43 protein-coding genes (1 of these 43 only partly in view) are annotated in these 57671 nt (G+C 45.1%); 15 read left to right on the top strand and 28 right to left on the bottom strand.

Annotated features, from left to right (window positions below; translation table 11 throughout):
* From AAE02nite_RS17230 to carB, 6 genes are all read right to left on the bottom strand, one after another.
* A protein-coding gene (locus AAE02nite_RS17230) for a DUF4230 domain-containing protein (RefSeq protein WP_146900418.1) crosses the window boundary here: on the bottom strand, positions 1-147 show its start. The gene continues 483 nt to the left of window position 1, outside the view; the window shows 147 of its 630 coding nt (coding positions 1-147); its start codon is at positions 145-147; its stop codon lies beyond the left edge, outside the window.
* A 48-nt stretch (positions 148-195) separates the two neighbouring features.
* A complete protein-coding gene (locus AAE02nite_RS17225; RefSeq protein ID WP_146900415.1) occupies positions 196-1104 on the bottom strand; it encodes a 1-aminocyclopropane-1-carboxylate deaminase/D-cysteine desulfhydrase in 909 nt (302 codons plus the stop codon).
* 66 nt (positions 1105-1170) lie between these two features.
* Complete coding sequence (locus tag AAE02nite_RS17220; RefSeq protein WP_146900412.1) at positions 1171-3618, bottom strand: YfhO family protein; 2448 nt, start codon at positions 3616-3618, stop codon at positions 1171-1173.
* A gap of 105 nt (positions 3619-3723) precedes the next feature.
* Positions 3724-3993 (bottom strand): DUF4834 family protein, encoded by a 270-nt coding sequence (locus AAE02nite_RS17215; RefSeq protein ID WP_146900409.1) that lies wholly within the window; start codon positions 3991-3993, stop codon positions 3724-3726.
* Positions 3986-4735, bottom strand: coding sequence for an FkbM family methyltransferase (locus AAE02nite_RS17210; RefSeq protein ID WP_146900406.1), 750 nt, complete (start codon positions 4733-4735; stop codon positions 3986-3988). The genes AAE02nite_RS17215 and AAE02nite_RS17210 overlap by 8 nt, the downstream gene beginning before the upstream one ends.
* Positions 4736-4863: 128 nt before the next feature.
* A complete protein-coding gene (gene carB, locus AAE02nite_RS17205) occupies positions 4864-7677 on the bottom strand; it encodes a carbamoyl-phosphate synthase large subunit (RefSeq protein WP_146900403.1) in 2814 nt (937 codons plus the stop codon).
* Between the two features lie 268 nt (positions 7678-7945).
* Here carB and AAE02nite_RS17200 point away from each other — a divergent pair, with 268 nt between their 5' ends.
* The 4 genes from AAE02nite_RS17200 (at position 7946) to AAE02nite_RS17185 (ending at position 14420) form a co-directional block, all read left to right on the top strand.
* Positions 7946-9286 carry a sigma-54-dependent transcriptional regulator gene (locus AAE02nite_RS17200; protein WP_146900400.1) on the top strand — a complete coding sequence of 447 codons (1341 nt, stop codon included), beginning with the start codon at positions 7946-7948 and terminating at the stop codon, positions 9284-9286.
* Between the two features lie 305 nt (positions 9287-9591).
* Positions 9592-10653, top strand: coding sequence for a porin (locus tag AAE02nite_RS17195; RefSeq protein ID WP_146900397.1), 1062 nt, complete (start codon positions 9592-9594; stop codon positions 10651-10653).
* Positions 10654-10689: 36 nt separating this feature from the next.
* Positions 10690-12441: an ATP-binding protein gene (locus AAE02nite_RS17190; RefSeq protein WP_146900394.1), complete on the top strand. Its 1752-nt coding sequence runs from the start codon at positions 10690-10692 to the stop codon at positions 12439-12441.
* A 26-nt stretch (positions 12442-12467) separates the two neighbouring features.
* On the top strand, positions 12468-14420 hold the full coding sequence (locus AAE02nite_RS17185; protein ID WP_146900391.1) for a KUP/HAK/KT family potassium transporter: 1953 nt from the start codon (positions 12468-12470) through the stop codon (positions 14418-14420).
* Positions 14421-14646: 226 nt separating this feature from the next.
* Here AAE02nite_RS17185 and AAE02nite_RS17180 read toward each other — a convergent pair whose 3' ends face one another.
* Positions 14647-15036 carry a thiol-disulfide oxidoreductase DCC family protein gene (locus AAE02nite_RS17180; protein WP_146900388.1) on the bottom strand — a complete coding sequence of 130 codons (390 nt, stop codon included), beginning with the start codon at positions 15034-15036 and terminating at the stop codon, positions 14647-14649.
* A 295-nt stretch (positions 15037-15331) separates the two neighbouring features.
* Between AAE02nite_RS17180 and AAE02nite_RS17175 the strand changes: the two genes are divergently transcribed.
* Positions 15332-15769 carry a hypothetical protein gene (locus tag AAE02nite_RS17175; RefSeq protein WP_176599787.1) on the top strand — a complete coding sequence of 146 codons (438 nt, stop codon included), beginning with the start codon at positions 15332-15334 and terminating at the stop codon, positions 15767-15769.
* Positions 15770-15876: 107 nt separating this feature from the next.
* Positions 15877-17388 (top strand): HTTM domain-containing protein, encoded by a 1512-nt coding sequence (locus AAE02nite_RS17170; protein ID WP_146900385.1) that lies wholly within the window; start codon positions 15877-15879, stop codon positions 17386-17388.
* Between the two features lie 18 nt (positions 17389-17406).
* Here AAE02nite_RS17170 and AAE02nite_RS17165 read toward each other — a convergent pair whose 3' ends face one another.
* Entirely contained in the window at positions 17407-17847 is a 441-nt protein-coding gene (locus tag AAE02nite_RS17165; RefSeq protein WP_146900382.1) for an OsmC family protein, read from the bottom strand.
* Between the two features lie 215 nt (positions 17848-18062).
* On the opposite strand from AAE02nite_RS17165, the gene AAE02nite_RS17160 reads away from it, so the two are divergent.
* Positions 18063-18746, top strand: coding sequence for a hypothetical protein (locus AAE02nite_RS17160; RefSeq protein WP_146900378.1), 684 nt, complete (start codon positions 18063-18065; stop codon positions 18744-18746).
* A 379-nt stretch (positions 18747-19125) separates the two neighbouring features.
* On the opposite strand, the gene AAE02nite_RS17155 is transcribed toward AAE02nite_RS17160, so the two are convergent.
* The 8 genes from AAE02nite_RS17155 to AAE02nite_RS17120 form a co-directional block, all read right to left on the bottom strand.
* Positions 19126-20391 (bottom strand): zinc dependent phospholipase C family protein, encoded by a 1266-nt coding sequence (locus AAE02nite_RS17155; protein WP_146900374.1) that lies wholly within the window; start codon positions 20389-20391, stop codon positions 19126-19128.
* Between the two features lie 146 nt (positions 20392-20537).
* Positions 20538-22457, bottom strand: a complete 1920-nt coding sequence (gene nagB, locus AAE02nite_RS17150) for a glucosamine-6-phosphate deaminase (protein ID WP_146900371.1) — start codon at positions 22455-22457, stop codon at positions 20538-20540.
* Between the two features lie 142 nt (positions 22458-22599).
* Positions 22600-23886, bottom strand: a complete 1287-nt coding sequence (locus AAE02nite_RS17145) for an ROK family transcriptional regulator (RefSeq protein WP_146900368.1) — start codon at positions 23884-23886, stop codon at positions 22600-22602.
* A 464-nt stretch (positions 23887-24350) separates the two neighbouring features.
* A complete protein-coding gene (locus AAE02nite_RS17140) occupies positions 24351-25169 on the bottom strand; it encodes an endonuclease/exonuclease/phosphatase family protein (RefSeq protein ID WP_146900364.1) in 819 nt (272 codons plus the stop codon).
* A 30-nt stretch (positions 25170-25199) separates the two neighbouring features.
* Positions 25200-26915 (bottom strand): RagB/SusD family nutrient uptake outer membrane protein, encoded by a 1716-nt coding sequence (locus AAE02nite_RS17135; protein WP_146900361.1) that lies wholly within the window; start codon positions 26913-26915, stop codon positions 25200-25202.
* 13 nt (positions 26916-26928) lie between these two features.
* Complete coding sequence (locus AAE02nite_RS17130; protein WP_146900358.1) at positions 26929-30114, bottom strand: SusC/RagA family TonB-linked outer membrane protein; 3186 nt, start codon at positions 30112-30114, stop codon at positions 26929-26931.
* Positions 30115-30784: 670 nt separating this feature from the next.
* Positions 30785-31657 (bottom strand): PI-PLC domain-containing protein, encoded by an 873-nt coding sequence (locus tag AAE02nite_RS17125; protein ID WP_146900355.1) that lies wholly within the window; start codon positions 31655-31657, stop codon positions 30785-30787.
* A 111-nt stretch (positions 31658-31768) separates the two neighbouring features.
* The gene (locus AAE02nite_RS17120; RefSeq protein ID WP_146900352.1) at positions 31769-32299 is read right to left on the bottom strand and encodes a GNAT family N-acetyltransferase; all 531 of its coding nucleotides are present in this window, start codon (positions 32297-32299) and stop codon (positions 31769-31771) included.
* A gap of 591 nt (positions 32300-32890) precedes the next feature.
* Between AAE02nite_RS17120 and AAE02nite_RS17115 the strand changes: the two genes are divergently transcribed.
* Positions 32891-33115 carry a hypothetical protein gene (locus AAE02nite_RS17115; RefSeq protein ID WP_146900349.1) on the top strand — a complete coding sequence of 75 codons (225 nt, stop codon included), beginning with the start codon at positions 32891-32893 and terminating at the stop codon, positions 33113-33115.
* A gap of 276 nt (positions 33116-33391) precedes the next feature.
* Positions 33392-33766, top strand: coding sequence for an SPW repeat domain-containing protein (locus AAE02nite_RS17110; protein ID WP_146900346.1), 375 nt, complete (start codon positions 33392-33394; stop codon positions 33764-33766).
* Positions 33767-33912: 146 nt separating this feature from the next.
* On the opposite strand, the gene AAE02nite_RS17105 is transcribed toward AAE02nite_RS17110, so the two are convergent.
* Positions 33913-34443 (bottom strand): dihydrofolate reductase family protein, encoded by a 531-nt coding sequence (locus tag AAE02nite_RS17105; protein WP_146900343.1) that lies wholly within the window; start codon positions 34441-34443, stop codon positions 33913-33915.
* Positions 34444-34610: 167 nt separating this feature from the next.
* On the opposite strand from AAE02nite_RS17105, the gene AAE02nite_RS17100 reads away from it, so the two are divergent.
* Complete coding sequence (locus AAE02nite_RS17100) at positions 34611-35426, top strand: hypothetical protein (RefSeq protein ID WP_146900340.1); 816 nt, start codon at positions 34611-34613, stop codon at positions 35424-35426.
* A gap of 15 nt (positions 35427-35441) precedes the next feature.
* On the top strand, positions 35442-36044 hold the full coding sequence (locus tag AAE02nite_RS17095; protein WP_146900337.1) for a hypothetical protein: 603 nt from the start codon (positions 35442-35444) through the stop codon (positions 36042-36044).
* Positions 36045-36222: 178 nt separating this feature from the next.
* On the opposite strand, the gene AAE02nite_RS17090 is transcribed toward AAE02nite_RS17095, so the two are convergent.
* The 5 genes from AAE02nite_RS17090 to AAE02nite_RS17070 form a co-directional block, all read right to left on the bottom strand.
* Entirely contained in the window at positions 36223-37227 is a 1005-nt protein-coding gene (locus tag AAE02nite_RS17090; protein WP_146900334.1) for a glycoside hydrolase family 43 protein, read from the bottom strand.
* Positions 37228-37389: 162 nt separating this feature from the next.
* A complete protein-coding gene (locus tag AAE02nite_RS17085) occupies positions 37390-38022 on the bottom strand; it encodes a hypothetical protein (RefSeq protein ID WP_146900331.1) in 633 nt (210 codons plus the stop codon).
* Positions 38023-38118: 96 nt separating this feature from the next.
* Complete coding sequence (locus tag AAE02nite_RS17080; RefSeq protein WP_146900327.1) at positions 38119-38484, bottom strand: DUF2200 domain-containing protein; 366 nt, start codon at positions 38482-38484, stop codon at positions 38119-38121.
* A gap of 367 nt (positions 38485-38851) precedes the next feature.
* Entirely contained in the window at positions 38852-39868 is a 1017-nt protein-coding gene (locus tag AAE02nite_RS17075) for a PDDEXK nuclease domain-containing protein (protein WP_146900323.1), read from the bottom strand.
* A 95-nt stretch (positions 39869-39963) separates the two neighbouring features.
* Positions 39964-41625, bottom strand: a complete 1662-nt coding sequence (locus AAE02nite_RS17070) for a M1 family metallopeptidase (RefSeq protein ID WP_146900320.1) — start codon at positions 41623-41625, stop codon at positions 39964-39966.
* 203 nt (positions 41626-41828) lie between these two features.
* Between AAE02nite_RS17070 and AAE02nite_RS17065 the strand changes: the two genes are divergently transcribed.
* Together AAE02nite_RS17065 and AAE02nite_RS17060 are read left to right on the top strand one after the other, a co-directional pair.
* Positions 41829-42764, top strand: a complete 936-nt coding sequence (locus tag AAE02nite_RS17065) for a sugar phosphate isomerase/epimerase family protein (RefSeq protein WP_146900317.1) — start codon at positions 41829-41831, stop codon at positions 42762-42764.
* Positions 42765-43547: 783 nt separating this feature from the next.
* Positions 43548-45926: an alpha-L-rhamnosidase-related protein gene (locus AAE02nite_RS17060; RefSeq protein ID WP_146900314.1), complete on the top strand. Its 2379-nt coding sequence runs from the start codon at positions 43548-43550 to the stop codon at positions 45924-45926.
* Between the two features lie 265 nt (positions 45927-46191).
* On the opposite strand, the gene AAE02nite_RS17055 is transcribed toward AAE02nite_RS17060, so the two are convergent.
* The 4 genes from AAE02nite_RS17055 to AAE02nite_RS17040 form a co-directional block, all read right to left on the bottom strand.
* Positions 46192-48477, bottom strand: coding sequence for a glycoside hydrolase family 20 zincin-like fold domain-containing protein (locus tag AAE02nite_RS17055; protein ID WP_371863487.1), 2286 nt, complete (start codon positions 48475-48477; stop codon positions 46192-46194).
* Positions 48478-48547: 70 nt separating this feature from the next.
* Entirely contained in the window at positions 48548-49504 is a 957-nt protein-coding gene (locus tag AAE02nite_RS17050; RefSeq protein WP_146900308.1) for a nucleoside hydrolase, read from the bottom strand.
* Positions 49505-49610: 106 nt separating this feature from the next.
* Positions 49611-50537: a ribokinase gene (rbsK, locus tag AAE02nite_RS17045; RefSeq protein ID WP_146900305.1), complete on the bottom strand. Its 927-nt coding sequence runs from the start codon at positions 50535-50537 to the stop codon at positions 49611-49613.
* Between the two features lie 191 nt (positions 50538-50728).
* Positions 50729-52378 carry a glycoside hydrolase family 140 protein gene (locus AAE02nite_RS17040; protein WP_146900302.1) on the bottom strand — a complete coding sequence of 550 codons (1650 nt, stop codon included), beginning with the start codon at positions 52376-52378 and terminating at the stop codon, positions 50729-50731.
* A 307-nt stretch (positions 52379-52685) separates the two neighbouring features.
* Here AAE02nite_RS17040 and AAE02nite_RS17035 point away from each other — a divergent pair, with 307 nt between their 5' ends.
* Both AAE02nite_RS17035 and mnmC2 read left to right on the top strand, forming a co-directional pair.
* Positions 52686-53858 carry a hypothetical protein gene (locus tag AAE02nite_RS17035; RefSeq protein WP_146900299.1) on the top strand — a complete coding sequence of 391 codons (1173 nt, stop codon included), beginning with the start codon at positions 52686-52688 and terminating at the stop codon, positions 53856-53858.
* Positions 53859-54116: 258 nt separating this feature from the next.
* Complete coding sequence (mnmC2, locus tag AAE02nite_RS17030) at positions 54117-54785, top strand: tRNA (5-methylaminomethyl-2-thiouridine)(34)-methyltransferase MnmC2 (protein ID WP_146900296.1); 669 nt, start codon at positions 54117-54119, stop codon at positions 54783-54785.
* A 501-nt stretch (positions 54786-55286) separates the two neighbouring features.
* On the opposite strand, the gene AAE02nite_RS17025 is transcribed toward mnmC2, so the two are convergent.
* Both AAE02nite_RS17025 and bshC read right to left on the bottom strand, forming a co-directional pair.
* Positions 55287-55865 carry a 5-formyltetrahydrofolate cyclo-ligase gene (locus AAE02nite_RS17025; RefSeq protein ID WP_146900286.1) on the bottom strand — a complete coding sequence of 193 codons (579 nt, stop codon included), beginning with the start codon at positions 55863-55865 and terminating at the stop codon, positions 55287-55289.
* On the bottom strand, positions 55865-57424 hold the full coding sequence (bshC, locus tag AAE02nite_RS17020) for a bacillithiol biosynthesis cysteine-adding enzyme BshC (protein ID WP_146900283.1): 1560 nt from the start codon (positions 57422-57424) through the stop codon (positions 55865-55867). The genes AAE02nite_RS17025 and bshC overlap by 1 nt, the downstream gene beginning before the upstream one ends.
* Between the last annotated feature and the right edge of the window lie 247 nt (positions 57425-57671).

The following is a 57671-nucleotide window of genomic DNA, read 5'->3' as shown; positions in this document are numbered from 1 at the left end:
TTCCAGCACGGTGCTATGCGTTACCTGCACGTTTTCTTCGGGCTTGCCCAAAATAGTTTCTTTGCAACTGCGCCAGATAAATAAAGCGGCCAGTACTAAGATTAAAAAAGGTAATATTTTGCGAAGCAGGTAAACGAGAAAAGACATGATAACTATTGATTTCTGCTATATATACGCAATAACCGAACCAATCAGTTAAGTAAGCCTTACGCCCAGCCTTTCTTCCAGGCCGGCCAAGCCCTGCAAGCCCCCGGTGTGAATGGCCACGATAGCAGTATTTGGTTTAAAATAATCATTCCGGATTAAATCGTACAGACCGTAAAGCATCTTGCCGGTGTAAATGGGTTCAATCGGTACCTGGTGCTGCTGCCGGAAATATTGAATAAACGCTACTAATTCGGGTTTTATTTTGGCATAGCCGCCAAAGTGATATTGGGTTTGGAGTTCCCAGTTATCGTAGGTTTGTCCGGTGTAATGGGTTACCAGGTGCACAATATCTTCTTTCAAAAACGCGCCGCCTTTTAAGGCCGGGAAACCGATAACTTGCTTTTCTCCGGCTAATCCGGCTATGATGCCCGCCAGCGTTCCGCCCGTACCCGCTGCACACAAAAGGTAATCGTACGCCACCGTAATATCCGGCACTATTTCGGCGCAGCCTTTCAGGGCTAATAAATTGGTGCCGCCTTCTGGTAATAGGTAAGCCTCCGGATATTCGTGCCGGAGCTTTTCTAAAAAAAACGGTGTATTTTTCAGCCGGTATGCTTCGCGGTCGAGGTAATGCAATTGCATACCGCAATTGGTGGCAAAGGTTAAGGTGGGGTTTAAAGTTAAATGCGCTTCGCCGCGGATGTAGCCGATGGTTCGGAAGTTAAATTCCCGGCCAGCCGCTGCTACCGCCGCAATGTGGTTAGAATAAGCGCCACCAAAAGTTAACAAAGTATTTTTACCGCTCTCCCGGGCCGCCTGCAGGTTGTATTTCAGTTTGCGCCATTTATTCCCCGGAATAGTCGGGTGCAGCAAATCTTCCCGCTTCAGATACACCTGCACACCCTTAGTCGCAAACAGCGGGTCTTGCAGGAGCTGAACCGGGGCTGACGCTTTCATGATGTTCGGGTAATAAAATAAAAAAAGCGATGGTACTCCCATCGCTTTTTAATGAATAAACTAATATTATTTCTTAACAGGCTCCGCATATACTTTTTCCGGTTCGGACCGGAAAGCGTAAAACACGCCGCCCAGCACTATTAACAGCATCAGGATAGATGAAACCAGCGAAACGGTGTTGCCTAAGGTGTATTCTTTCGGCTCGAACTTAAACTCGATGGTATGCTGACCGGCGGGTACCTGCATACCGCGCAAAATATAGTTAACCCGCACATGGTCAACGAGTTTACCACTCAGGTAAGCATTCCAGCCATCTTTGTAATAAATCTCGGAGAACACCACAAAACCATCTGCCGCGGCATTTACCTGGTATTTTAAATAATTAGGTTCGTAGGCAGTCAGTTTAATACTGGAACCTTCGTTACTAAAATCTTTCTGCTTTATCGGGAATTTTGTTACGTCAATTACGGCTTCGTTCACCGGGGTCAGGTTCGTGAGGGCAGCCAACTCCTCATCGGGACTTTTAACGGGTATCAGGTGCTGCACAAACCAGGCATTACCGAGCGCCTGCGGGTTGCGTTGCACCGGATTCTGCGGATCGGTGGTAATAATATAACGGGTGTTCAGCATATTCAGCACCTCAACATTGTTCTGGGAAATGTGCTTTTCAATCACATCCTGGTAGCGCCGCAACTTGGCCCCGTGGTAACCGCCAATTGATTTATGGAAGTAAGAAGTACGGGCCTCGTTAAATGGATTAGACATATTAAACACCCGGTAACTTAAATCTTTGTCCTGCAAAATAGCCTGGTCGGCGGGGGTAGGCTCAAAGTGCGTTTCTACCAAACGCTTCTGGAAATCACCGTTATCCAGGTAGCGCTTGTCCACGGTCCAGAGATCAATTAAAACTAAAAACCCGATAGCCAGGGTAGCCGAAGTAGCGGTCAGTTTCTGTTTTAAGTAAAAATACAGTACCCCGGCAGCTAATAAAATAAATATTAACGACCGGAAAGCATCGCCGCGCATCATGCTTTCGCGGTCGGCGCGCAAAGCTGCCACCGGCCACTGCATTTGCTGCAACTGTTCGTCTACGCGACCCACAAAACTGGCCATGCCCGCCAATATTGCCACGAGTAAGCACAAGCCACCCGTAATTCCGGCCGCATACAATAATTTTTTCTGGATATCCTGGCGATTACCACCATTTTGTAAAAACCGGTACAGGGCAAACATAGCCAGCAATGGGATAGCCACCTGCGCAATAACCAACGCCATCGATACCGCCCGGAATTTATTGTAACCCGGAAAGTGATCGAACATGAAATAATTAAATGCTTCGAAATTGCGGCCCCAGGCCAGCATAATAGATAATATAGTAGCGGCCAGCAGCCAGTACCGGGTACGTTTCTCGACAATAAAAAGGCCCAGTACAAACAAAAAGCAAATAATAGCGCCTACGTAAACCGGACCGCTGGTAGAAGGCTGGTCGCCCCAGTACAGCGGCAAAGCCCCCAGTAATTCTTGCATTTGCCCCGGCGGTACGCCTAATTGGCTAAAAGCTTTAGCGGTTTCGGAATCTTCGTCGAGGCTGCCCTGGCTGGCGCCTCCGTAAAAGTTGGGAATAAGCAGGGTCATGGTTTCGCTTACGCCATAACTCCAGTCGAAGGCATAGGTACGGTCTAAGCCGCCGGAACTTACCTCGCCGGTCGTGCTGGGTTTTAATTCGGATTTGCCCCGGATAGAATATTTGCCGTATTCCATGGCCGTATACAAACGCCCGAAACTTACACCGGCGGCAATAATCGCGGCCACGCCCAACACCAATACCCGTTTAAAGTAACTACCCAGCCATTTCTCGCGGATAGCAAATATTAGTTGCACCACGCCAAATATTAAAACCATCAGCAACAGGTAATAGGTAATTTGGGGGTGGTTGGCCCGGATGTGCATGGTGAGGCCAAAAGTAAACAAAGCCGCGCCTAAAATCAGGTGCCGGGTACCACGCCGAAACGCATAAAATAACCCCGCCAGGGCCAGCGGAATGTAGGCAATTGCCAAAGACTTGGTATTATGCCCGGCTTCCAGAATAATGAGGTTATAAGAGGTAAAACTTAAGGCAATGGCGCCCACCAGCGACAGCCAAATGCTCATGCCCATTACCACAAATAAAATATAGGCGCACAACAACGTCAGGAAGATGTTAGCAGCCACAGCCGGCAGGTTTAGCGTAATAGCCTTATGAATATACACCGATAAATCGCCGGAGAATGCCGTATTTATTAAATAAGCCGGCATACCCCCAAACATCGAGTTCGTCCAGAGCGCCTCTTTACCGGTGCGTTCGCGGTAATCTATAATTTCTTTGGCCATGCCTTTCGATTGCAGAATATCGTTCTGCACCAGGCTTTTGTCTTCGAATAAAATAGGAGAAACGTAAGCAGCCGTTAAGACTAAAAAGAAAAGGACCGCCAGTACATGGGGCAGCACGTGCGCCTTAAAATTAAATTTGGGCATGAAACAGGTTTGTTTTAATTCTTAAAAATTAATCCGGATTCTACTCCCGCTGGTTGCAGGCATAAAACCCGGATTAACTTAGGGTTAGGCAGGAAAGTTAGTTAATTATTTTACTTCTTCATAATCCACGTACTCTCCGCCGGGAAAGTCTTTAGCCTGGTTGGGTTGCGGCTGTTTCGGGACATAATTCACCTTTACTTCGCCTTCGGGCTGGGGCTCATTTGCCGGCCGGAAGGCGTTAGGGTCGATATTGGTAAAACGTCCGTTTTGAATATTTTTTTTAATAAACGCTTTTATGCCCCAACGCAGTAAAATCGGGAACACAAAGCGCATAAATAAATATATCAGGAATATGGTTATCAGAAATTTAGTCATCGGCAGAAAATTTAAAATAAAAGTCGCCCTGGTGCGACATTAATACAACATTATTACAAGGCAATAACGTTTGATTTGGCGATAAAATATAAGTACCGTAACCAATTGCCGTTAATAGAGCGGCAACCTGCTGCCGGTTTTCGGTGCCATTTAGCTCGGTTTGAATAATTGGTTTAAACTTACGCAGAGTTTCCTGCATGTGCCGGAACACCTCAAACTCATAGCCTTCTACATCGCATTTAACAAAATCCAGCCGGTTCAGGTTTATAAATAATTCGTCCGGAATTTTCATTTCAACGTCGTAGGTGCGGGCGTAAGAATCTTTGGCCGAACTCATTATTTTGGTCATGCCGTGGTGCAACAGTCCATCGCGTTCGGGTGTACCCATTTTAATGCGGGTATTTTCGCCGCCTAACGCATAGGGCCACATGGTTAAATTAGATACCCCGCTCAGCTTCACATTTTGCTTCCAGATTTCCTGGAACATGGGCACCGGTTCTACTGCCAGCACTTTACCCGCCGGGCCCACCAGCCGCGACAAAATAGTAGAATAATAGCCCAGGTTAGCGCCAATATCAATACAGGTAAAACCCGGCTGAATTATTTTTTTGAGGAAGAATATTTCGGGATATTTTTTCTGCATCAGGCCGGCCCGCACCATCAGCAAGTATACCCGGCTCACCAGCCGGATGTAATTTTTAAAACCCAGGGTTTTAACTAAAAATTTGCGCAGTTCTTTCAAAGGCCGGGAATTGGTATGTTTTACTAACAGCGCAAAGTTAATAATATTTAAATAAACCAGATTGCCCGTGGTAACTCCTGTACTTTCGTAAGGAAAACCACGGGCGGCAAGATTAGAACGCTTATTTATTATACACTCAGATACAAATTCCGCTCAGCGTAAACTTTGGTAAAATATTCGTCTTCCAGGTCGTCGATAAAATAAATCGCTTCGCCGGTCGATTTCATTTCGGGGCCAAGTTCTTTATTTACTTCCGGGAATTTATGATGCGAGAATACTGGTACTTTAATGGCAAAACCTTTCTTATATGGATTAAAATTGAAATCCTTAATTTTCTTCTCGCCCAGCATTACCTTGGTGGCGTAGTTTACATAAGGTTCCTGGTAAGCTTTGGCAATAAACGGCACCGTGCGGCTGGCGCGCGGGTTGGCTTCGATAATATAAACCAAACCGTCTTTTATCGCAAACTGAATATTTATTAAACCCACCGTTCTTAAAGCCAGCGCAATAGTTTTGGTATGCTCTTCTATCTGCCGGATTACATCTGCGCTTAAATCGAAGGGCGGCAGCACAGCGTAAGAGTCGCCGGAGTGGATGCCCGCCGGCTCAATGTGCTCCATAATCCCGATGATGTACACGTCTTCGCCGTCGCAAATAGCATCGGCTTCGGCCTCGATGGCGTGGTCGAGGAAGTGATCCAGGAGTACTTTGTTGCCGGGGTTGTCTTTTACAATATCTACTACCTGGGCTTCTAGCTCTTTTTCGTTAATTACGATTTTCATGCTCTGGCCACCCAGTACGTAGCTGGGGCGCACCAACAGCGGGAATTTCAGGTCTTTGCAAACTTCTAAAGCTTCTTCGGCGCTGGTAACCGAGGCAAACGGCGGGTACGGAATATTGTTATCGCGCAACAAACTGGAGAAAGCACCGCGGTCTTCCGCTAAGTCCAACGCTTCGAAGCTGGTACCTAGTATTTTAATGCCGTAGCGTTCCAGTTTTTCGGCTAGTTTCAGGGCAGTCTGGCCACCCAACTGTACAATTACACCTTCCGGTTTTTCATGCAGGATGATATCGTAAATATGCTCCCAGAATACCGGCTCGAAATACAGCTTATCCGAAATATCAAAATCGGTAGAAACCGTTTCGGGGTTGCAGTTAATCATAATAGTTTCGTAGCCGCACTCGCGGGCCGCCAGTACACCGTGCACGCAACTGTAATCGAACTCAATACCTTGCCCGATGCGGTTGGGGCCGGAACCTAATACCACTACTTTCTTGCGATCTGACACGATGCTTTCGTTCTCGCCTTCAAAAGTAGAGTAATAATAAGGCGTTTTAGCTTCAAACTCGGCGGCGCAGGTATCAACCAGTTTAAACACCCGGTGAATGCCCATTTCGGTGCGTTTCCGGTGCACTTCACTTTCTTTGCAACCAAATAAATAAGCAATCTGGCGATCGGCGTAGCCCTGTTGCTTGGCACGGCGCATAATTTCTACCGGTATCGTTTCCAGAGAATAACGACGTAGGGTTTTCTCCATGTCGTTCAGTTCTTCTATCTGGTGCAGGAACCACGGGTCTATTTTGGTTATTTTCTGAATGGTAGAGGTTGGAATACCAAAGCGCATGGCATCTTTGATAGAGAACAAACGGTTCCAGCTCGCATTTGTCATGCTGTCGATGAGCTGGTCGTAGTTGGTCATCTCTTTGCCGTCGGCGCCAATACCGTTGCGTTTAATTTCTAAGCTCTGACAGGCTTTTTGCAGCGCTTCCTGGAACGTGCGGCCAATACCCATTACCTCACCCACCGATTTCATTTGCAGGCCTAATCTTTTATCGGCGCCTTTAAATTTATCGAAGTTCCAGCGGGGTATTTTTACAATTACATAATCCAGGGCCGGCTCAAAAAACGCCGAAGTGGTTTTGGTGATGGCATTTTTCAGCTCATCCAGGTTATAGCCAATCGCCAGTTTAGCGGCAATTTTAGCAATGGGGTAACCAGTGGCCTTAGAAGCCAGCGCCGAAGAACGGCTTACGCGGGGATTAATTTCAATGGCAATAATATCGTCATTCTCCGGGTTTACCGAAAACTGCACGTTACAGCCACCGGCAAACTGCCCGATTCCGTTCATCATTTTAATGGCCAAATCGCGCATTCGCTGGTAAATGGTATCGGGTAAGGTCATGGCCGGCGCAACCGTAATCGAGTCGCCGGTATGGATGCCCATCGGGTCGAAGTTCTCGATGGAGCAGATAATAATAATATTCTGGTTGTTATCGCGGAGTAACTCCAGTTCGTATTCTTTCCAGCCCATGATGCTTTGCTCTACCAGCACTTCGTGCGTAGGCGAAGCGTGCAGGCCGCGGGTTAAGGCTTTATCAAAATCAGCCGGGTCATTCACAAAGCCGCCGCCAGTTCCGCCTAGCGTAAACGAAGGCCGGATAACTAATGGGAAGCCAATTTCCTGAGCAATTTCTTTCCCTTCTAAAAATGAGGTAGCGGTGTAGCCTTTACACACATTAACGCCCAATTCGAGCATTTTGAGGCGGAATTTTTCACGGTCCTCGGTGGTTTCGATGGCTTTAATATCTACCCCGATAATGCGTACACCATATTTTTTCCAGACGCCGGCTTTATCGCACTCAATAGCCAAGTTCAGGGCCGTCTGACCACCCATAGTTGGCAATACCGCATCAATCTTATGTTTTTCCAGAATCTCGATGATGTATTTTTTCTCCAGGGGCTTCAGATACACGTTATCAGCCGTAACACTATCGGTCATGATAGTAGCCGGATTGGAGTTGATAAGGGTAACTTCTATCCCTTCTTCGCGCAAAGAACGGGCGGCCTGGGTGCCGGAGTAATCGAATTCGGCCGCCTGACCAATGATGATGGGGCCACTACCAATAATTAAAACGGATTTAATACTGTTATCTCTGGGCATGCTAGCTGTATGAATAAATTGCGCAAAGGTAGGCAAAAAGTTAAAAGTTTATAACCCAAAGTTTAAACTTTTGATAAATTTTTAAAAATCAAAACGCTGATCCGGGACATAAAAACTACAGGAGGCCAAATTTTCATTTGTTTTTGTCTAATCCACCTCCATCAAAATAACTTGTCCTGGTCAGGAAACTTAATCAGCTTAAAGGTACATTTTACTTATTTTGTTTAAATAAATTTAAGCCCACAATCCTTTTTTATCTGACTAAACTATGTTTAAAGGTAATATTCTGATTATTGATGACGAAGAAAAACTCCGCAGCCTGCTAGCCCGGATTATTGGTTTAGAAGGATACCAGGTATTTGAAGCTGCAAATGGTAAGGCTGGCCTGCGGTTCCTCGAAAAGGAGAATGTACAGTTGGTTATTAGTGATGTGAAGTTACCGGATATTAACGGTATAGATTTAACGGCTCAAGTAAAAAAGCTCTCTCCTTTGACAGAAGTCGTGGTACTAACCGCTTACGGCACCATTGCAGATGGAGTGGCCGCTATGAGAAATGGTGCCTTTGATTATATTACCAAAGGCGACGACAATGATAAAATAATTCCACTCGTGAGCCGGGCAGTAGAAAAAGCATACCTACAGCAGCGGGTATCCCGGTTGGAAGAACAAGTAGAACAGAAATACAATTTCCAAAATATTATTGGAAATGCCCCGGCTTTCCGCGAAACCATCGAGCTGGCGACAAAAGTAGCTCAAACCGATACCACTGTCCTCTTATTAGGGGAAACTGGTACCGGTAAAGAAGTATTTGCCCAAGCTATTCACCAGGAAGGTAGCCGCAAACATAAGCCCTTCGTGGCCGTTAACTGTAGCGCTTTCTCGAAAGATATCCTGGAAAGTGAGTTATTCGGCCACCTGACCGGCGCTTTTACCGGTGCTATTAAAAACAAAACCGGCCTCTTGGAAGAAGCCCACCAGGGAACCCTCTTTTTAGACGAAATCGGGGAAATGAGTCTGGATTTGCAGGCGAAGTTATTACGGGTGCTGGAAAGCGGTACTTTTATGAAAGTAGGAGATAGCAAACCCACGCAGGTAGATGTAAGAATTATAGCCGCCACCAACCGAAATTTACAACAGGATAGTGAAACAGGCCATTTCCGGCTGGATTTATATTATCGCCTTTCTGTTTTCCAAATCACTTTGCCACCCCTGCGGGAGCGTAAAAAAGACATTGATTTACTCGCTTATTATTACCTGTCTTTTTTTGCGCAGAAAATAAACAGAAAAATTACGGCCATTCACCCTGCATTCCTGCAAGCCCTGCACCAACATCCCTGGAGAGGAAATATCCGGGAACTAAAAAATGTAATTGAAAGAGCCGTAATCTTAACTGATAGCCCCGAATTAACCATCGAGCATTTACCTTTTGACCTGCGGTATGCGACGGTTCCCGCCGAAAAAACGGCCTTTGATTTAGCTACTATTGAAAAGCTACACATTCAGAAAGTGCTGCAGTATACCAAAGGTAATAAAACGGAGACCGCCCGGTTACTAAATATTGGTTTAACTACTTTATACCGAAAAATTCAGGAATACCAACTAGAATAAGTAAACCCTGCCAAATTGAAAAAGGCCCTTCCGATTTGGAAGGGTTTTTTATTGACTTTAATGCTGCTTAATTTTGTTATATCAAATTTTAGTGCTCAAAAACAGGCTATTAAAGGTAAAATAAGAAAATTCTAAAAGCAGGCCCCAAATTAGCATTATAAATGGCAACAACTTTTAAAGTTAAAATAGATTTTACGTACAATTAGCGCTACAGGAATTATCCGACTTTACATTAGCTGGCTATTCACCGCTTCATACAGAATCAGGAGCATGAATTAAAGCTTCGTACGCTGCTCATCAGTACTATGAAAGTATGGTTTATCTTATTATTATCTTTTGTCGCTATCCCTGTTTTTGCGCAAGGCGATACAACCCAACAGCTAACTTTCTCCGGGTTCACTGATGTGTATTATACCTACGACTTCAACCAGCCAAGAACGCATGAACGTCCGATCTTTTTGTACAACCATAATCGCCACAACGAATTTAATATTAACCTGGCCATCTTAAAAGCAGTCTATTCATCGGATAAAGTGCGGGGCAACCTGGCGCTGATGGCCGGCACCTATGCCCAGTATAATTTGGCTGCCGAGCCGGATTTGCTTAGGAATATTTATGAAGCCAATGTGGGTATAAGGTTAAGTAAAGACTTATGGCTCGATGCTGGTATTTTCACTTCCCATATCGGCCTGGAAAGTGCCATTTCGAAGGACAATTATACCTTAACCCGCGGCCTGGCGGCAGAGAACTCCCCCTACTACGAAAGCGGCGTTAAACTAACTTATGCGACTGGCCACAAGTGGTTAATCACCGGATTAATTTTAAATGGCTGGCAAAATATTCGGGAACCCGCAGGAAATTCCAATAAAGCCCTTGGTACACAAATTCAATTTAAGCCCTCTGCCCATATTGTTTTGAATTCCAGTTCTTTTATCGGCAACGAGAAACCTGATAGCACCAAGCAATGGCGCTATTTTCATGATTTTTACGCTACTTTTCAAATTAAACCCCGCCTGAAATTAGCGGCTGTGTTTGACATAGGAGCGCAAAAACAATTAAACACCAACAAGTATAATATTTGGTACACGCCGGCTTTACTCCTTCATTATGGTTTATTGAATAAGCTAGGCTTGGGCGTCCGGGCTGAATATTATCAGGATAAGAAAGGGGTTATCATGACGCGTTACAGCCCACCTGGGTTTAAAATTACTGGCTATTCGGTAAATCTGGATTATGCCCCGACTGATTCTATTTTACTCCGGATGGAGGGTAGATTACTCGATAGCCAGGAATCCATCTTTGTCCGGAACAGCCAGCCAGTGGATAAGTCTACCGCTATTACTTCCTCTATTGCTATTGTGTTCTAAAACCCACGCTGGATAACAACCTGATAAAATAATCGGATGAAAATTAAAACAAAACTCTCCCTCGGATTAGGCTTTTTGTTTTCGGTTATTCTACTATTAGCCGGGCTGGGCACTTATTACACCATTCGGTTGGCTGGTGAAGCAAAGGAAGTTCTTAAAAATAATTATGAGTCATTGGAGAATGCCAAGAATATGCTTCGAGCCACCGATGCTTTGCTGCTATCAGATTCTGCTTCTTACCTACTGGCTCTTAAAACGTTTGAAACCAGCTTGCAACGCCAATTAAATAATATTACCGAAATAGGAGAACAAGGAGCCACTTTTACAATAAAGGAAAATTTTGATTTACTAAAAGAAACGTTAACCGCAAAAAAAGAACAAGGCGCTACCAACCACCAAATTGCCGTTATCCGGCAACACTTATATCAACTGACCGATATAAATTTGCAGGCCATTATCCGCAAGAGCCAGGCAGCCCAAAATGCCGCCGAACGGGTAAGTATGTATCTGATTCTTATCGGCAGTTTCAGCACGCTGATTACCTTCGCCTTCATCTTGTATTTTCCGGGCTATATCGCCAATCCTGTACGGGAACTAACAGAAAGCATTAAGCAAATTGCCAATCGTAATTACAGACAACGGCTTCATTTTAAAGCGGGAAATGAATTTGGCGAATTGGCTGATTCCTTTAACCAAATGGCCCAGAAGCTGGACGAATACGAGCATAGCAATCTGGCCCAAATTATGTTTGAAAAGCGCCGGATTGAAGCCATCATCAATAATATGTCGGATGCCATTATTGGGTTAGACGAGAATCGTACCATCTTGTTTTCTAACCACGAAGCTACGCTCCTGCTGGGCTTAACGGAGGCCGACCTAGTTGGTAAATACGCCCCGGATGTAGCTTTACAAAACGATTTATTACGGCACCTGCTCTCTGAAAACGGGACATCGCCTATAAAAATAGGCTCACCAGAAAAGGAAAGCTATTTTGCCAAAGAGGTAGTGGCCATTCAATTACCGCCTACGGAAGCAGGAAAAAAAATTGGGCAGGTTATTATTCTCAAAAACATTACACAATTTCGGGAACTCGACCTGGCTAAAACCAATTTTATTGCCACCATTTCCCACGAACTCAAAACCCCTATTTCTTCTGTAAAATTGAGTTTAAAGTTGCTGCGGGATGAGCGAATCGGCAGCCTGAACCCAGAACAACAACGGCTACTTGAATATATTTCCGAAGACAGTGAACGCTTGCTACGCATTACGGGCGAACTATTGAACCTGGCTCAGGTAGAAACAGGCAATATTCAACTGCATTACCGGCCTATCCATCCGAAGGAAATTATTAATTATGCTTGCCAGACCATCCAATTGCAAGCCGCGCAAAAGCAAGTTAACCTGGAAGTAAACCTATCAGAAGATTTACCACCTGTGCATACTGACCTGGAAAAAACTGCCTGGGTGTTGGTAAATTTTTTATCTAATGCCATTCGCTTTAGTTCCCAAGCTGGCACCATCTATATCCGTGCGAGTTACACAACCTCACAAGGGAAGCAGTTTGTCTGCTTTTCGGTCCAGGATTTTGGGCGAGGCATTGAGGCCCGCTATAAAGACCGGATTTTCGATAAATTTTTTCAGATTCCGGATGCCGATGCACTCAAAGGAGGAACCGGTTTAGGGCTGGCTATTTCTAAAGAATTTATCACTGCTCAGGGGGGCGACATTTGGGTAGAAAGCCAATTAGGAGCTGGTTCTACTTTTAGTTTTAGTTTACCGGTAGTTTAACAAAAAGATTATTTAAACAATTTTCAATGGAAAAAGATGCACACCAATCCCATCATCGGCTTTCTACAGCTGGTTTACTCATTGCTTTAGGCATTATCTACGGCGACATTGGTACTTCGCCTTTGTACGTGATGAAAGCCATTATTCTGAGTGGGGGCAACGTCATCAACCCCGAACTGGTTTACGGAGGTGTTTCTTGTGTCTTCTGGACCATTACGCTGCAGACTACCATAAAGTATGTGCTACTAACGCTGCAAGCCGATAACAACGGGGAAGGTGGTATCTTTTCTTTATACACGCTGGTGCGCCGCAAGTCCTGGTGGCTGGTTATTCCGGCTATTATTGGGGGCAGTGCGCTACTGGCAGATGGCATTATTACCCCACCCATTTCCGTTTCCTCGGCTATTGAAGGTTTACGTATTATAGCTCCGCACATTCCTACGGTACCTATTGTACTGGCTATTCTGACCTTGCTTTTTATTGCTCAGAGTTTTGGCACGCAACTGGTTGGCAAAGCCTTTGGCCCTATTATGTTCGTTTGGTTTACTATGCTGGCAGCGCTGGGGATTAGTAATATCCTTTTGCACCCCGAAATACTTAAAGCGGTTAACCCTTACTATGCTTACCACCTGCTGGTGCAATATCCGGATGGGTTTTGGTTACTGGGAGCCGTATTTTTGTGTACCACGGGTGCCGAAGCTTTGTATTCGGATTTGGGGCATTGCGGCCGGCAAAACATTCGTATTAGCTGGATATTTGTAAAAACCTGTTTGTTGCTCAATTATTTTGGTCAGGGGGCCTGGTTAACCCAGCACTTCGGCCAGTCTTTATCCGAACGGGATAATCCTTTTTATAGCATTATGCCGCAGTGGTTCCTGCTGATTGGTATTGCCATTGCTACCCTGGCGGCTATTATCGCCAGTCAGGCATTAATTACCGGTTCTTTTACACTCATCGGCGAAGCAATGCGGCTTAATCTATGGCCCAAGGTACGGGTGCGTTATCCCACCAATGTTATGGGGCAGATATTTGTACCTAGTGTCAACCGGTTGTTGTGGGCTGGTTGTGTGGCCGTGGTGTTGTATTTTAAGGAGTCTACCAACATGGAAGCGGCCTATGGGTTAGCCATTACAGTCACCATGCTCGCCACTACCATTTTAATGGGTTTTTACCTGTCCCTCAGAAAGTTCTCTCCCTTTATCATTGTCTTATTTTTGGGCGTATATCTAACCATTGAGTTGTCGTTTCTGGTGGGCAACTTAATCAAGTTTCCGCACGGCGGCTGGGTTTCCGTAGCCATTGGCGCTGCTCTTATTTTGGTGATGTATACCTGGATTCGGGCTTTCTACATCAAGCGCCGGTTAACCGATGAAGTAAAACTAAATCAGTATTTGGAGCCGCTAAAGGAATTAAGCGAGGATAATACTATTCCTAAGTACACAACGCACCTGATTTACATGACCGGCGCCGACCGCAAAAACTATATTGAATCAAAAATTATTTATTCTATTTTTCAAAAGCGGCCTAAGCGGGCAGATATTTATTGGTTTATTCACGTGGACACCACCGACGAACCTTATACCCGGGAGTATAAAGTTAAGCATATTGTCCAGAATGATATTATTCGGGTAGATTTCCGGTTGGGCTTTCGGGTAGAACAACGTATTAACCTGTATTTTAGAAAGGTAGTAGAAAACTTGGTTCAGAACAAAGAAGTGGATATCACCAGCCGGTATGAGTCCCTGAACAAGCAAAATATTATTGGAGATTTCCGGTTTGTAGTGTTGGAGAAGTACCTGTCCGTGGAGAATGATTTGCCTTGGCTGGAAAAGCTAATCATGCAGGCCTATTATTACATAAAAGAATTTACCCCTTCGGATGACCAATGGTTTGGTTTAGAAACCAGCTCAGTGAAAATAGAGAAAGTGCCGCTAGTAATTAATCCAGTAAAAAATGTGGAATTGACACGGTTAGAATAAGGCGAAAAATAAAAAACGAAGGTACGAGAAGCTTTATTTAACACACCAATATTTCCCAGGAAGGCTAACCCCAAAATCACTTTGGTATAGACCCGATTTTGTCAGATTATGCAGCTTACTTTCGGTTAATAATCTGCAACACCACGATTTTATCTCTTAAACATAGATCCAAGGCTTTAGAGGTTAGCGCCAGCTACCTTCTGAGATTAGGGGTTCAAATATTTTTTTATATAAACCGTGCCTTCAGTTCCGGGGTAGGCAACCAACAGCTTTCGCGTAGCCCCCACCAGCGGTAGCGATTATTTGCCACTAAATCATATACCCAATCGCGGAAAAAAGCAGGTAAAATAATAGCCACGTACAACAATGGCCAGGCCCCCGACAAGCCGCGCAGAATATGAAGGGCGGCAGCAGAACGCTTATAAAAGCGGTTGTTTTGAATTAATACTACCGAATCTAAGTTGCGGCTGGCCGGCGGTAAACCTTGCAAAAATTGCTGCCCGGTTTCGGATTGCAGTGCTGCAAATTTAAAACGGCCCGCCGGATCGCGGGCAATCACAAACTGCACAAAACCATTACATAAATTACAAACACCATCAAAAAGTATAATTGCCATCTCGGAGTTCAAGCGAAGGATTTATTTTCAGTATTTTTTTTACGCACAACCGCGAAGCTTGTTCAAATTGATAAGATTATCGGCTCAATAAAGAGTATGCAAGCTTTTAGTCAGGGAAATCAAAGGATATTATATCCGTATAAATACTGGTTTTTATCCCATTAAAACCATAAAATTGCTGTTAGCCTGATAAAATTTCAAAGTTAATTTAACCTTTATTTATTCATGTACCGTATTAAGGACATTAATTATCAAAGGGATAATTATATAATACTAAACAGAAACAAAATTAACTATGAAAAAAAGGAATTTTATAATCGGGGCTGCCTGTATGATGGGCTCTTTCATGTTTGCCTGCTCTTCTGCTAACACCGGAGCGGATACCACCGAAGGAACCACATCCGGCACAATGGAGAGTACCACCAGCGGAACTACTTCGGGTACTACTTCTGGCACCACCAGCGGTACCACCGATGGCACTACTACCGGCGGTACCACTACCGGCACTACATCTGGTACAACCAGTGGTACTACCTCGGGTACAACTACTACTGGAACCACATCGGGTACAACTTCTGGTACTACTACCGGTACTACTTCTGGCACCACCAGTGGCACTACCACTACCGGCACTACCTCTGGTACAACTAGCGGCACTACCACTGGTACTACTTCTGGTACAACCAGCGGTACCACTTCTGGTACTACCGGCGGCAGCACAACTGGCCGTTAGGCTAACTTAGAACTTATTTTTATTAACCAAAAAGGCAATTTTCTATCAAGGAATTTGCCTTTTTGTTTTTCTTTTCCGTAGTTTCTAAAAGATTGACTTTGTGATAGATGCATAGCCTTTTGCTATATTTTAAAAAAATATTCACGGTAGATCTGCGGGCCCTGGCGTTTATGCGGATCTGGATAGCCGGCATTATTATAACTGACCTGGCTATTCGGGCAACCGATTTGGAAGCGCATTATTCTAACATGGGGGTTTTACCGCTGCATGTTATGTTCCAGCACACCTGGGATCCTTTTTACTTCTCTTTGCATACCCTTAGCGGCTTATGGCAGGTCCAGGCTTTCTTATTTCTGCTGGCAGCAGGGGCGGCTTTCTGCCTGTTGCTGGGTTATAAAACCCGGGCTGCTACCATTATTTCGTGGGTACTGCTGGTATCACTGCAAAACCGTAACACCCTTATTTCGCAAGGCGGCGACGATTTATTACGGATGCTTTTGTTCTGGGCCATTTTTTTACCCTGGGGCAAATACTATTCGGTAGATGCCATCCGGAGTAAAAAAAATGCGCCGCGCCCTGCCCCTTATGTAAGTGTGGCCACGGCGGCTTACATTTTGCAGGTTTGCTTTATGTATATTTTTACGGCATTCATTAAAACCAGCCCCGAATGGCGCACCGAAGGCACCGCGCTTTATTATGCGCTCAGCCTCGATCAGGTTTTAATGCCAATGGGCCATCTTATCTACCCGTACCCGGTTCTGCTTAAATACCTCACGCATCTTACGTTTTACACCGAGTTGCTGCTGCCTCTGGTATTGTTTATACCGGTATACACCACCTTTTTCCGGCTGGTGTTTGTAGGTGTATTGGCTTCGTTCCACGTGGGTATTAGCCTAACGCTATTTGTTGGCCTGTTTTATCTCATAAATTTTGCCTCCTTAGCTGGTATGTTGCCGGCCAAAACCATGGATTGGGTAGATACCAAAGTCTTGCCGCTTTACAGCCGTATTTACCTGCGATTAAAAGAAATGCACGTCCGGTTACGAAATCCGGTTCCGGTTTCGGTGGAAGTAAAGTTTATCCCCCCTACCTGGCTTACCAACTCCAGGCGGCTGGTACTCCGGGAAGCAACCGTATTGTTTTTTCTGGCTTATGTCCTCTGGTGGAATTTAGATGTCGCGGTTTTTAAAGGCAATGCCATGTCGCCAAGTAACCGGTGGATAGGCACTTTCCTGCGCATCGACCAATACTGGGGTATGTTTGCGCCGGCCGTTTTTAAAGACGATGGCTGGTATATTCTGGAAGGTACTACTAACCAGAACCGGGTAGTAGATTTAAATCAGAAAGGCCGCGTGGCCAATTACGCTAAACCCCCATCAGTAATGGCATTGTTTAAAAATGATCGCTGGCGGAAATATTCGGAAAATTATTTGTTTGTGCACAATAGCTTTATGCGGCCTTACTATTGCAATTATATGCTGCGCATCTGGAACGAAAACCACCCGGAGGAGCCAGTTACCAACCTGGAAGTGATATACATGAAAGAAGTTACTTTACCCGATTACCAGGTCTCGCCGCCTACCCGTGAAGTATTGTGTGCCTGTGCGCTTACCCCCTGAAACGGCGAAAGGAATTTGTTAAGGTGCCAGAATGGTTTTTAATTTCAAACCACCTTCCAGCGTTTTTTGTACCGGGCAGCGGGCCGAAATATCTTCCAGCCGCTGGCGTTGTTCAGGAGTAAGAGGGCCTTGCAAATACAACTTTTTGGTAACCTGGTTAATTTTGGCATCCTGTTTTTCACAACTGGCACAATCCTCGGCATAAACCCGCTCGTGCTTCAGGCGTACTTCGGCCCGCTCTAAAGGCCACTTCTTGCGCTGCGCATACATGTGCAAGGTTATAACCGTACAAGCACCCAAAGCGCCCAGAATATGATCGTAAGGATCCGGTCCGGTTTTAGTGCCGCTAACCAGGCCCGATTCGTCAATTATTATTTCCTGCCCCTCTGTCCGAATAGTGGCAACCAGGCCCGTAGCAGCTTTAGCGCTTACCACTACTTCGTTTATTCCTTCTTTCATGTATATTCTGAAAAATTAACTTATAACAAAAAATAACCCTATTAGTATGAAGAAGTTATACGCAGGCAACCGCTTATTATATACCAACCCCAGATTTTTTTCCGTTAAAAAAAGGATTTTAATCCCGGTAAGACTAAATTCATCTTTTGCTCTACTAAATAATTCCTTACTTTTATATTTGACCTGGTAAAATTGTTGAACTTTAGTGCTTATTTATGAAGGCGATCTTTCTTCTTTCCTCCTTTTTATTATTTTTTACGGGCGCTGTTTCGGCCCAGGCACCTGCGGCCAAATCTGCCCAACCCAAGAACAATACCTTACAACAGCAATTTAACTCTTTAAAATACCTTTCTTCTACCCACAAAGAATTTAACCAGGACTACAAAGTAGTTAAACTCAACCGATTAGATGGGTTCTGGCGAAACGTAGCCGATACTTTAAGAGCACGGGAAATAAAATTAAAAAACGCCCGCAAAGACATCGAAAAGGAATTAGTGCAAGCTAAACAGCACTTGCAGGAGCAGGAAAAACAGCTGCAAACCTTAAAGCAGGAGAATGTTCAGAAAGAGCTGGCGGTGCAGGAAAGTGCGCATAATGTGGCCAATATTTCTTTTTTGGGCCTCGATATGAACAAAATAACCTTTGTAATCCTAAGCTGGGGAATTATTGCCTTTTTGCTGATTGGCCTGGGAATTTTGTTTTATTTGTATAAAAACAGCAAGTACGTGGCCGACGAGAAAGTAAAGTCTTACAACGATATTGAGCAGGAATTAAAGAATCATAAACAAGCTGCGCGTGATAAAGAGCTTAAGATAAAAAGAGAGCTACAAACCGAAATAAACCGGGTAGAGGAATTAAAGCAGGAAATAGCTTTACTTAAAAAGCAAACCCAGCTGTAAGCTTAGTTATTCAAGTAAGGGGCCGGTTCTGAATAATAAGCCAATAATATCTGAACTTTCGTCGAAGCCGGCCTTACTGAATATTTTCACCGGTCATTTGGTTTGACTTCCGCATTCAATCAATATCTTTTAATTGATATTTTTTGCGAAAGCCTTGAATATATTTAAAAGCTGATTAGCACTTCAATAATTTGCTGGTCAGAGGCCCTTGCCGGTGTTTTTCCCGGCAAGTAGTCGGGTGAAAACTTTAGTATAGAAGGTGTTAACTTCATCTTTAACGAGTAAGTCTGCCCTTAGCCTGAATATTATCCAGCTACAAAGCCCACCAGACTGTTATAAAACAATGGGGGGATTTACTTTCAAGTACTTGGCTAGTTCATTATTGAGTAACGGCCACCCTTAGTTCTTTTATGGCTGTTGCTGCCGCCTGCTTATCATCTTCATCGTCTTCCTGCGCCAGCACAACCTCCGGCTCAGCCAGGTAGCGCAGTAAACTTTGTTTTAACTCCGGCTCCAGGTTCTTGAAATTATTTTTAGCTAATTTCAGCAACAGTTTCAGATGTGCTTTATCTGCTTTGCCGTAATCGCCGGGGTTAATTTTTTGGCCGGTGTCAAAGTCGGTATTGGGCAGTTGCAGGGTTTGGTTAGCAACGGCTTTCAAGCCCTGGCTGTATTTATCAACGGTAGCCGTAAAGCTTTGCATAAACAATTTTTCAGCTTCGGGTGTGGGTGGTTTAAAAGTAAGGGGTTTAGGTGGGCCTATCTTGGGCAGCAGGCGCAGCATCCAGCTCAAAAACTTTTCCCATAAATTAGGCTCCCGGTAATTATTCCCCCAGTTTTTCCGGTAACTGGCTTTGCTGATGCGGTACTGGAACTGGCGTCGGGTCAGGCCGGGTTTAGCTTTTTGTATCTCGTCGGCTTTCATATTCCAGGCCGCCCGGGTCAGGCTGGGGAAGAAGTTACTTACCGTGCGGCGGTAAGTACCAATAGCCAGATCCAGGCTAACAAACTGCTCGTTCAGTTCTAATCCGTAAGTTTTCTGGAAAGCCCGCTCCAGGACGGCTTTACTCACCTCAAAACCAATAAAGTCGTGGTAATTTTCGGGGGCGTAGTTGCCCCGGGCCACCTGCAGCACGTCAAAGCCCAGTTCCATCTTTACGTGGGCCAATGGGTCTTGCTCGTAGGTAATTACATTGCCGAGTTCTTTTTTAAGCTTTGGATAAACCAGGGCAACCGCTTTGTTCGTAGCCATGGGATGACCGTTATTATCGGCGTAATAATGGGCCAGCGCCCCCAGGGCAAAAGCATACTCGTTCAGGTTTTGGGCTTCTGCTATCAGGTTCAGAATAAAATCGCCGGTGCGTACGTAATGTACTACATCCGTAAAAAATTTACTTCCGAATGGGTAATAACCCATATCCTGAATAATGGCGCCCCCGTAAGCATGGGCGTGCGCCTGTCGCAATTCTTCAGCAGTAGATTCCGGAAATTTCTTTTTCAGGACCGGCACCAAGGTTTCCTGCCAAACCACATCTATAATGGCCTGGTGCGTCAGCACGCTATAAGCCTTAGCCGGCGGCACATAACCCACCAGAAAAAATAAGGAGAAGAGAACTAAATAAAAGAAACAGACAGGTTTTCGCATACACAACAGAAACCTGCCCGGACAGCACCATTATTGGTCGCTGTCCGGCAGGAATATTCCTGTTTGATTATACGAATTATATATATTAAAAGATATATAAATAAAACTGCACTTACTTAAAATCAACAACCGTTATTGTCCGGCAATCAGAATTTCCAGCGCACAAAAGCTTCCATGGCCTCGTAATCGGCTAAGCCCAGTTGGTCGTATATTTTGGCGGTTTCGCGGTTCCGATCCTGAGCCCGTACCCAGAACTCGCGGGAATCCTCACCCGGAAATACCGGGGTATCTTTCTGTGACTGGTGTTTATAAATGGCATTACGCTTGCGAATTACTTCCTGCGGCGAAAGTGGCACGGCCATTTCAATTTCGTGCGTTTCAAACTCATGCCAGGCCCCGCGGTACATCCACAACCAGCAATCCTGCACCCAAGCTTCGGTTTTACGCAGGCGGTTCAGGGCTTCTATAATTATGTTAAAGGCTACAATATGGGTACCGTGCGGATCGGCAAAATCGCCGGCGGCATACACCTGGTGGGGTTTTACCTGCTGCAATAATTCCATGGTTAGCGCTACATCAATATCCGATACCGGGTTCTTCTGGGTTTTACCGGTTTCGTAAAAAGGCAAGGCCATAAAATGAATTTTCTCATCGGACAAGCCGGCGTACCGGGCGGCCGCAATGGCTTCGGTTTTCCGGATAAATCCTTTTACGTTGCGCACCTCGGGTGTATCAATCTGGTTGGGCTGCTTGGTACCGAAGAACTGGCGCATGTCGTCGTAAATATGCTGCAACTTTTGCCCATCCAGGCCAATGCTCTGGTTAAAATCAATGGCAAACTCTACGTAGCGCAGTACGTCATCGTCCCACACGGCCGTATTACCAGAAGTTTGGTACGCCACGTGTACCTCGTGCCCCTGGTCGACGAGCCGGATAAACGTACCGCCCATCGAAATAACATCGTCGTCGGGGTGCGGCGAGAATATCATTACCCTCTTATGGGCCGGGTTAGCTCTTTCGGGCCGCTGCGAATCGTCGGCATTGGGCTTACCGCCGGGCCACCCGGTAATGGTGTGTTGTAACTGATTAAATATATCAATGTTAATGTTGTAGGCTGGCCCTTTTTCGGTGGCCAGTTGGGCCATGCCGTTATTGTTGTAATCTTCGTCGGTTAGTTTTAAAATAGGTTTGTTTACCGTTTGCGAGAGCCAGATTACTGCTTTTTTGGTTAGTTGCGTATCCCAGACACAATCTTTTACCAGCCAAGGGGTATTAAACCGGGTCAGGTCGGCGGCGGCATCCTGGTCCAGAATAAATTCTACGTTATCGGAAAGCTGCAGGTAAGTGGCCGGCACTTCGCCAGACATCTCGCCTTCCACCGCTTTTTTCACGATGGGCGCTTTTTTACCGTTCCAGGCCATCAGGATTATTTCGCGGGCTTTAAAAATGGTACCAATGCCCATGGTAATGGCTTTAGTGGGTACATTTTCCTTTCCCCCAAAATCCCGGGCAGCATCCCAGCGGGTCAGGTCGTCGAGGGTTACCAGGCGGGTACCCGAGTTGGGCGCCGAACCCGGTTCGTTAAACCCGATGTGGCCGGTGCGGCCAATCCCTAATATCTGCAGATCCAGGCCGCCCAGTTCTTCTATCTTCCGTTCGTAAGCCAAACAGAAAGCCGGTATTTCTTCCTGCGCCAGCGTGCCGTTGGGTATATTAATATTATTCGGGTCAATATCAATGTGGTCGAACAGATGCTCGTTCATGAAGGTAACGTAGCTCTGCGGCGCGGTTGGCCGCATGGGGTAATATTCGTCCAGGTTAAAGGTTATCACATCCCGGAAGTTCAGGCCTTCTTCGCGGTGCAGCCTTACCAGTTCGGCATACATCCGGATAGGCGTAGAGCCAGTTGCCAGACCCAGCACAGTTTTTTCGCTGTGCGCTTGTTTCTTTTTAATTAATTCCGCTATCCGCCGGGCCACCTGCCGCGAGGCCAGTTCGGCATTTTCATAAACAGTTACCGGCAGTTTTTCATAACGGGTTTCTTCTAGAAGATTTAATCGGGCCATAGCTTATATTTTCTTTTGGGCAGTATACAACTGTGTAATTAAAATGGGACTTATAATATTGATAGAATAATGTTCAGGCAGAAATTGCAGGTTGGCAGAACTTCGGGCAGCAGCCTGCATCTTTTGGCTATTTAGGATGTTTTCAGGCTGTTCCGGGCGGAACCGGAACTTGCCGGTTTTCTTCGATCAGTTCGAGGTAATTTTCAAAAATATTCTCCATCACCAGCGCCACCGAACCCAGAATACCAGCGTTTGGTCCTAAGTCGGATAAAGAAATAGTGGTCCTTTCGCGGAGTTGCGCCATGCAATATTTATTAATAGAATATTGAATGGGCGTAGTAATGTACTGCCGGGCCTCGGCAATTTTTCCGCCTAATATTATCAATTCGGGGTTAAATAACTGAATCAGCATGGCAATGCCTTTGCCCAGGTTTACGCCTATTTCGGATAAAATATTGATGGCATACTGATCGCCGCGGTTGGCCGCATCTATTACCAGCTGGGGTTCTATTTTATCTATTTCGCGGTCCGATAACTCGTTCAGGATAGAACGCTGACCGGATTTAATGCCGTCTTTGGCCATTTGGGCCAGGGCAATACCCGAAGCAATGGTTTCGAGGCAACCGCGCTTGCCGCAATAGCACAAAGCGCCATCGTTTACCATCGGTATATGGCCAAACTCACCGGCAAAACCCGAAGCGCCATTGCGTAATTTCCCGTCCGATATTATGCCTAACCCAATACCCCAATCCATCGAAAGGACCAGCACATCTTTGCGGCCGTGCGCAAGCCCAAAGCGGTATTCGGCCAGGGCAGCACTCTTAACGTCGTTCTGGAAATAAACCGGTTTTTTAAATTTGGCTTCTAAAATCTGCAGCAGCGATTCGGAATCCTGGTGGGTATGCAAATAGGTGTAGTTATTGCCTTCTTTGGCCGATATAAGACCGGGCATACTAATACCAATACCCATTAATTTATCGGGATTAATGCCGGAAGATTCGATTAATTTACTCGCGTACTCATATAGCTGTTCTACTGCACTTAAATCTTTCGAAATCCAGATAGGAAAATCCTGGATGCCGGTAATGTTATTATTATTGTTATCGAAAATAGCCATCTGGGTTTTAAACCGTTCCATGGCAATGCTCAATACAAATAAAGAATTGTCGCGCAAACCGTACAGGTCTGGCTTCCGTCCTCCCAGCGAGTTTCCCCGCCCCTGCTTTTCCACCAGGCCTTCGGACATCAACTCATTTATCAGCGACATGGAAGTAGGCGAGCTGATGTTGAACCGGTTGCAAATATCGGTGTTTGATTTAGCCCCCTTTATGTATAAATATTTAATAATTTTGATTTTGAGCAGGTGTTTTTTGCGATCAATATTATTCAGATTTTTTACATAATTATCTTCCAGTAGTAACGTGCTCATCTTCTGTGCTGCTTTATAGTTCTAATTACCCAATTTTCTACTTCACCTCCAAATACTTTTGCTATTTTTTTTAAGAAGTAGTCATAATTAATAAATTTTTTGGCAAAAATAAAAATACTTGCTTTGCGTAATTTTATCTTTAACCAGGAAATATCTGATTAAAAGTAAACCTATCAGCCCAATTTAACCGGAAAATCGAATCTTTCTTAAGAAAATATCTGTTTCGCCATCCTGCCATATAGGTGTTTACTATTTTGGTAAGTGCCATTAGATGTTTTAACCTGAGCATCCGGGCAGGAACACAAACTGCAGGAACAGCTATTTTTGGCTTGTCTTCTCCCGAATAAACATAAAACAGGCCCTTGGTCTTAAACAGAGACCAAGAAGCCTGTTCTTTATAAGAATATCTGGCGGGCTAGTTTACCTGGCCAAACGCAGGAGATAATACGGAGCCTTTTACCGGCTCAGGGTTTTATACTGATTAAGGCTACTACCGGCAAATGGTCCGAAGCATATTTCTCGTTTATTACCTGGTGGCTGGTTACACTAAATTTACCTTGCGGGTGTTTATAGGCAATAAAATCGATGGTTTTATTCGGGTTGTTCACCGGAATGGTGGGGGCGCAATTCTGGCAGGTTCTGGTAAAAATTTTGTCTAAGCTGGCAATTACCTCCGAATCGGGCGTAGCATTAAAATCGCCGGCAATAATAAACGGTAATTTTTCAGTAGCGGTAATTTTGCCTATTTCTTCTATCTGTAGCTGCCGGTTTACCGGGGCTTTCTGGGCATCCAGGTGCGTACTGCCAAACCGGATGAGGGTACCATTGGGCAATTTAATCTGAGCGGTAGCTAATACGCGGGGTTCACCGTTGGTTTCGGGTTTGCTAGGCAGCCGGTGTACCTGGGTTTCGGACAGCGGATATTTTGACAAAATAGCTACGCCATAATCGCCACCCTGGTGGTCAATAGCCTTGCCGAAGAAATAATGCATGTTTAACTTTTTAGCTAACTCTTCGGCCTGGTTAAATTTGCCCGAACGCTCGGTATTTACGTCTACTTCCTGCAAGGCTACTAAATCGGGGTTCTGCGCGCGTATTGTATTGGCTATAGCCTCTATATCAATAAAATCGGGTCGGGAAGGCGGATTGGCATGGTGAATATTATAAGCCATTACGCGCACAGCAGTTGGTTCCTCGGAATTTGCCACCGGATTAATAGCTTTAGAACAGGAAACCGCCAGTAAGGCGGCTCCTATTATAAAGTATAAAAAAGAATATTTCATTTTTATCTGTTTTAGTTGACCAAGCTGGGTTTACCAGCCTGGATTTTGTCCTAGATTAGGGTTGCGTTGAAACTGGGTAATCGGAATTGGCCATAAATAATTTTTAGCCGGATCGAACCGGCGGCCGGACTGGAATATCATGTAACCTTCCGAATCAGCGGGGATGCTGGCCACAATAGATTGATAATAACTGGGTACCAAGCTCTTTTTGAGGCCTTTTACATCCTGGGCCAGCAATTCGCCTTGCTTCCAGCGCAAAATATCAAAGTAGCGTTGTCCTTCCAGGGCCAGTTCTACCCGACGCTCTCTTCTGATTTCGGTGCGTAAATCCAGACCTTTAGCAGCCAGTTCAGTTATTACCATGGGTACCATGCCCACCCGCTGCCGTAGTTTGTTAATCGTTAAATCCAAATCACCCTGGGTTAATTTGTTCTGCTCCAACCTGGCTTCGGCGTAGGTTAGTAATATTTCGGCATAACGCATCACATGAATGTCGTTATCGTCTTTATTAAAAGTACCTACTGCGGGCACATCCACGTACTTGGTAAAATAAAAACCAGTACCAGTTACACACCCTTTCCGGTCGAAGTTAAACTTAGGCAGGGTAAAAGTAGCGTTCGGTTTATCGTCCTGGTCGCCATCATCTAATCCTCCCCAGGTAGCACCCGGTGTTAATACCGTTTGGGTCATGCGCGGATCGCGGTTAGCAAAAATATCAGCGTAAGTTGCCTCTTTGTACAACGGCGATTTATCAATGGGTAAACCATCGCTGCACAGGTAGCTGTCTACTAAAGATTTGGTAGGACTGAAACGGGCTTGCTGGTCAGGCACCTGCGTTTCGCGGCTCATGTTGTGCATCGACACATCAATCAGATACAACCGGGCTAGAATGGTTTCTTTGTTAGCACCGGCAGCCAGTTTGCCTTTGTCGGTAAATAATTCGTTGTAGCTGGTTTTAGGGTTGCCATTAGAATATAATTGGTACACATTCAGGTCCATAACGGCTTTGGCAGCCGTTTCCGCCATTTCCCAGCGGCTATAAAATAAAGCTACCCGGGCTTTCCAGCCCAGGGCGGCACCTTTGGTAATACGGCCCAGGTTAGCGGCAGTATAAGTCTTAGGCAGTCCGGCGGCAGCCTCTTCCAGTTCCGTCAGGATAAAATCTACTACTTTGGCGCGTTCCTCGCGGGTGCCGTAAACTTCTTCGTCGCCAATGTCGAGGGTTTTGGTTAACAACGGTACATCGCCGAAGAAGAAAGATAAGTAGCTATACAAAAAAGCCCGCAGGAACCGAACCTCGCCTACATATTGCGTCAACAGGGCTGGCGCTATACCCGTAGCTTTGTCATAATTTTCGAGAAAGTGATTGCACCGGCGAATGCCATTATACTGAGCCGTCCATTCACTATTAATAGTACCGATAGAAAAATCGAAGTTACCACTCGAAATGGCCTGATAATCGGACTGAGGCGGATAAATGGTGTTATCCCCCAAATTCTCCATGTCTACCACGTTTTTACCTTTTAAGGAAGAGTAGCAGGCATTTACAGCTAATTTTAATTGTTCTTCGGTTTTCCAGAAACTTACATCCGTAATAGAATCTAGCGGCTGACGATCCAGAAAGTCATCTTCGCAACCCGTTAAGAAAGAGGCTAAAAAGGGCGGCAAAGCCATGGTACCTAAACCATATAAGGTGGTTTTCTTCAGAAAAGAACGCCGGCTTGCAGTTTTATCTATATTTTTCATGATTGGTATCTTACTATTTTAATTTAAGATTAACGCCGAATACAAATGTTTTAACCTGTGGGTACAAGCCGCCACTGTTGGTAGCGTTTTCGGGGTCATAAGCGTAGAAGAAATCGGTTTTAGTAAACAGGTTTTCGCCGGAAACATAGAAGCGGAGTTGCTGCAACCGGAACTTGGAAATTAAACTGGTTGGCAGGGTATAGCCTAACTGAATATTTTTCAGGCGTAAATAAGCAGCGTTTTGTAACCAGTAATCAGATAAACGACCGGCATTACGGGTATCTTTAAAGGTAAACCGTGGGTATGAGGCATCGGTGTTTTCCGGTGTCCAGCGGTCGCGGTGAAACTCCTGCGGGAAAGACCCGTCGGCGTGGAAAGTGTGCAAGCCTACCCCGGTTATATAACCATTGCCTTTGCCTACACCTTGCAGGAATATATTTAAATCGAAACCTTTATAGGCAGCATCAGCGCGGAAAGAGTAAGTATAGCGCGGGAAAGCATTACCAATTACCACGCGGTCTTTATCAGCGGTAATCACCCCGTCGCTGTTTAAATCGCGGTATTTAATATCACCGGGGGCTACTTTGCCTGCATCAGCCACAAATATCGGGAACTTAGGCGTTAATTTTCCGCCGGCATCCGCCTCAAAATCATCTACCTGGGCCAAACCATCGGTCTGGTAACCGTAGAAAGCATCAATAGGGTAACCAACCTGCCGGATACGGTCAGCAATCACCGGTGGTGCTCCGCCCAGGTTCACTACTTCGTTGCGAACATCCGATACCTGCACGGTAGCACCGTAGCGGAAGCCATTGCGCTCATCGTTCCAGCCCAAGCTAGCTTCCCAACCTTTGTTTGATATTTCACCGGCATTCTGATCCGGCACGGTTAAACCCAGTACATCCGGTTGCGGCACTTTTAATTGCACGTCCACGGTTCTTTTATCAAACCAGTCACCGGTAAAGGTTAAGCGGTTATCCAGGAAAGTCAGGTCGATACCGGCATTCAGCATCGTAACTTTTTCCCATTGCAGGAGCGGGTTAGCCAGAATAGTTTGCGCCAGACCGTTGGTTAAAATATTACCAATCGGCATGGTGCTAACCGAGTTAATAGACCGGATATAAGGATACCACTCCGAGTAAGCCGGTCCGTCGGCGCCGTACTGGTTACCTAAGTCGCCGTAAGAAACCCGCAATTTACCTTCGTTTAGCCAGGGTAAATGCTGGGGCAGGTTTAAGAAACTTTCCTGCGTAAAGCGCCAGCCCAAAGAACCCGATTTAAAGGAACCGTACCGGTTGCCGGGCGCATACCGCGAGGAACCATCATAACGCACATTTAACTCTAATAAGTAGCGCTCGTCGAAATTATAGTTTACCCGTCCGAAATAAGACCGCAGCGCATACTGGTAAGCATCGCCGCTGGCAATAGGATTGGCTGCTCCTAAATTAAACACGGTTACATCGTCGCTTACAAAATTGGTTTTGGAGGCAAAGAAAGTATCGTACCGGAAGGTTTCCTGCTGATAACCGCCTATGGCGGTAAAGCCATGCTTGCCTATGCTGGTATTATAATTGAGTACCCCTGATAAGTTTTCGAGCCGGCTTTTGTAATCGCGGTTTTCGAGCAGGTTACTCGTAGCATTTGAATACCAGAAAGCACCGGTTTCGGGGTAGAAATAATCTATTTTGCGCGAGAAAGTAGAACGCAACTGGTTAATCATGTTTAAACCATACTGTGTCCTCAGGCTTAAATTTTTGAGAAAGTGGATGGTACCAGATAGATTGCCGTAAAATTCCTGCGAGGCAAAATTATTAAAGCCCCCGTCTTCGGCAATGGCAATTGGGTTACTGGACCCGCCACCGTAGCCCCAGCCGCCATTGGTAAACCGTACGGGCGTAAGCGGCGACATGGTAAGGGTAGTATAAATAGCGCCACTGCCGGCTTCTGTTCCGGCAGCCGGCTGGTTTTGTACCCGGTCGATGTAACTTAAGTTGGCATCTAAATCCAGGAAATTCATGATTTTGTTCGCATTTACCCGTAGTTTGGCATTGTTGCGGGTTGACTTGTACTGGTCGCCTACTACTACACCTTTCTGGTCTTGCCGGCCGTAGGAGGCATAATAGCCAAAGTCGGCCGAGCCGCCGTTTAAACTAACATTATGGTTTTGCAAAGGACCATAATCTTTAAATAGCTCTTCGGTCCAGTTAGTGTTGGCAAAATAGTTAGGGTCAGAACCATCACGGGCTTTCTGAATCATATCGGGCGTGTACGTCTGCGGCAGGTTTACATTGCGCTGGGCCTCGTTCATCATTTCCATGTACTCGGCCGAGCCCAGCATTTTGGGCAGCGCCGTTGGTGTTTGCACCCCTACATAACCATTATAACCAATAGTAGGCTTCTGGTTAAGCTTGCCGGTTTTAGTAGTAATTAATATTACCCCATTAGCTGCCCGGGAACCATAGATAGCCGCCGAAGCCGCATCCTTCAGTACCGAAACACTTTCAATGTCATCGGGGTTAAGCGAGTTAATATCCACTCCCGGAATGCCGTCTACTAAAATAAAGGGGTTAGAGTTATTGGTAGTACCAACGCCCCGCACCCGGAGCGTAGCGCCGGTAGCTCCTGGAAATCCATCGGGGCTGATAGCAGTTAAACCTGGCAATAATCCCTGCAGGGCAGTAGAAACTGAAGTAGTAGGCCGGTTAGCGATGTCTTCGGCGGTTATCATTTCTACCGCACCCGTTACGTTTACTTTTTTCTGGGTGGCAAACCCTACCACCACCACTTCACTCAGGCTTTTGGCATCCTCCCGGAGGTTTATATTTAACGTACTCTGGTTACCTACCGCTACTTCCTGCTTCTCAAAACCGATATAGGTAAAAATAAGCACCGGCTGGCTGCCATCGGGCGTAGCGATACTAAAGCGGCCATCCGCATCAGTAATAGTACCAGTGTTCGTTCCCTTTAAAGAAACAGAAACACCTGGCAAGGGCTGTCCCGCACTATCTTTTACCTGACCAGTAACTGTACCATTCTGGCGAATAGTATTCAGGGTAACAGATACTACTAATTTAGAAGAAGCAGCCTCTAGTCCGCTGGTAAAGCCTGCTATTGGCACAATACCCAATAGCGCCATTAATAAAAGGCCGCACCGGCGGTTGGCGCTTCCTTTACTTTCTAGTGGTATTTTTTTATTCATAACAAACAGTTTAGGGGTTCGATGTCCTGTATTCTTAAAATAAATTATGGTGTGAATCCGAGGCGCACAGACGAATAGCAACAAACACCTCGTACTTTATTTAATATAAACTAATCATTACTAACATGTTAAGCTCTCATATTTAATATACTTTTACTTGCTTTCGATTTTACTTTTTATTTCTTTCATTAATATTTCCTAAAGAATGGGAATTATCTTAGTATTCGCAAATACTTCTTTAAAATTTTTTATTATGTTATTTAAGATCTATAAAATTATAATATTTAAAATCTACTGTTCTTTCATAAAATGGAATAAACAAGATCTTGTTTGAGAAAATAAATCACGCAAGGAGCTCCACACCAGAATTTATGGGCACAAAGTAAAGATTGGTTGATTACAACAGGAGAAGAAGGAGGTTATCAAATTATTAAGCCTGCACCAAGAAAAACGCCTGCCGTGCCCACTCGTTTACTACTTTCATTTTAACTGGGGGAGATAAGCAAAGGAAAAATCGATTTCGCTAAAAAGCGATAGGACAGCATATAAATTTGGTTAGATACCTAAAAGCAGTAGCGACCTTTCTTTCCTATCTATTCGAAAAGATATGTAAAAAGGCTCATATTGGCGAGGCTAAACTATATAGAGAAACTTACCGGGATAAAAACTATTATTTATTGCGATCAGTTAGAATTCCGGTTAGCCAATCAAGATGATCGGTACCGATTAATATAGCTGGATATTTAAGTAGCTCCTGCCAGATACTGTTTATCTGGTCACGGCTTTGTTCCGGCATATTCCAAAACCGGATTTGCTGGCCATTTTTTTGGGCCAGGGCTGCCCACTCGGCTAACTGGCGGGTTTCGGCTGCCGGCATGGCCCCCTCACCCTTCCAGGTAAAATATTTAGCCCAATTACCACTTACCACCGGAAAAAATGCCGGATTCAGGTTCTGGGACAGATTTTCTACTTTGCCGTCTAAGAATACCAGTCGTTGTTTATCGGCCAGTACCTGTTCTTGCGGATAGTTGCCGGTGAGAATAACCCTTACCATTCCGCTCCGGCTTTTATTTAGCGGATTTACCAGCAAATTTTGATAGCGGGCTAAAACGGGCACCAAGCTTTCGTAAGTGTTTTTTCCTTCGGTTTTAAAATCGATGTATAAATAAAGAACGCTTGGTTGCTGGTATAATTTTTTATTTTCCCGGGCTATGTTTTGCAAGGGCTTCAGGTACATCGACTCCAGGGTTTTAGCCGGACTTAATTCGTTTTTGCTGTGACCCACCAGCAAAGCCCCGTCCACCAGAAAAACATCGGCTTCTACACTTTTAAAACCCTGGTTTAAGGCATCCAACAATGGCCGGGATCGCCAGTAATCGTTATGCGAATGCCCCTGCTCCAGCGGCTTTGCCAACTGCAATGGTTTATCCTGCCCTACCGAAACCCTGGCAAACGCCAGCAACAGCCCAGCCAGCAGGTAATATTTAATAACAGTGATTGGGTTAAAGCGGCGGGCGCCTGACTGAAAGTTTTTATCTTGCATGGTTTTCCGAAGAAAATTAAAAGGCCGTAAAAGTCTTAAATAAAGCAAGACCCCACGACAATTAAAACAGAACGTAAATATTTTTTGATTAACAATAGGGTAGCCTTTCGTTCATCCGGTATAAGCCGGATTAAACCAGCTCAGGGCAATACCATCAGTAAAAGTACCATCCGCTAAAAGTACCCGGCTTTTCCGGCGGCCTTCTATTTCAAAACCATTGTGTAGGTACAAATTTAACGCGCGCTGGTTATTGCCAAAGCACATTAACTCCACTTTTTTAATGTGGGGCATTTTCTCCTGAATCTGCAACTGCAGGCTGTTTAAAAGCAGTTTTCCCAGACCTGTGCCTTGAAAAGAAGGGTGCACCACCATGGTAACCTGCTCCAATATATGCGCAAAAGTCTGCAGGCCTAAAGAATAACCATGAATCTCCCCGGCAATCCGGGTTTCATCTCCCTTGGGATTAAGCACCAGTATCAGCCCTCTTTCTAAACTTTTAGTTACAAAATCCTGGATATAGGCAATAGAAATTTCGGCAGGAGTTCGGCCTAAGCCACCAGCGGCGGCTACTTGCCGGTACAAATCATATAATTGCGGAATGTCGGCTTCTTTTACTTCCCGAACGCTATAACCTGCTTCCATTATCCCTAATAATGTTTGATTTTAAGTGGCAATTATAAGCTATTATTTTATAGTTCTTACCATGCTGAAAATAGGTTTTCCGATTGCAACACCACTCACGTTATGTTTAAATCTGAGTACCGGTGCCAATTAGAATGATACTTATCATTTAACCATATAATCTCTCATAAAACTACCCTAGCTTATATAAAAATATTCATAATAGTAATTTTTATATTATTGCATTAGCCTGCCGCTGATATTTACAAGCCCAAATAGCCATTCGGCCTTAAACAAGGGGGAAATCAAACCCAGCAACAAGTTACAAACCAAAGGTAAAGCAGAAACCATAAACATTATTTTGTGCAAATACTTGCAAAACGTTTTACTTATATATACCTTGCTATCATTATATAAAAACACCCATTTAAGCAGAATATACAACGTATAAATAATTATAATCCTATTTTAATACACGACAAAGTTTCCTTGCATAAGTTTATAAAGCAATAAGCATTAAGATCTAAATATGCAAAACATCATTTTAAAATCCATTAAAATTAACAAGCAGCTGTTTAGACAACAACCCTAATAAAAACACGCCATTTATTTATGAAACACCTTTACGATACCAGTGAATATTTCCTTGCATTTAATAACCAGAACAGGAAGATTTATATTATACACTCTTTTTACAGACTGCTGTTTGAAGCCAACCGACCCCAGGATGAGTTCCCGTGCTTTGTGTATCTGGGGCACGGAAGAGTAGTGAGAGACAGCCGGCAATATGTTACCCGCGAGCATTTAGAATTAGCCGAGGAGTTGGTAGCTAATTAGCACCTCGCTTTCTTTAAACTATTAAACCTGCTAAAAGCAGGAGGTAGTTAATTGGGGTTCTTTAATAGTCGCTGATTAGTAATAATTAAAAAATATTATGGGCAGCCAGGTTAGCTTTCCAGGTAAAAGCACCGCTTGATTTAGGTTATAAAATTCTTTTCGGGCCAGGCAAAACACAGATGAATTGGGTGCGTATTCTGAAAAATCCGGTCGTTTAATTTACGGGAATTTACCCGAAAGTGGAACCGGCTTTTTTAACCTTAATTTGCCAGCAAAATGGAAAAACCAATAAACAGATTTGTCCACGGAATAATAGATTATAAATATGCTGCCATAGTATCGGCCGCCCCGGAGTTGGCAGGCTTTAAAGACCAGGAAGAAACCGCTACTACCTTATGCCGCGTAATGGGTAGCGGGGCCTTGCTGTACAGTGTTTTTACCCGCTACGAGTTAGGGCTGTTCCGGGTAATGCCCTTTAAAACCCATTTAATGATAGATTTGGCTGCGAATGCCTTGGCCGTAACCGCTCCGTGGTTATTTGGGTTTGCGCATAACCAACGGGCCCGCAATACTTTTCTGGGAGCCGGTTTAATGGGCTTAACCGTAGCCTTGCTTACCCAAACCGAGGAAATGGGAGAATCACCCTCTTAAAATATCCTTGCGGCTAAACGCTTACCTAACACTAAACCAGTAATCGTTTAGCCGGCAATTTGTTTATATTTTACCAAACGGACCAACAACAGCCCGAACCAAATCAAAATATTCATTTGGTTCGGGCTGTTGTTGGTCCGGTTTATTTAAACCTTACCCGGCAGTAGCGCGTCACGCTCGTAAAAAACCTGTACCAGTCCGGAACTGTATGTTTTAGCATCGGTAAACCGAAAATGTTTTCGCTCCTGAATATCAATAAATAGGGGCTTGCCCTGCCCCAGTATTATCGGGTGAATAGATAGTTGCAATTCATCTACCAAATCCGCGTTCAAAAAATCTCTTGTTAATTCGGCCCCGCCGAAAAGCCAGATGTTTTTACCGGGCTGCCGGCGTATTTGGTTAACTACCTCTTTCACATTGCCGGCTACCACCTGGGTATTGAGAACTTTGGTTTGCAGCTGATGGGAAAACACGTATTTCGATTTACCCGGATATGGCTCTGCCTCATACTGCAACATTAACTCGTAACTCTTACGCCCGAATATTACCGTGTCAATACTTTCCAGAAACGGCGTCATGCCATAATCCTGGTCGGTAAAACACCAGTCAAACTCACCATTCGGACCTTCAATTAAACTATCCAGACTTACCGCCAAGTTAAGTATTATTTTCCGCATCTTCTAGCGCTATAAAGGTTAATTCTTGTGCAATACGAAATATTAAGAAGCTTTTTGAAACAAACTGAAAATAAATATTTGAATTTTTATTAACTAAAAAAGATATTTTATAACTTTATCAAAGTTTTAGCAAAATTAATAATCCAAACACCATTAACTAAAAAACTATGAAAAAATTACCTGGTTTAATGATTGCTGTAAGTTTATGCCTGCTGCACGAAGCTGCCTCGGGGCAGGTGCTCCTGAACCGCGTCAGGTCAAACATTGAGCGAAAAGCCGAACAAGCCGTGGACAAAGCCATGGGTGTAGACCGCAGTCAGCCCGCCAATAGTACTGGCGCAGCTGAAACAAGTTCAGGCTCCCGGGCCGGCAACAAAGGGGGCGCCGGCCTGGTTTCTACCCCACCCGATGTAAAAGCTAATTTAACCGATGCCGAAGGTTCTTTCAAGGCCGGTAAATACGGCGAAGCCCGTTACGCTATTCAGCAGGCCATGTTGGGAGTAGAAATGGAAATCGGCCAGAAAATACTAAAATCGTTGCCCGAAACCATCAGCGGCCTGAAAAAAGACGCCGAGCAAGACCAGGTTACCAGCACCGGCTGGGGCTGGGTAGGCTTAACCATTCAGCGCCAGTATAAAGACAATGCCGATAAAGAACTGCGGATTGCTATAGCAAATAATGCGGCCCTGATGACCGGCCTGAACCTGTACTTTGCCAATGGCGGTGCTGCGGCCCAAACTTCGGGTGGCAAACAAAACTGGAAACAAACCAAAGTAAAAAACAACCGTGCCATTATTGAGTATGATGAAGACAGCGGGTATAAAGTCAGTGTGCCCATTGGCCAATCCTCGGTGGTGGTTTACGAAGGCGTAAACTTTAAGAATGAGCAGGATATGCTGGCCGCTGCCAATACCCTGGATATTGACGGTATTAAAAAATGCTCGGCGAAAAATAAGCCGGGTTCAAAAATATTACTTTACTAAAAGACACTATTAAACATGAAAAATATATTCCTGCTTTTACTTTTAAGCGTATTCTTTTTCCGGGCACAGGCCCAGGACTTTTCTAAAAATTTAACGGCCGCCCGCACCGCCTATACAGCCGGCAACTTAGGCAACTCGCGTTTTGCCATGGAACAAATGCTGCGTGAGATAGATGCTGCCATCGGGAAAGACATTCTGAAATTATTGCCGACCAAAATGGATGCTTTAACCGCCAACACCAAAGACGATAACACCACTGGCAGCGGCAGTACCGGCGGCATGGGTTTATTTGTGCAGCGCACCTACGGCACCGGTGCCAAAACCGCCAGCATCGATGTAATTAATAATTCACCACTCATTAACAGCCTGAATACATTCCTGGCTATTCCGTTTGTGGGTAACTCCGGCGACGGCAAGCAAAAAGTAGTAAAAGTGCAGGGCTACAAAGCTGTGTTATACAAAAACGAAGACACCGAAACCAAAAAAGTAAACTACGACTTACAAATCCCAATGCAGAACACCCTGGTAAATTTAAAAATGGACGACACCAAAGAAGCCGATATTTTACGTTTAGCCGACACCATTCCGCTGGAAAAAATTGCCCAGTTAGCAAAGTAGCCTTTCGTTATCCGTTGTTCGTTAATCGTTGTTCGATTTTTGTTAATCAGTTTTTAACCTCTAAAACCGCCGGTCTGAGTTCTATCTGAGGCCGGCGGTTTTAGTTTAAACTGATATTTCTTCACTATCCCCTAGCGCGAGCGTCCCGCTCGCGATTTTTCTTCTGGCCTCTGGCCTTTTATTTCGGGCTATAAAGCTTGCCTACCACTAGCTTATCACCCGATAAATCTGCTTGGAACAAGTGCGGAATGCGGCGATAGCGGCCGTTTATACTTTTATGACTATGAATGGACATTAGCAACTTGCCATCTAAGGTGCGGAACAACATCCCGTGTCCGAAGTTGAGCGGCGTAATCGGTTCTTTTTCATGAATCCAGGGGCCGTCGAGGGTACCGCTTTCTGAATAAGCCACGCCTTGGGTGTAAACATCATGAATCCAACTGGTCCAAATCATGCCTAAGCGCCCGGTTTTGGTTTTAAATAAGTAAGGCCCATCTGTTACTTTATTTGGTTTCTCCTGGCCATTTTCATCTTTTTCCCGGCTCCAGGGAGAATCGCTGGCCCGGAACAAAACTTTTCCTTTTCCAATGGTGCCGCTTAAATCGGGTTTTAGTTGGATCTTCTCCATCGTGCCGTTCCAGTTCTGCAGCCATTCGTAGCAGTAAACCATATAGGGCTTGCCGTCTTTATCTACCCAGAGCGTTCCATCCAGGGTAGGCATATTGGCCGGCAAATAAGTAGGGTCTTGCATAGGTACAAAGGGGCCATCGGGTTTATCGCTTACCAGCACATGGCAGGCCCGGCGTTCGATGGCATTGCCCCTAACCGTATCTATCATTACGGCCCGGTTGGTGAAAGTGGCAAAATAATAGTACTTACCTTTATACGCATGAATTTCGGCCGCCCAAATCATGGGCTTTGGTCCCATCCAGGAATTTGGGTCGGTTTTCGTTACCTGATAAGGTCCTTCCCATAGCTTCAAATCTTTACTCTTCCAGAGCATACCGCCGGTTCCGGTCATGTAGTACATTTTTGTTTTCTGATCGGCCAGTATAAAAGGGTCACTTAAAACAATAGAATCTAATGGTACATTTTTTCGGACTTCCCGTACCCTGCTTTCCTGGGCATTTAGGTTTTGGGTAAAAAACAAGAAACCTAATAAAGTAAACACAAAACTTTTCATGAAGTTTATTTAAAAAGTATCAGTTAATATTCAAGAAAGCATTCCCAGGTAAAAGCTTACCTTCTTAAGGGTTAATGAAATTCTGGCTGACAGGCCGTATGTATGCCAAAATCACAGCAAAACAGGATTTGGTATACACTTACTTTATTAAGCTTAGTAATATTATTTTTTCTTAACGAATAACACCGAATCCACTGGTGTTTTATCAAGGGTTATTTTGTTTATATTATATGTAGAATTTACTTTGCCTGATGTTTGAAAATTAAAAGGCTTGATAGTAGCCTTTTTGATATAAAATTTCAATGTATCTAAGCTTTCATAGTCAGTAGCATCATATTGAATATTTCTTAAATCAATAAGTTGATTATTTAAACTGTAATTATTCAAATCTGGCTCAACTGCCTTAGTTAAGCTCATTTCTTGAAATGTAGTATCTGTTCTACTTGCAATAAGCACAAACTTGTGTTTATTGGATAGACCATCAGAATTATATGTAAGGTATTTCCCATTGTTGGGAGACTTTTCAAAATATTCAGAAAAAATAAAGAAATGGTGCTTCAGCATAACTTCATTTTGAACATAAACTTTACCTAATGGAAAAACAATCGAATCGTTTATAAATATTTCTTTTGAAACAGGTATATATTCTGCTACTGTAAATTCACTTCCCTTATCAGCATTAATAAATATTGTAGTTGTTGATTCATCGTTGTTTACTTTAATAATCCTTAAAGCAAGGGTCATAGTAATTGCCGCGCAAACGATAATTATTAGCACAATTTTTAAGGTTCGCATTATTTTATTCAGACTAACGGTCTTACATATAGCTTCCAGCGGTTTTGAAGCACTTTACCCGCTATAAGTTTCTGTCGTGGCGTTTGTCATTTGCTTTTACGCTTGTCGCAGAATCTTCTCCATTTTCTTGCCTTTTGCTAATTCGTCCACTAACTTGTCTAAATACCTTACTTGTTTTGTTAAAGGATTCTCAATTTCTTCTATCCGGTAGCCACAAATTACGCCTGTAATGAGGTGCGCATTGGGGTTCAATTTTGCATTTTCAAAGAATGTTTCGAAAGTCACTTTCTTCTCAACCAGCTCTTGCAGTTTTTTATCTTCGAAGCCCGTCAACCACGCTATAACTTGGTGTAATTCTTCTTTTGTCCGGCCTTTGCGCTGTACTTTTGTGATATAGTGCGGATATACGGATGCAAATGTCATTTTTGCCATTCTAGCATTGTGCTCGGGTGTTATATTCATACTTTATTCAATTTGGGATTATAACAATATTTACAAATTAATATAATTCTACCCGTATACGAACTAAAAAAACCGGTTTTACCCAGCTTTGAAAAATAGCCTGTAGCTACTACCCTCCAGGCAGTTTGGAGAAAATCCATTTCAGCAAAGTTCGCTCTTTGGGTTTAGTGAGCTTTATCTTGCTGTATTCGCTCTTGAAAGAAACATGTATTTTTAGGTGTACCACAGGCCTAAGGGCTGATAAAAAAGGCACGATGTGGAGCCTCGCTCTCGCACAATGGTTATGTTAATGACTCATTTTTATTTGATATACACATTATTAAGGCATCGTGCTTTCATTTTATTCCTTGTATTTTAGTGTTTCTTTTTATTCCAGTTGTTTCCTTTTTTCTATTACTTCTTTTGCCTCTACATATGCTTTCTGTAAGCGCCGTTCCAATTCTTTTCGGGGTGGCAACTCAGTCAAATATTCGGCTACCATAATGCCATCTTTATGCATTTCCAGCAGCTCTACCTGTTCCCGGCTCGTTTCTGCGCAAAGGATGAGTCCAATTGGTGCTTCTTCGCCTTCCTCTTTCTCGTGTTTATTCAACCATTTGAGGTATAGCTCCATTTGGCCTTTGTGTTTTGCCTGGAACTTGCCAATCTTTAGTTCAATGGCGACCAACCGTTTCAACTTACGGTGATAGAACAGCAGGTCTAAGTAATAATCTTCCCCGTCAATGATCATCCGTTTTTGCCGTTCTACAAAGGCAAAACCCTTCCCTACCTCTAGAATAAATTTTTCAAGTTCTCTCAAGATAGCGGTTTCCAGGTCATTTTCAAGATAACCAGCCGGTAAGTTCAGGAAATCTAATAGGTAAGGATCCTTAAAACTACCGGAGAGGTGATGTTCTTTATTTGGTAATTGCGCATCCGCAATTGCTGTGCGTTCATAAGCTTTTTGCTCAATTTGTTTCCGAAGTTCCCGGACACTCAACTTCTCCTGAATGGTCCGCTGGGCATAAAACAATCGTTTTTCTGCTGTTTTCAGCGGCAACAAGACCAGAAAGTGCGACCAGCTTAAATGTCGTGACAGTGTAACGACTTTTTCAGGTTCTGGAAACACACTCGCAAATTGCAGCATTCTCCGTAAATTTTTTTCTCCGAAGCTCCTGCCAAAGCGTTCTTCCAATTGTCCTGACAGCGAAACGATAATTTGCTGGCCATATTCAGCTCGTTTATGTGCCAGTATAAATTCATTGGTTCGTTTGCCTACCTGCCAAAAAAGTAGGGTCATGGTGCTGTTTACTTGAGAGACTACCTTTATATGGCTCTGTTCAATAAGGGTACTAATTTCGTGGAATAGAATTGATTCTGGTAGCATATTTCCCTTATCTGTCATTATTGTTTACTCTGGTTAAGACACGAGACGGAGCCTCCCGCCAGTAAAGTGATTACGTTAATGGCCCTGATTCAACACTGCTTTATAAGATGGGTTTATATTTTGGGTTTATTCGAAGCCGTTACGTAAAAATTAGGATCTATTTTTAGTTTGGCTTTGGAGGGGGTTTCTTTTAGTTCCTGCCAGTTGGGGGTGGGTTCCAGCCAGGCTTCTTTGTCGTTGAGGTATACTTTTACGGGCATGTTAAACCCGGCTACGGCATTGTTCCAGCGGTATTGCAGCTTGTTATCTTTAAAAGTATACTCCAGCACGGGTATTCGTACATCGCGCAAGTATTGGTCGAAAAATGGTTTCAGGTCGCGCCCGGTTTGTTTGCTCAGGTAATCTTCTATTTGCCCGGTGGTAACGGTTTGGTGGTAAAAAGTTTTGTTCAGGCCGCGCAAAATGGTGCGCCACTTGGCATCGCTGTTTACAATTTGCCGGAGCGTGTGCAGCATGTTGGCGCCTTTGTAGTACATATCGCCGGAGCCACTGTAGTTTACATTGTACTTGCCTATAATAGGACGGTCGTTCTGAATATTAGCCCGGGTACCAATTACGTATTCGGCCGAAGCTTTTTTGCCAAAGTGATAATCCAGAAAAAGGTTTTCGGAGTAAGCCGTAAAGCTCTCGTGAATCCACATATCGGCAATATCTTTATAGGTAATATTGTTGGCAAACCACTCGTGCCCCGATTCGTGCACAATAATAAAATCGAACTTCAGGCCCCAACCGGTTTTGCTCAAATCTTTGCCCAGGTAGCCGTTTTGGTATTTATTGCCGTACGTAACCGAACTTTGGTGCTCCATGCCCAAGTAAGGCACCTCTACCAGTTTATAACCGTCTTCGTAAAAAGGGTACGGGCCAAACCAATGCTCAAAAGCCTTTAACATGCGCGGCACTTCGGCAAAATGTTTTTTAGCTTTGTCCAGGTTGTCGCGCAACACGTAATAATCGCAATCCAGCACACCCTTTTCGCCGGGATATTTCTCGCCAAAGTGCACGTAATCGCCAATATTAATATTTACCCCGTAGTTGTTAATGGGGTTAGTTACCGCCCAATGAAAGGTTTTGGTGCCATCGTTGTTCTGTACCACTTTCCGCAGCCGGCCATTCGATACATCGGTTAATTTCTGGGGCACCGTTACGCTAATGAGCATGCTGTCGGGTTCGTCGTACATGTGGTCTTTGCAGGGCCACCACAAACTGGCGCCGTCGCCCTGCACCGAAGTAGCCACAAACGGATTGCCGTTGGCATCTTTGCGCCAGGTAACGCCGCCACTCCAGGGCGGATTTTTACTCACCTGGGGCTTACCGCCGTACACCACCTCTACTTTATTTATTTTGCCTGGCGTTTGCTTTTCGGTTAGCTTCAGAAAATACGCGTTGCCTTCGCGGGTGAAAGTGACGGTTTTACCGTTTTGGGTTACCTGCTCAATGCGCATGGGCGGCTGCAAGTCCATTTGCATGGTTTGGCTGGGCTGCAGCACCTTGTACTGCACGGTATTCTTGCCCCGGATGGTACTGTCGGCGGGGTTTACTTTTATATCCAGGTGGTAATAAGTCAGATCCCACCAAGCCCGCTCGGCGGTAATAGAACCGCGTAGGGTATCCTGGCGGGTAAATATGGGCGTTTGCGCCTGTGCCGAAAAAGTCCCCGTCAGCAAAAAAACCAGGGCTGCAAACTGAAAAAAAATATTAAATCTTGAACGATACATGATGAAGTTAAAATTTAAACCGGCTTAGATTTAATTTAAAGCGAAATAGTGCTTATGCTAAACCGGCTGCAAATATTAAAGGTACGCGGTATGAAATAAAATTCCAGTACGCTTCCCCCGAATTAATAATTTTGCCGCTTTTGTTAGCCGGAATTCTTAATCAGAACGGTTGTAATTTAACGCTTAAATATTAGTTTTACGGTATGGCTGATTCATTATTAAACCGCAGAAATTCCTTAAAAGCACTGGGCGCTGCCGTAGGCTTATCGTTGTTACCCGAAGTAAACCTGGCCAAACCGGCACCTAAACTAGCTTTTACATACTGCCTGAACATGAGCACCATCCGGGGCCAAAATTTAGGTTTTGTTAAAGAACTCGAAACCGCATCCAAAGCCGGCTTCCGCTCCGTCGAAATCTGGATGAACTCGCTGGAAACCTATCTGAGCGGTGGCGGTACAATTGCGGATGCCCGCAAACGCATTGGTGACTTAGGCCTGAAAATAGAGAATGCCATTGGTTTCGCCAACTGGATTGTGGATGATGATGCGGCCCGCCAAAAAGGCTTGGATTTATTAAAACGCGAAATGGAACTGCTGGCGCAATTGGGCTGTAAGCGCACCGCTGCCCCACCCGCCGGCGCTACCAACACGCCGGGTCTTGACCTGAAAAAAGCCGCCGAACGTTACCGCAAAATATTAGAACTGGGCGACCAAACCGGCGTAGTACCGCAACTGGAACTCTGGGGGTTTTCGAAGAATTTAAGCCGCCTGAGCGAAGTATTGTACGTTGCCACCGAAAGCGGTCATCCGTCAGCCCGACTCTTGCTCGATGTGTACCATTTATACAAAGGCGGCACCAGCCTCGACAGCTTACATTTGGTAGGTAAACCCGGCATCGAAATATTTCACGTGAACGATTACAGCGCCAGTTCTTCGCCGGCCACCATTACCGATGCCGACCGCATTTATACCGGCGAAGGCGTAGCACCCATTGGCCGCATTTTACAAGCCCTCCGCCAACCCGATAAACCGCTGATTATTTCTTTTGAAGTATTTAACAAAGGTTACTATACCCAGGATGCTTTGCTGGTAGCCCAAACCGCCTTGGCCAAAATGAAAGCTGCCACCAAAGGGGTTTAAGTAATTATATCTTTTGTATTAAGAAGAAGCTTGTTAGTAAATCCAAAACAAATTTCTTCATGTTATATAAATCTTTCGATTTATAACGCTTGGGAATATACCATAAGATTTTCTTTAATTTTTACAGGTACTTTTCAGGAGTTGGAAGAAGCCAAGACCCATTATTTATGGCTTTCCTGTATTTTGGCCTTTGGGAGTTTATTTGGTTATATAATATAATAGCATTTGTTGCCCTGTTTTATTTAGAGCCATTTTTAATAATTGGTAACGTATACTTTTCAGCTTTTTTATATACGGCCCCCTTCTACATAACCAATTATTTCCTTTTTATCTACAAAGATAAATACCTCGAAGTTGAAAGCTATTTTAATCACAAATCTCGTCAATCTGAGAAAACAAAACCTTGGAAAATGGTTTTGTGGGCTTTTCTTCCATTAATAACTTTAGGCTTTTTGATATATTTTAATCACTCAATTAGACATTAATTATTCATCTCTGACTTTGCATTGGACTGATTACAGATTACCTTTTTTATTAATGTTTCCCTCAGGCATAAGTTTGTGGAAGCTAATATTATATATTAAGAGCCAGTTCTCAACTGTTTTTTTAAATATTAAATACAACACTTGTACCGAGATACTATTTACAATTGTAAACCTCAGCCCAATTTTTACACTACTCATTTCTATCTTCCAACTCCTAAAGACAAATAAATTTTCGGGCATCTCAACCTTTCTGCTTATTTTTAGCCGGTTTGTCTTTCTTAAAAAGTAAATATTTAATATGAATAAAGCTATATTGCTGATGCTGCTGTTCTTCGGCAGCATTGCTATAAGCAGTGCCCAATCAATACCGGTTAACCCCAAATTACTCAATAGCCACTGGCCGGCTTACTGGATTACTTGCCCCGATGTGCCGCAACGGGACTATGGCATTTACCATTTCCGGAAAATAATCGATTTAAAAACAACACCTGCTAAATTTATTATTCACGTTTCCGGCGATAACCGTTACCGCTTATTGGTAAACGGCAAAGCTGTTTGCAACGGGCCCGCTCGCGGCGACTTGTATAACTGGCATTTCGAAACTGTTGATCTGGCTCCGTTTTTAAAGAGCGGTCCAAATATTATTAGTGCGGTGGTGTGGAATATGGGCGAGCACGCCCCGGTGGCGCAGGTTTCTAACCAAACGGCCTTTTTGGTGCAGGGCGATTCGGAAGCAGAGAAAATAATTAACACCGATAAAACCTGGAAAGTAACCGAGAATGTTTCTTACACGCCTTGCTCTACCGATAATGGCGCCCGTTTAAAAAGCTATATGGTTATCGGTCCCGGCGATGAGGTAAACGCCGCGGCTTATCCCTGGGGCTGGGAAAACCTGCAATTTAACGACACAAAATGGTCGGCGGCCCGGCAAATTGCGAACCCGGCTCCCCTGGGTTACGGCACCGATAACCTCTGGACTTTGGTTCCGCGCAGCATTCCGCTGATGGAAGAAACAAAACAACGCCTGCAAGAAGTGCGCCGCACCACGGGTATCAGCGGGGTAAAAGATAAATTTCTGACGGGCAACAGTGCACTTATTATTCCGGCCAATACCAAAGCCAGCGTGCTGCTCGACCAAGGCTTTAACACGGTAGCCTACCCCGAGTTAATTACCACCGGCGGTAAAGGTGCTTCCGTAACCCTTACCTATGCCGAAGCTTTATTTAAAAATGGCGTAAAAGGCAATCGCGACGAAATAGAAGGGAAAGAAATTATTGGCAACTACGACCGCTTTCTACCCGATGGCGGTACCAACCGCTTGTTCCGGCCGCTGTGGCTGCGCACGTTCCGCTACTTACAACTGGATATTCAAACCAAAGCGCAACCCTTAATTATTAACGATTTATACGGCCAGTATACCGGCTATCCGTTTCAGGCCAAAGCCAGTTTTACCAGCAACGATAATTCTTTAAAGGAAATCTGGCAGGTAGGCTGGCGCACCGCCCGCTTGTGCGCCGGCGAAACTTACTACGATTGCCCTTATTACGAGCAGTTGCAGTACGAAGCCGATACCCGCATTCAGGCTTTAATTTCGTTGTACGTAACCGGCGACGACCGGCTGATGCGCAAAGCCATTACGGATTTCTACAACTCACGGGTACCCGAAGGATTAACGCAGGGCCGCTATCCGAGCAACCGCCTCCAGGTTATTCCTACCTTTTCTTTGTTCTGGGTCTCGATGCTGTACGACTATTGGATGCACCGCCCCGATGCTAGTTTTGTAAAAGGATATTTAACGGCTGCCCGCGGTGTGCTGGACTGGTACGAGAAAAAAATTGACCAGGATAAAAGAATATTAGGTCCGATGCAATGGTGGAATTTTGTAGACTACACCGATGCTTTTACCGAAGGCGTACCCGAAGGCGCGGACAATGGTAATTCGTCTATAATTACCTTGCAATATATTTATACCCTGCAGCAAGCGGCCCAGTTGTTCGATTATTTTAACCAGAAAGAAGAAGCCGCGCGCTATAAAAAGCTTGCCCAGGAATTAAGCCAGAATACGTACCGCCTGTGCTTCGACCACGAGAAAACCTTAATGGCAAACACGCCTGAAAAAAAGAAATATAGCCAGCACGCCAATATTATGGCCATCCTGACCGGTACCATTCCGGCTAAGGAAAGCAAAGAAGTAATGGAAAAAATACTACAAGACCAAACCTTAGGCCAGGCCACTTTCTACTACCGTTTTTACCTGACACAAGCCTTAAAAAAAGCCGGCATGGCCGATTTATATTATTCGCAGCTTACCCCCTGGCGTAATATGCTGGCTATTGGGTTAACTACTTTTGCCGAAAAACCCGAACCGGCCCGCTCCGACTGCCACGCCTGGAGCGCCAGTCCTAATTACGATTTTCTGGCTACTATTTGCGGCATCATGCCCGATAAACCCGGCTTTGCTACCGTGCGGGTAGAGCCGGCACTGGGTGAGTTAAACGAAGCCAAAGCCACCATGCCCCACCCCGCCGGGGAAATTAAAGTTAGTCTTCAGCGGAAAGGTAAAACCGGCATGTACGCCGAAGTAATTTTACCCCTGAATGTAACCGGTACCTTTGTGTGGCAGGACAAAGAGATTATTCTTAAAAGCGGTATTTCCCGTATTAAATTCCGGGAGTGATTACTGGAATAATTTAAAAATATGAGAGAATATCAGGTATGCAGGTTACGAAGCCGTTGCGCATTTTAGAAATTAGATAAAACAGCAGCCCTTGCTGGGTGTTTTCACCAGCAAGTAGTCTGGCAGAAGCTTCAGAATTGGCGGTGATAACACCACTAATGGTACCAAATTCTGTTCGAAAAATAATAAACAGCTTCTAATTTAACATCCCTAAAGCTTGGTATTAAAACTTAAAAGATAATAGAATTTCTTCAGAAAATTTTATTTAATCCGCAGCCGAATTGGCCTTAGATTGGCGGGCAATCTGGATATCTTTCGCTACATCGGGCCTGATTTTTTCCCAATGAAAACGAAGATGGTCGTTTTGTTGCCAGGATTTGCCATCCTGCTCGCTGTAATGCACCAACGGCATGTCGTGGTAAATGGGCCGGGTAATGGCAATTACTTCATCCCAAAAATGCAGGGCTTTTTCCAGGTGCTTGATGGCATTTTGTTTATTTTCTTCGCCGCCTTTCAACCGGTAAGTTTGTAGCGCCACCCCACCTTTCAGCTTCTCGGCGAAATGTAATCCCAGGTTAGCCCAAGTTTTTATATCGGCTACCTCGTACAGGAGGGTGTTGTTGCCGGCAGTATTAATATTCTCAACCAAACCTAACGCCTTCTGGCAATCCTGTTCCAGCCTTTGGGCCAGTTTGGGCGGGGTAATTTTATTTTCCGGGAAAGAGCTGTCTTTGGCAACAGCTTTTACATAATCCGCCACCGAAACGTAGTCCGGGTCCAACGGGGGTTGGTTAATCTGCCGGTCCACCGAAATATACCCCACTCTTTTTGTTTTTGAGTCCAAAGCCAGCATACCCTCGCTATAAAGCGAAAAATCCCAGGTAAAATCGTAGGAAGAGGCTAAACGTAAAGGCGTGCTGCCGGCCAGGGCTGAGGCCTGCAATAAATTTTCTCCGGCTGGGCCGTAGCGGCGGGTAAACTCGGCTTTAAAAACCGCATCGGGTGTAGCCGGATTATACAACAGCCGGCCCCAAATTTTATAAAAAAGCCACTGCCGTTCAAAGGCATACCGCCAGTCAACTGGTCCGCTGATTTTGGTAAAATAATCTTTGGCCGGAATATAGGTTTCGGAGCCGATAAAATAGCCGCCTACATAAGCCGGGGAATTTTGGTTAATGTGTTCGCGCACAAAACCGGGTACACCCCAGCGCAGGCAAAAGAAATCTTCGTTGCGGGCGGTCCAGGTTATTTTATAATCTTGCGGTACCGGGTTAAAATAAGTGCCGTACAATTTGCCCCCGTGTACTTTAATTAACTTGGGCGTAGAGTGCGCATGCGACCAGTTAAATTTTAAATCGGCCCAGATAGGCGGACTAATGAAATCCATAGCTGCTTCTTTTTCAATGCCTTTGCGGGTAATCTGCTCCATCTCCACGGTAGTAGCACCCAACGAGCCGGTATTACCCGAAAAAGGAATCCGGTGTACCAGTTTTGATTTGCGACCGGCCAGGCGCATTCCTTGGATAATGGTTTCTTTCATCCAGTCTTCGCGTTCCTGCGGGGTCATGCCGCCCATGCCTTCGCCCAGGGTAAGCCCGAAACCGGTCAGATCCGGGTACTCCTGCAGCACCTGCGCGACACTTTCGCGGGTGTACCGCTTAATAATTTCGGAAGTGTCGCCTTTCACAAAAAAATGATGTTCCAGGTTATCCATCGCCACGTTATGGGCTTTGGCAAATTCCGGACTAACAAAAATATTGAAAGGAATTAGGTAAGTATCGATGCCTCGTTCTTTGGCCATCCGGAAAATGCTCCGGAATAAATTTTGCCACTCCCGTAATTCCTGATCGTTAAAGGGCGTAGCCTCCGGAAAATTCTTCGCCTTAATCATGTAAGTATAAGGGTGCAGGTTCCACAAGGTTAGGGCATTAAACCTGTTTTCGACCATCATATCCAGGAAAGCACGCCAATAGTTCACATCGCGGCAGGTTTCAATGTGCTGGTCGAGCGAATAACTATGGCGGTAAGTATCCCAGGGCAGGTCGAATTTGATGGCTCGAAAAGGTAATTTTGGGCTTTCGCTCCGGGCTTTAATATTTTGCAGTTTGGTGCCGTTGCGTATGTCTTCGGCTACCGAAAGGGTACTGTAAATCAGGCCGGTTCCGTCGCCCCCGGTAATGGTAATCTTTTTACCAGCCGGTGAAATGGTGTATGCCTCGCTGCCGAGTTTACTGGTATTTACGTTCAGCGCAATGGCAAAATCGGCCGGCGCTTTTTTTATCGTGTAGCCCTGCTTTATCAGGTATTTTTCCAACATAGCCACCGCATAGGAAGCCCGCGGCGATTTAACTTGATTGGCAATACTCACGCTTTGAGCCAGGCTTACCTGAACTATTCCTAAGAAAACAATCAGAAAACACAGTAATTTTATTTTCCTGTAGATGGTTTTACCGGCTGTTGATTTAGCTGTTTCTTTTTTGGCTCTGATTTGGGCTTGGGCCGATAATAGCAGCAGGGTTAAACTAAATATTAGCAGTAAATTATTTTTCAACGGCATAAAACTAGTTTAGGTTTGCGTTTAAGATTGCAGCGGAACACCCGCTATAGCAATAAAAGGTAGCCTATTTTATCGCCATATCATCCATCAGGCGGCCAATTTCTTCGTAATTAACGTCCGGCTTAAATTGTACATAAGCCTGGTTGCTGGCGTTGCCTGGCAACCACTGATTACTGCCATCGGCATTTACCTGACAATAGCCCTCCCGCACTGTCTCGAAATATTTATCGGCTTCCGCAGTTAATAAAAACACGGCCACCTGATCCCAACTGGACCGGCCTTTAAAATTATTGTATAATTCGTAGGCGCGGTAAACCGGACTGGCCGGCGTGAGTTTGCTTTTTAAATATTCGCCGCCGGTCTTAATTTTTTCACCTACTTCCCAGCCGGCAAATATTACCGGTTGCTTCCAGTTTTGCAGGCAGTAAACCGTAGAGCCCGGATCGGGCCGGTAAAAATTAGCTTCTTTGCCCGCCGGAAACTGACCGCCCATACATAACCACTTGGCTACTTTCTTATTTATCAGTTCCTTACCACTTAAGAGCGAATATTTATCACCCCCGGATTTTAATAAATTTTGCAGATTAGTTAAATGCCCGATGGTAATTATTACCACCGAGGCATCCGGACTTTTGCTCAGTAGTTTCCGATACAGAGCCGTGGCATCTTCGGCCTTTTCGTACGATTTTAGCTGGTGCGGATATTCGGCGGCTACCTGGCGGGTATAACGGGAATGATTTTTTAAGTTTGGTTGGTTCTTTAGTACGCCAATGGGCAACCGCGGCCGGCCGTAATATTGATTAATGGCTGATGTGCATTCGGCGGCATACGGGTCGTCGCTGGTAACAATTATCCCCAGGAAATTTATTTTCTTCTGGTCGGCTAAAGTATGCACCATGGCCAGGGCTTCGGCATCGTCCACATCCGAATCAATATCAGCATCCAGAATAACCCGGTACTGCGCTAAACCTACGTGGCTTATTAGTAAAATCAGGAATAAAATATAGAGCAGTTTCTTCATGCTTTTAAAAATGAGCGCAGCGGCATTGGCTGGTCATATCGCTCCTAATATATTAAAATTTAGGTTTCAGAAAGAAGGTAACATGCCTGAACAGCGGCTGATAACTTTAGGTAAAATCCTGCGCCGCCATGGCGTCAACTTCTTTCCGGTAAGGCATAGCGGCTTGGGCGCCCAGGCGGGTAACCGAAATTGCGGCGCCTTTGCCGGCAAAAGTTACGGCTGCTCTTAAAGGTTGATTTTCGGCCAAAGCCACCGCCAGAGCGCCATTAAAACAATCGCCGGCCGCCGTGGTATCGGTAGCGGTAACCACCGGTACCGGAATTAATTCAGAAACTGAATCACCCTGGAGAAAAGCTCCCCTGGCACCCATCGTTATAATTACATTCGCAACACCCAGCGCTTGTAATTTAGCTGCTGCTATTCGGGCCGTATCGGTATCGGTCACCCGGATTCCGGTTAATATTTCGGCCTCGGTTTCGTTGGGGGTTATCAGGTAGAGCAACGGAAATAAATCGGGTGGCAGCGTTTGAGCCGGCGCCGGGTTTAAAATTACCCGCAAGCCTTTTTCGTAACTCTGCCGGATAACGTATTCAACTGTTGCTAAAGGAATTTCTAGCTGCAGTAAAACAATGGTGTTGGTGTCTGCCGCTTCCAACGCCGCCACGTCGCGGGGCTTTAACTGGCCATTCGCGCCCGGCGCCACGGCAATGCAGTTTTCTCCGTTTTGGTTAATATTAATCAGGGCTACTCCGGAAGGGTGTTCCGCATCTACGGTTACGTACGCAGTGTTTATGCCTTCCTGCCCAAATTGTTGTAAAGCCTGTTGTCCGAAAATATCACTGCCCACTTTCGCTACAAAAGTAACTTTACCACCTAAACGGGCTGCTGCTACGGCCTGGTTGGCGCCTTTTCCGCCGGGGTTCATAAAAAACGTTCCGCCCAGTACGGTTTCGCCGGGTAAAGGCAGTTTATCCGATTTAATAACCATATCGGTATTAGAACTGCCCACCACTAATATTTCCGTGTGCGTCATACGATTTCAGATTTTAATTACCGGTCGCCTTTTTTATGGCTAAACTACCTGGAAATACCAATTTTCAGGCACTGGTTACTTACCGGCTTAAAAGAAAGAAATCAGCCTTTAACAAGATTGTCGTTTTTACCGCTGCATCCTTCCCTTCCAAACGGAGACTTTCCCATAACTTAGTGAAAGTTCTATAAATATTAACTTTTCTGGCGTAAAACCAGCACATAATCGCTATTATCGGCGGGTGGCGTAATAACCAAAAAACCGTTTTGCGTAACCACTTTACCTTTTTGGGTTTTATTAGCAACTGGGTTAAACCACTGTGCCTCGTAATTAATATTTAGCAAGTTGTACAGCTTTACCGCGTTGCCTTTGGGCAGATAAGCCACCATGGTTTTGCCATCGGTGCTCCGTGCCACCGATACAAAACTGCCGGACTGCTCTTCGCCGGGTTGCGCCACGAGTAATTCAGGAGCAGGCCGCAAATTCCACCAATCCAGGGTTCGCATAAAATTGGCCAGATACCCCACCTGCATACTGCCGGGCAGTTTAATGCCCTGGTGCCACCGGCTCGATTTTTCGCCTTTACCCGCGTGGTTTAATATTTCTTCGCCTTCGCGCAGCCACGGCCAAACGCCGTTGGCGCCGTAGGTAATACCGGATGCAGGAGCACTTAACACACTCCAGTAACTGGCATTACGCACATCGGCAGCCGTTATGTTGGGGTTAATTTCTTCGTACACGGGCTCCATATTAATCAGCGGCCGGGGTGGCAATTGGCTCCAGGTGGTGGCTACCGGGCCTTTGTTCATAAAATTAATGGTGCGGGCGCTGTTGTTGTGGCCCGATTGGTAACCGATAATATCCAGCCATTTTTCTTGGGCGTAAGCCTCGCCTATCCAGGAACCGCCGCCCGGGTGCAAAGCCACCAAACCCGGGTGTTCGTCTTTAAATACCGCGCGGCCAATATTTTTCCAGCGTTGTTCATTTTCTTCGGTGTATTTACCGTCGCCGCCCAAAATCCAGATTACCTGGTTGCCGCCGTAACGGGCCACCATGTAGCGGGCCAGCAGAATAGCTTCCTCTTCGGGCAAATAATAACCGGGGCTTAACTCGCGGCCCTGCACCGAACCTAAAGCCCATAAAAGCACCGGAGCCGCTACCAAGCCGTGTTCGTTTATCTTATCTATTTTGCCGTCGAGGTGCCGGAAAAACGCCGGGTTCAGTTTTATTTTGCCGCTGCCTTCAAATGCTACCTGACCCAGGCTGTTTTTATCGCCGCCGCGCCATTGCGTGGTTACGAACTGAATAACATTGTAGCCATTTTGGGCGCGGTGGCTGAGGTACGTATCCCATTCCTGCTCCGTAGATTTAAGCGTGCCGTTCCAGGCCGTACAAGCTGCCCAGAAGAAAGGTGTGCCGTCGGCGTGGGTTAAGTGGTAAGAGCCTTTGGGATGAATAATTTCGCCGTGCTGATAAATGGCTAATTTACTTTTATTATCGGTGCAGGTAAAACTCCCTTTAACGCCGTTCAAGCCGATATTTTCCGCGTCGGAGCAAGTAGATTCCCAGGTCCAGGCACCTATTTCGTCGGGGGCAAAACGTACTCGCCAGTTGCGGTCACCGTCCCAGAAGCCGTTTATGTTTTTAACCCGGCCGGTAGGCGAAGTAAACTTAACACTGAACTTTTTTACGTCATAGAGTGGGTTAGCGTAATCTTTAGAACTGGTAAAGGCGTGTTCAAATTTGGTCCGGATAGCTATCGGTTCAGCGGCGTACCCAGGTAAAGCCCCAATCAAGGTTAAGAATAAGAAAGTAAGCGAAAAGAAATGGCGGTGAATAATCATGCGGACTAAAAGCTAATAAATCTGTCAGGCAAAATGTAATATAAATAAACCAAAGGACGACAATATTTATGGCCCGGCTATCGCAGCAATAATAGTTTTTTTCCCAACGCCCGTTACTATTAACTTACCGGTAGAAGATTGCTCTGTTTTCTTCGTTATCAGATTATTATTCTGGTTAAAAGCAATTGCCCGGGATTTAAATTTTACTTTTGCGCCGAATATTCAATTCAGGGGCGGTAAATATGCCGGCCCTGAATGTAGGAAATGATATTTATTTTGAATAGAATAGATTACCAAACACACGCCTATGGTTCTGGTCGAGGTCGATAATAAGCAAAAAGAAAAAGTTTTTCTGCAGGTTCATATCACTTTAAACCAAAACAATCCCCATTGGATTCGACCTTTAGACAAAGATGTAAAGGCGGTTTTCGATCCGCAAAAAAACAAATATTTTAACCACGGCGAAGTTCAGCGGTGGATTTTAATTAATGAGGCGGGTCAGGCAATCGGCCGGATTGCGGCTTTTGTAAACAACCGGTACAAAAACAAAGGCGACGATGTAAAAGTTGGCGGCATGGGCTTTTTCGATTGCGTAAACGACCAACCGGCCGCTAACCTGCTTTTTGATACGGCCCGCGCCTGGCTGCAGCACCAGGGCATGGAGGCCATGGACGGCCCGATTAATTTTGGCGAAAGGGACAAATGGTGGGGCTTACTGATTTCGGGCTTTCAGGCCCCTTTGTATACCATGAACTACAACCCGCCCTATTACCAGGCTTTATTCGAAAGCTACGGTTTTAAAAACTTTTATAACCAAATCTGCTGGAGCTTGCCCGTGGCCGATGAGACCACCCAACTGCAACCTAAATTTTACACCGCTCACCAGAAATTTGCCGACAACAGTGCTTTCAAAGCCGCGCATTTAAAGAAACCTCAGCTAAATAAATTTGCCGCCGACTTCAGTATTGTTTACAACAAAGCCTGGGCCCAGCACGAAGGCAACAAAGAAATACCGGTTAACCAGGCCATCCGGCTTTTTAAAACCATGCAGCCTATTCTGGACGAAAAGTTAATCTGGTTTGCCTACCACCAGGAGGAACCCATCGCCATGTGGATTAATATTCCGGATATAAATCAGTTGGTAAAGTACCTGAACGGGCAATTTAACCTGTGGGCGAAGCTTAAATTTATAATATTACAGCGGTTAGGCGTATGTAACCGGTTTGTTGGTCTGGCCTTTGGCATCGTGCCGGAATTTCAGGGTACCGGCATCGATTATTTTATGATTGTGGAAGCCGAGAAGGTGATTAAAGCCAAAACCCGCTACAAACAGGTAGAATTGCAATGGCAAGGCGACTTTAATCCCAAAATATTAAATATATCGCAAAACTTAGGCGCCGAACAAAGCCGCCAACTGGTAACGTACCGCTACCTCTTCGACCCGCTTAAACCCTTTCACCGGCATCCCGTTATTTTGTAATATAATTTTAACAAGTAGCCGGCTTTCGTATTTAAGTAACGCAACAGCGTAAATTATATATTTTAACCGGTACCGAAAGCTTCCCTCCTATTTTTAGGAGGGGCAGGGGTGGTAAATTTATTGGTAAGATGCTGTTATAAATAGGTTAGTACTTTTACTTAAAAGTACCGGTTTGTTGCGGCCAAAACCTAAAACAGCGGCTTTCCGGCAGACATCAATAATATTTCCATTACTAAACTGGAACAAGACCAACTACGCATGAAAACTGAAATCAGGGAAACCAAAGACGGGTCTACGACGCTTTACGTGCCCGAACTAAACGAACATTATCACTCGGTAAACGGCGCCTTGCAGGAATCGCTGCACGTTTTTATCCAGGGCGGGCTGGCGTTTGCCCTGACGTATCACCACCCAATTAAATTGTTGGAAGTAGGCTTTGGTACCGGTTTAAATGCGTTGCTTACGCTGCAACACGTAATAAACAAGCCCTACCAGGTTGTGTACGAGGCGCTGGAGAAGTTCCCGGTTTCGGTAGAACTCGTAGACCAAATGCGTTTCGATAAATTTATTCTGAACCCCGAGTTGCTCGAATATTTGCCGCAGTTACATACGGCTCCCTGGCACGAACCCGTACCGGTTTTACCTAACTTCGAGCTCCGGAAAATTCAGAACGACCTGGAAACCTATACCCTGCCCACCAATTACTACAACCTGATTTACTTTGATGCTTTCGCTCCGGAAAAACAACCCGAACTCTGGACCGACGAAATATTCCAGAAGCTTTACGACGCGTTAGCGGAAGGCGGCATACTGGTAAGTTACTGCGCCAAAGGCAGTTTTAAAAGAAGCTTAAAAAACGCCGGTTTTGCCGTACAAGCCTTACCCGGCCCGGCCGGTAAACGCGAAATGACGCGGGCGGTAAAGTAAATGCGTGAATGCGTGAGTGGGTGAATAATTGAATGAATATTTGAGGGAGTGAATAGTTTTTTGTACCAATTAAGATAAGCAAAATACTGATAGCCTGTTGATAATAAACAATATTCAGTTAGATACTGGAATGGCCGCTGCGCTAGGTCATTCCGAGCCTGTCGAGGGATATATTACCGGGATAAAACCGAAGGCTATTATCTTCTGAATTAATCCAGCCCACCGCTGTCCTTCTGGGAATCCAAGAATTCCTGGAGGAACCTATCTGGCTGCCTGCTGCGTGGTTTCCGTCTGAAGGACGCTAATGGATTACGTAAACTTTTAGGCTTCTACCTGCTACTACGTGATAGCCGTTGTGCAATCATAACAATCTCCTGAACTTTTAGCTGATAGTTGTTAGCTATATACCTTCTAGTACAAGCGGTGTTAGATCCCTCGACAGGCTCGGGATGGCGCGGAGGAATTGCTTTTCCAGGAATTATGAGTTATTGGGTAAAAAGCTTAGTTGCCGAATTTATAAATATGGGTAGGTGTAAGGGCGAAATCCAGGGCGGTGTCACCAGGGTGAATATCGGTGATGGCGGTGATGGGCTCTTCCAGGGATAAACCTACTTTTAGGGTATCGGGACGACACAATTCTAAAAACCGGTCGTAGAAGCCTTTGCCGTAACCAACCCGGTGGCCCTGCTGGTCAAAAGCCAGCAATGGTACCAGCACCATATCAATTTTTTCAACCGGTATGGCTTCAGCGCCCCGGGGCTCCGGAATACCCCATTTATTTTCTACCAATTCGGTTTCGGGCAAGAGCCAATGGTGCGTTAAGGTAAATTCCTGCAAATCCGACACCGAGGCTATTACCTGAATGTGCGGATATTCGGCTTGCAGTTTCCGGATGATGGGCCAGGTATCTATCTCGTTCTTCAGCCGAATGGGCAGGAAAACATGAACGGCTTTAATATCTTCTAAAGAAAAATGCCCGAAAAAATTAGCGGCTATCTGCCGGCTTTTCCGGGAAATATCGGCCGCTTCGTACCCCAGCCGTTTTTGCAGCATTTCTTTCCGCAAACGGGCCTTCTGCATTATTCTTCCTCCAGCACGGTAAATTTATGTTCGAGCGGGTCTAGAGCCGCCAGCAACTGCTCTATAAATTCCGGATTATTTGTTTTGTAGGTCAGTAAATTATCGGTGCGTTCCTGTAAAGTGCCGCCCGGAAATAATTTTTCTTTTAAGTTGTTGAGCTGGTTAAAGTGGGTTTCGTACTTGGTATCGTTGGCTTTTACAATTTTTTTCTCCAGCACTTCCAGCGCGTTGTGGGTTTTCTGCCGCTCGGCCGCTACGGTTTTTTCCAGGGTTGGGTCGATGCTGGCGGCCAGTTGGGTAATGCGCTGAAATATATTTTCTATTTGCTCCTTTTCGGCGGCCAGCGATAAACCATCGTGCTCAAACTGGGCGGTAATCTGCTTTTTCAGCACATTCGTTTCTTTAAACAAATCTTCGGGCTGCAAATTTAGTTTGTGCCGGCGAATAGCACTGGCTTTGTTAATATACAACGCCGAATTCCGCAGCATTACCATCGGGTACGGCACGCCGTAGGCTTCAAACACCGGCTTTAACTGAAACCAATAATTTACTTCGGCCCCGCCGCCAATATACGCCAGGTTGGGCAGCACCATTTCCTGGTACAGCGGCCGTAAAATTACGTTGGGGCTAAATTTATCCGGTTCTTCCGCCGCTAACTTTAATATTTCGGCTTCCGAAAACACCAAATCAGTGTTTAAAACTTTGTAGCTATCGCCTTCCCGCACAATGCGTTCCCGCCGGCCCGTATCGAGGTAAAAAAAGTTTATTTCCCGGGACATCACCTGGGCTTTGTATTCGGCAGCCAGCTTTTCGCTTACCTCGGTTACCAGTTGATGCGCCGTGTGCTGCGTGAGTTCCTGCTCCACCACGGGCTGCAACACCTGCTTCAGGGCCGGATGGTCGCCATCCAGGCTTACCAACCCGTACGCACCGAATAAAGCGTGGGTAATCGCGCGGGTAGCATCCGTTAAATTGCTGTAATTGGCGTAAGCTTCGGTAAAAACCGGACAAGCTTCAGGCAAACTGGAAAGCAGCTCGGCCATATCGGCGGTAGAGAAACGACCTACGGCTCCGGTCTGGTTGCTCTCCCAGGTATATTTTTTACCGAACAAATTAAAATGATTGACTTCGGCAAAATCGTGGTCTTCGGTGGCCATCCAGTAAACCGGCACAAAATTGTAATCGGGGTAGGTTTCGTTTAAGCGCTTACAGGTATTAATGGCCGAAATAATTTTGTAAACAAAGTAAAGCGGACCGGTAAAAATATTAAGCTGGTGGCCCGTGGTAACGGTAAAGGTATTGGGCTGCCCCAGTAATTTAATATTTTGCTGCACCAGCGGCTGCACCTCCGCAATATTGGCGTATTGTTCGTGCAGCACGCTACAAAGTAATTCGCGGTTTACGGGCGCCTGCTGTTTTTCCCTAACCTGCTCGCCAAAGTTTTCCAGGGCCGGAAAGCGATTATAAAAGGGCTGCAATTTGGGGTCCTGGGCCAGGTAATCGGTAATTAGCGCAGAAAAGGCGCCGGTAGCGCTATAGTCGGTTTTGAATATTTTCATCCTAAAGGGAGCTAGCATCGGGTGTACTAACGAAAGACACAAAGTAACGGCTAAAAATTTAAATAGCAGTGTTAGGGCTTGGGGAAATATTTAAAAGTACCCTGCAGGATTATTTAATTTAGAATTTAATGCATTGCTCCTACTGGGCTTACAAGAATATAACAAACCCGCTGTTTGTAGGTCCCCGCTGTTTGGAGTCTTCCGCAGGAGACTGCAAACGCTTAATGAAATGGAAAGTCTCCGACTT

Origin of the sequence: Adhaeribacter aerolatus (assembly GCF_007991635.1) — a bacterium.
Taxonomy (GTDB): Bacteria; Bacteroidota; Bacteroidia; order Cytophagales; family Hymenobacteraceae; genus Adhaeribacter; species Adhaeribacter aerolatus.
Note: the sequence above shows the minus strand (reverse complement) of the source record. Positions and strands in the feature narration are given on the sequence as shown.

What these genes read in the sequence shown, in the direction of transcription:
- AAE02nite_RS17225 (WP_146900415.1), bottom strand. Translation starts at nt 1,104, where the DNA reads ATGAAAGCGTCAGCCCCGGTTCAGCTCCTGCAAGACCCGCTGTTTGCG.
- AAE02nite_RS17220 (WP_146900412.1), bottom strand. Translation starts at nt 3,618, where the DNA reads ATGCCCAAATTTAATTTTAAGGCGCACGTGCTGCCCCATGTACTGGCG.
- AAE02nite_RS17215 (WP_146900409.1), bottom strand. Translation starts at nt 3,993, where the DNA reads ATGACTAAATTTCTGATAACCATATTCCTGATATATTTATTTATGCGC.
- carB (WP_146900403.1), bottom strand. Translation starts at nt 7,677, where the DNA reads ATGCCCAGAGATAACAGTATTAAATCCGTTTTAATTATTGGTAGTGGC.
- AAE02nite_RS17200 (WP_146900400.1), top strand. Translation starts at nt 7,946, where the DNA reads ATGTTTAAAGGTAATATTCTGATTATTGATGACGAAGAAAAACTCCGC.
- AAE02nite_RS17195 (WP_146900397.1), top strand. Translation starts at nt 9,592, where the DNA reads ATGAAAGTATGGTTTATCTTATTATTATCTTTTGTCGCTATCCCTGTT.
- AAE02nite_RS17190 (WP_146900394.1), top strand. Translation starts at nt 10,690, where the DNA reads ATGAAAATTAAAACAAAACTCTCCCTCGGATTAGGCTTTTTGTTTTCG.
- AAE02nite_RS17185 (WP_146900391.1), top strand. Translation starts at nt 12,468, where the DNA reads ATGGAAAAAGATGCACACCAATCCCATCATCGGCTTTCTACAGCTGGT.
- AAE02nite_RS17180 (WP_146900388.1), bottom strand. Translation starts at nt 15,036, where the DNA reads ATGGCAATTATACTTTTTGATGGTGTTTGTAATTTATGTAATGGTTTT.
- AAE02nite_RS17175 (WP_176599787.1), top strand. Translation starts at nt 15,332, where the DNA reads ATGAAAAAAAGGAATTTTATAATCGGGGCTGCCTGTATGATGGGCTCT.
- AAE02nite_RS17170 (WP_146900385.1), top strand. Translation starts at nt 15,877, where the DNA reads ATGCATAGCCTTTTGCTATATTTTAAAAAAATATTCACGGTAGATCTG.
- AAE02nite_RS17165 (WP_146900382.1), bottom strand. Translation starts at nt 17,847, where the DNA reads ATGAAAGAAGGAATAAACGAAGTAGTGGTAAGCGCTAAAGCTGCTACG.
- AAE02nite_RS17160 (WP_146900378.1), top strand. Translation starts at nt 18,063, where the DNA reads ATGAAGGCGATCTTTCTTCTTTCCTCCTTTTTATTATTTTTTACGGGC.
- AAE02nite_RS17155 (WP_146900374.1), bottom strand. Translation starts at nt 20,391, where the DNA reads ATGCGAAAACCTGTCTGTTTCTTTTATTTAGTTCTCTTCTCCTTATTT.
- nagB (WP_146900371.1), bottom strand. Translation starts at nt 22,457, where the DNA reads ATGGCCCGATTAAATCTTCTAGAAGAAACCCGTTATGAAAAACTGCCG.
- AAE02nite_RS17145 (WP_146900368.1), bottom strand. Translation starts at nt 23,886, where the DNA reads ATGAGCACGTTACTACTGGAAGATAATTATGTAAAAAATCTGAATAAT.
- AAE02nite_RS17140 (WP_146900364.1), bottom strand. Translation starts at nt 25,169, where the DNA reads ATGAAATATTCTTTTTTATACTTTATAATAGGAGCCGCCTTACTGGCG.
- AAE02nite_RS17135 (WP_146900361.1), bottom strand. Translation starts at nt 26,915, where the DNA reads ATGAAAAATATAGATAAAACTGCAAGCCGGCGTTCTTTTCTGAAGAAA.
- AAE02nite_RS17130 (WP_146900358.1), bottom strand. Translation starts at nt 30,114, where the DNA reads ATGAATAAAAAAATACCACTAGAAAGTAAAGGAAGCGCCAACCGCCGG.
- AAE02nite_RS17125 (WP_146900355.1), bottom strand. Translation starts at nt 31,657, where the DNA reads ATGCAAGATAAAAACTTTCAGTCAGGCGCCCGCCGCTTTAACCCAATC.
- AAE02nite_RS17120 (WP_146900352.1), bottom strand. Translation starts at nt 32,299, where the DNA reads ATGGAAGCAGGTTATAGCGTTCGGGAAGTAAAAGAAGCCGACATTCCG.
- AAE02nite_RS17115 (WP_146900349.1), top strand. Translation starts at nt 32,891, where the DNA reads ATGAAACACCTTTACGATACCAGTGAATATTTCCTTGCATTTAATAAC.
- AAE02nite_RS17110 (WP_146900346.1), top strand. Translation starts at nt 33,392, where the DNA reads ATGGAAAAACCAATAAACAGATTTGTCCACGGAATAATAGATTATAAA.
- AAE02nite_RS17105 (WP_146900343.1), bottom strand. Translation starts at nt 34,443, where the DNA reads ATGCGGAAAATAATACTTAACTTGGCGGTAAGTCTGGATAGTTTAATT.
- AAE02nite_RS17100 (WP_146900340.1), top strand. Translation starts at nt 34,611, where the DNA reads ATGAAAAAATTACCTGGTTTAATGATTGCTGTAAGTTTATGCCTGCTG.
- AAE02nite_RS17095 (WP_146900337.1), top strand. Translation starts at nt 35,442, where the DNA reads ATGAAAAATATATTCCTGCTTTTACTTTTAAGCGTATTCTTTTTCCGG.
- AAE02nite_RS17090 (WP_146900334.1), bottom strand. Translation starts at nt 37,227, where the DNA reads ATGAAAAGTTTTGTGTTTACTTTATTAGGTTTCTTGTTTTTTACCCAA.
- AAE02nite_RS17085 (WP_146900331.1), bottom strand. Translation starts at nt 38,022, where the DNA reads ATGCGAACCTTAAAAATTGTGCTAATAATTATCGTTTGCGCGGCAATT.
- AAE02nite_RS17080 (WP_146900327.1), bottom strand. Translation starts at nt 38,484, where the DNA reads ATGAATATAACACCCGAGCACAATGCTAGAATGGCAAAAATGACATTT.
- AAE02nite_RS17075 (WP_146900323.1), bottom strand. Translation starts at nt 39,868, where the DNA reads ATGACAGATAAGGGAAATATGCTACCAGAATCAATTCTATTCCACGAA.
- AAE02nite_RS17070 (WP_146900320.1), bottom strand. Translation starts at nt 41,625, where the DNA reads ATGTATCGTTCAAGATTTAATATTTTTTTTCAGTTTGCAGCCCTGGTT.
- AAE02nite_RS17065 (WP_146900317.1), top strand. Translation starts at nt 41,829, where the DNA reads ATGGCTGATTCATTATTAAACCGCAGAAATTCCTTAAAAGCACTGGGC.
- AAE02nite_RS17060 (WP_146900314.1), top strand. Translation starts at nt 43,548, where the DNA reads ATGAATAAAGCTATATTGCTGATGCTGCTGTTCTTCGGCAGCATTGCT.
- AAE02nite_RS17050 (WP_146900308.1), bottom strand. Translation starts at nt 49,504, where the DNA reads ATGAAGAAACTGCTCTATATTTTATTCCTGATTTTACTAATAAGCCAC.
- rbsK (WP_146900305.1), bottom strand. Translation starts at nt 50,537, where the DNA reads ATGACGCACACGGAAATATTAGTGGTGGGCAGTTCTAATACCGATATG.
- AAE02nite_RS17040 (WP_146900302.1), bottom strand. Translation starts at nt 52,378, where the DNA reads ATGATTATTCACCGCCATTTCTTTTCGCTTACTTTCTTATTCTTAACC.
- AAE02nite_RS17035 (WP_146900299.1), top strand. Translation starts at nt 52,686, where the DNA reads ATGGTTCTGGTCGAGGTCGATAATAAGCAAAAAGAAAAAGTTTTTCTG.
- mnmC2 (WP_146900296.1), top strand. Translation starts at nt 54,117, where the DNA reads ATGAAAACTGAAATCAGGGAAACCAAAGACGGGTCTACGACGCTTTAC.
- AAE02nite_RS17025 (WP_146900286.1), bottom strand. Translation starts at nt 55,865, where the DNA reads ATGCAGAAGGCCCGTTTGCGGAAAGAAATGCTGCAAAAACGGCTGGGG.
- bshC (WP_146900283.1), bottom strand. Translation starts at nt 57,424, where the DNA reads ATGAAAATATTCAAAACCGACTATAGCGCTACCGGCGCCTTTTCTGCG.